The sequence below is a fragment of the Pseudomonas monachiensis genome (genome assembly GCF_047345015.1).
Taxonomy (GTDB): Bacteria; Pseudomonadota; Gammaproteobacteria; order Pseudomonadales; family Pseudomonadaceae; genus Aquipseudomonas; species Aquipseudomonas monachiensis.
Genome location: NZ_CP178857.1, coordinates 1,234,896 through 1,290,285, shown reverse-complemented (window position 1 = coordinate 1,290,285; position 55,390 = coordinate 1,234,896). Strand labels below are relative to the sequence as shown.

The following is a 55,390-nucleotide window of genomic DNA, read 5'->3' as shown; positions in this document are numbered from 1 at the left end:
AAACGCCCTGGCGCAGTTGTGCGCCCCGCGAACCGGATCCCGCCATGTTACGAATCACCGAACTCAAGTTGCCGATCGACCATCCCGAAGAAGACCTGCGCCCTGCCATCGTGCAGCGCTTAGGGCTTGCCAGCGATGACCTGCTCGATTTCACCTTGTTCAAGCGCAGCTACGATGCGCGCAAAAAGTCCTCCGAACTGTGCTTCATCTACACCATCGACCTTGAAGTTCGCGATGAGGCGGCGGTACTGCACAAGTTTGCCGATGACCGTAACGTCAGCGTGGCGCCGGATGTCAGCTACAAAGAAGTCGGCCAGGCACCAGCCGACCTGAGCGCGCGGCCGATCGTTGTCGGCTTCGGCCCGTGCGGGATTTTCGCCGGGTTGTTGCTCGCACAAATGGGCTTCAAGCCGATCATCCTCGAGCGCGGCACCGAAGTACGCCAGCGCACCAAGGACACCTGGGGCCTGTGGCGCAAAAGCGTGCTCAACCCGGAATCCAACGTGCAGTTCGGTGAAGGCGGCGCGGGGACGTTCTCCGACGGCAAGCTCTACAGCCAGATCAAGGACCCGAAATTCCTCGGCCGTAAAGTCCTGCACGAATTCGTCAAGGCCGGTGCCCCGGAAGAAATCCTCTACGTCAGCAAGCCGCACATCGGTACGTTCCGCCTGACTGGCGTTGTGGAAAACATGCGTGAGCAGATTCGCGCCCTGGGCGGCGAAGTGCGCTTCCAGCAGCGTGTCACCGATGTGTTGATCGAAGACGGCCAACTGGTCGGCGTCGAACTCAATGGCGGTGAGCAGATCCACTCCAGACACGTGATCCTCGCCCTCGGCCACAGCGCCCGCGACACCTTCCGCATGCTCCACGGCCGTGGCGTGTTCATGGAAGCCAAGCCGTTCTCGGTGGGTTTCCGCATCGAGCACCCCCAGTCGTTGATCGACCGTGCGCGCCTGGGCAAGTACGCCGGCCACCCGAAACTGGGCGCCGCCGACTACAAACTGGTGCACCACGCCAAGAACGGCCGTTCGGTCTACAGCTTCTGCATGTGCCCGGGCGGCACCGTGGTGGCGGCGACGTCCGAGCCGAACCGCGTGGTCACCAACGGCATGAGCCAGTACTCGCGTAACGAGCGCAATGCCAACTCCGGTATCGTCGTCGGCATCACCCCGGAAGTCGATTATCCGGGCGGCCCGCTGGCCGGTATCGAGTTGCAGGAACGCCTGGAATCCCACGCATTCGTGCTCGGCGGCAGCAACTACGAAGCCCCGGCGCAACTGGTCGGCGATTTTATCGCGGGCAAACCGTCCACCGAACTGGGCAGCGTCGAGCCGTCCTACAAGCCGGGCGTAGCCCTGGGTGATCTGGCGCTGGCGCTGCCGGCATTCGCCATCGAAGCGATTCGCGAAGCCTTGCCGGCGTTCGAGAAGCAGATTCGTGGTTACTCGCTGCACGACGCAGTGCTGACCGGCATCGAGACCCGCACTTCCTCGCCGTTGCGCATTACCCGTAACGAGTCGTTGCAGAGCCTGAACGTGAAGGGCTTGTTCCCGGCCGGTGAAGGCGCCGGTTATGCGGGCGGGATTCTGTCGGCGGGTGTTGACGGGATTCGCATTGCCGAGGCTGTGGCTCGGGATATCCTTGGCCTGGAGGCTTAAGGTTTAAAGTAAAAGATCGCAGCCTTCGGCAGCTCCTACAGGATTTACACCATCTCCTGTAGGAGCTGCCGAAGGCTGCGATCTTTTCATTTGTGTCAGATATTGGCGCGCAGCACGCTCGCCGGCAACGGCTCCCCCCGCTCCACCGTCGCCGCCACAACAGCCACCAAACCGCTCAACTCATACCCCTGAGCCTTGAGCCAGTCCTGATCGTAATAGGTCGTGGCGTAGCGCTCGCCGCTGTCACACAGAATCGCCACCATCGAGCCCGTCTCCCCCGCTGCGTTCATGTGCTGGGCGGCCATCAGTGCGCCGATCAGGTTGGTCCCGCTCGACCCACCCACATGCCGTCCCAGACGCTCCGCCAGGTAGTGCATGGCCGCAAGTGACAAGGCATCCGGCACCTTGACCATCGCGTCGATCACCTTGGGCAGAAACGACGCTTCCACGCGTGGCCGGCCGATGCCTTCGATACGCGAGCCGTGGTCCAGTCGCAGGCTGGCATCGCCGGTCTGGTAGTAATCGAAGAACACCGAACGCTCGGCATCGGCACACAGTACGCGGGTGCCATACTGGCGATAACGCACATATCGGCCCAGGGTGGCCGTGGTGCCGCCGGTTCCGGGGCTGGAAATCAACCAGCTCGGCTCGGGATGCTGCTCGAAACGCATCTGCTGAAAGATCGACTCGGCAATGTTGTTGTTCGCCCGCCAGTCGGTGGCGCGCTCGGCGTAGGTGAACTGGTCGATGAAGTGTCCATCATGTTCTCGAGCCAGACGCTCGGACTCCGCATAGATCCGGGTCGGATCGTCCACCAGGTGGCTTTGACCACCGTAGAAGGCGATCTGCGCGATCTTTTCCTTGGACGTGGTCGCCGGCATCACCGCAATGAACGGCAAGCCCAGCATACGCGCGAAGTACGCTTCGGAAATCGCCGTGGAACCGCTGGAAGCTTCAATGACCGGCGCACCGGGCTTGAGCCAGCCGTTACACAGCGCATACAGGAACAGCGAACGGGCCAGGCGATGCTTGAGGCTACCCGTGGGGTGGCTGGACTCATCCTTGAAGTACAACTCGATGCCTGGAAAACCCGGCAGCGGCAAGGGGATCAAGTGGGTGTCGGCGCTGCGCTGGAAATCGGCTTCGATGATCCGGATCGCTTCGCGGGACCACTGTCGGTTGTCGCTCATGATGGTTTTCTCGTTGTATCGGGCAGGAGTCGGCCTTTTGAAAAGGCTCATCCAACAAGCTTAGGAAAAAACCCGCGTCCGGCACAGGTACAGCTGAAATCCAATACGCCCGGCAACTGCTAGGCTCAGGTCGATGCTGAGGGATCAGTCTGTAACGACATATAACAAAAAAGAATATAACTTTTGTTTTAACAACTAACAGTACTTGTTAGGGTGTAACACCTTTTGAATTCACAGATGGAGAGCGACCTTGCCTCTGCGTAGCACTTTCACGCGTTTCTTTCAGTTGGAAGCTGCCAGCGGTCTGTTACTGATCGCCGCTGCCGTTCTGGCTCTGATTATCAACAACTCGCCGCTGTCGTGGCTGTACAACGGCCTGCTGGACACTCCCGTGGTGGCCCAGATCGGCGCGCTGAAAATCGCCAAACCGGCGTTGCTCTGGATCAACGACGGCCTGATGGCGCTGTTCTTCCTGCTGATCGGCCTGGAAGTGAAGCGCGAAGTCCTCGACGGCCAGTTGTCCAAACCGTCGCAAATCGTCCTGCCCGGTGCCGCCGCCATTGGTGGCATGGTGGTGCCGGCGCTGATCTACTGGTACCTCAATCGCGACACGCCAGCGGCCCTCAACGGCTGGGCAATCCCGACCGCCACCGACATCGCCTTCGCCCTTGGCGTGCTGGCGCTGCTGGGCAAACGGGTTCCGGTATCGCTGAAACTGTTCCTGATGACCCTGGCGATCATCGACGACCTCGGCGCGATCATCATCATTGCGATTTTCTACTCCGGCGCGCTGTCGACCCTGTCCCTGGCGCTGGCCGCGACCTGTATTGCGGCGCTGATCGGGATGAACCGGCTCGGCGTGGTCAAGCTCGGGCCGTACATGATCATTGGCTTGATCCTCTGGGTCTGCGTGCTCAAGAGCGGTGTCCACGCCACGCTGGCCGGCGTGACCCTGGCCTTCTGCATTCCGCTGCGCACGAAAAATGCCGAGCCTTCGCCATTGCTGGCCCTGGAACACGCCCTGCATCCGTGGGTGGCCTACGGCATCCTGCCACTGTTCGCCTTTGCCAATGCCGGCCTGTCCCTGAGCGGTGTCACCGTTGAAAGCTTCACTCACCACGTCCCCATGGGCATCGCCATCGGGTTGCTGTTGGGTAAGACCGTCGGCGTCTTCGGCCTGACCTGGCTGGCGGTGAAAACCGGTATCGCCGCCCTGCCCCAAGGCGCCAATTGGGGTCAGATACTGGGCGTGGCGATTCTCTGTGGCATTGGTTTCACGATGAGCCTCTTTGTCGGCTCGCTGGCCTTCGAGCCGGGCGTGAGTGATTTCGCCGGGATGGACCGCATGGGGATCTTGACCGGTTCGATTCTGGCGGCGCTGATCGGTTATGTGGTGACGGCGATGGCGAGCCGCAAGAACAGTGCGCTGGCCTCCTGATAAACCGCAATAAACCCTGGCGCCAATCAAGACTCGCCTGAGCCGCAAAACAAAAAACCCGATCAGTCACCTGATCGGGTTTTTTGTTTATCCAGTGTTTGCGTTTAGTGCGAAACGCGGCTGGTGCCATTCACACTTGCGATGCGCACACGCTCGCCAACACGGAACACTTCGTTCGGCTGAACTTCCTGTACGTAGGCGCGCATGCTGCCATCGTCTTCGCGCACGGTGATTTCCACACCCTGGGTGCGGGTCAGGCCTTCTTCCGCGGCCGAACCGATCAGGCCGCCGGCGACTGCGCCAATGACCGCCGCAACAATACTGCCCTTGCCGCCACCGATGGAGCTGCCGCCAACGCCACCGACCACTGCGCCTGCAGCGCCGCCGATCGGGGTCTTGGTGCCTTCGATTTTCACCGGGCGCAATGCTTCGATGGTGCCCATGCGAACGGTCTGCACCCGACGCGCCTCGTCACGGGAGTAGGAGTCACCGGTCAGGCTCGATTGGCAACCAGTGAGCAACATCGCCATCGTGGAAAAGGAAGCAACCAGCAGGACAGACTTACGCATAGCATCAACTCCAAAGAAACAGTTGTTCATTAAACTCCGCGGCTTGACGCCTGTCACGGCATCGCCCGGGTAAAATTGTTTTGATTCAGGCTCCGTTAAGGCGCCTCCACGAACTCACACAGTAGCGGCAAACTCTGAAAACTGCCCCACTGGCCAAGGATTTCAATGGACTACTTTATCATCGTCGTCACGACTGTTGCCGGTTTGTACTTCCATTGGTGGCTGTACGTGCGGATCAAACGCTGGATGGACCGCGACCTGGCGCTAGCGCTGGCGGGCAAGGACGAGCAGAAAAAAGCCTTCATGCTCGAACGACTGGCGAGTGCCCGGGCGCAGAAGATCAAGCGTCGAGACCTGCCGAAGTGGCTGGAGGCCGCTGCGGCAGGCTATCCCGATCGGTAGACTGCTCAGGGTGCCAGACGTTCAAGAATCCAGTCGGCGCCCTGCTGGCGGTAATTGAGGCGGTCGTGCAGGCGGCTTGGGCGGCCCTGCCAGAATTCGATGCGTTCCGGCAGCAGGCGATAACCGCCCCAGTGTTCCGGGCAATGGGGCTGGGTGTCGCTGAAACGTTGCTCGGTATTCTTGAGCAGCGCTTCGAGTTCGCCACGACCGGCGATCACCCGGCTCTGCGGTGACGCCCAGGCCCCCAGGCGACTGCCCAGCGGACGGACCTGATAATAGGCGTCGGACTCCTCAGGCGTCACCTTCACCACCCGTCCTTCGATACGCACCTGGCGCTCCAGCGCCGGCCAGAAGAACGTCATGGCCGCGAACGGATTCGCGGCCAGATGCTGGCCCTTGGCGCTTTCGTAGTTGGTGAAAAAGGTGAAGCCCTGCTCGTCCAGGCCCTTGAGCAACAGAATGCGACAGTGCGGTCGACCGTCCTGGTCAACGGTGGCCAGGGTCATGGCGTTGGCTTCCACCGGTGCCTGCTCGGTTTTCACCGCGTCGGCGAACCACTGGTGGAACAGTGCGAACGGCTCGGCCGGGGCTTGTGCCTCGGTCAGGCCATCACGGGTGTAGTCACGACGCATATCAGCCAGGCCCTGGGTCATGGCGCATTCCTTTTGGTTAACGAATCACTGCTTTGCAGTATCAGTGGCGACGACTTTCTTGTCAGCCGTGGAGGCTTTGGCTGGTGTGGTCTTTTTTGCCGGCGTTGCGGTTTTCGCCGGTGCTTTCTTGGCCGACGCTTTTTTCGCGGGCGCTTTTTTCGTCGCTGGAACAGCAGCCTTTTTAGTCGCAGGGGCCGGTGTCACAGGTTTTGCGACCGGCTTGGCGTCCGCGGCAGCGACCATGGTCACAGGTGCCGGAGCCGGCATATTGTACTTGCTCAGCAGCGCGACCATGGTGTTTTGCGGGGTCACCAGCAGTTCCACGCGACGGTTCAACGCACGCCCTTGCACGCTGTCATTGGCGGCACGCGGCGCGTCACCGCCCAGGCCACGCAGCATCAGGCGATCACGCTGCAAACCACTGAGACGGAAAATCGCCGCAACGGACTGGGCACGCTCCTGGCTCAGCTTGACGTTGGCCGGCGCCGCGCCGGACGTATCGCTGTGGCCGAGGATCAACACAGCGGTCTTTGGATCGGCTTCAAGGATCTTGGCAACGCGGGTGAACGGACCGAGTGTGACCGGCAGCAGCATGGCCGGACGATCCGGGTTGAACGAGCCTTCGACCGGCGCAGTCACCACCAGCACGTTTTCGCGGCGCTCGAGTTGCATGTTGCTGCCCTTGACCGCCTCGCGCAGTCGCGGTTCGTAGTCGTCAAGCCAGGCCTGGGTGACTTTCGGGTCAGGCATCGGCACAACTTTGGCTGTACTCTGCTCGCTACCGCCGAACGGCCACCACCACTTGCTACCGCTATCGGTTTCAGCCTTGGCCGCCGCAACGGGTTTGACTGCGGGCTTCACCTCCGGCTTGGCCACGGGCTTGCCGGCGCTGTCGTCGGAACCGAACGGCCAGTACCAGTGGCTGCCGCTTTCAGTCTTGGCGACAGGTGCCGTCGCGTCTTTCTGTGGAGTCTGTGCGCAACCGGTAATAGCGAAGCACAGGGCCAAAGCGAGGGTTTTATTGGATGACATTGGATATCCACAAAAATGAAGTCAAAAAAATCAGGCCACATTGGCCGGTAGAAGCAGACGGTTTGAAACTGAAAAGGTTATCGGGTTCCAGCCCTGGAACCCGATAGCCGCTTTTACAGACAAGTGGCCAGAACCCGCACCAGCTTTTGCGCGCGCGGGTCCATCAAGACGTACGGCCCCAGGGTATTTGTCACAAATCCGAAAGCCACATCGTGCTCCGGATCGGCAAAACCGATGGAGCCGCCGGCACCCGGATGACCAAACGCCCGCGGGCCAAGGCCGAAAGTGGCATTGGCAACATCCGGTTGATCAAGCATGCAACCCAGGCCGAAACGGGTCCGGGTCAGTAAAGTCTTGTCCTCGCCGAGGCTGTGCTCGCGAGTCAATTCATCGAGCATTTCGCTTTCCAGCAGGCTGCCGTCCAGCAGGCCGGCGTAGAATCCGGCCAGGCTGCGGGCATTGCCATGACCATTGGCGGCCGGCTGTTGCATGCGTCGCCACTCGGGTTTGTTGGTGCTGGTCATAATCGACGGCGGGTTAGTGAACGCCCGGGTCGTCATGGCCGTTGGCTCACGCATGGTCACTTGCAGCAGGCGCTGGGCCGCGGCATCGCCGACATTGCCCTTGCCCCGCGCAATGTGGGCCACGCGATGGAACTCTTCGTCGGCCAGGCCCACATGGAAGTCCAGGCCCAACGGTTTGGCGACCCGCGCGACGATGGATTCACCCGGCCCGCGACTGTCGGCACGGCGCAGCAATTCGCCGATCAGCCAGCCATAGGTGATCGCCGCGTAACCGTGGCCTTCGCCCGGCGTCCACCACGGCGTTTCGGCGGCCAGGGCGTCGACCATGGTTTGCCAGTCGTAAAGGGCTTCGGGGGCCAACAACTCGCGCAATGCCGGTAGACCGGCCTGATGGCAGAGCAGTTGACGCAGGGTGACGGACGCTTTGCCCGCTGCGGCGAATTCAGGCCAGTAGCGCGCAACCGGGGCATCCAGTTGCAGCTTGCCTTCGGCCACCAGCTGCAGCGCGGTGACGGCGGTAAAGGTCTTGGTGCAGGAGAACAGGTTGGCGATGGTGTCGCTATGCCAGGCCTCGGCCCCGTCCTTGTCGGCAGTGCCGGCCCACAGATCGACAACGGTTTCGCCACCGACCTGGATGCACAACGCGGCGCCACGCTCCTGGGGATCGTCGAACAGCGCCGCGAACGCCTCTCGCACCGCTTCGAACTTAAGCTCGTAATGACCCTGAATCTGCACCCGCAACTCCCCGGATTAACGCTCTACAAAGTGGTCGGCATTGTTCCAGCCCTTGAGGGTTTTGGGAACAGGGTTGGGCCGGGCGGTCGCCCTGCCATCAACTTGAAATGCAGTGGTGATGCCAATGACGCCTTCGCGAGCAGGCTCGCTCCCACAGGAGAATGCATTCCAAAGTGAGAGCGAGCCTGCTCGCGAAGAACGATGACACGGTTTCAGCGATTAATGGCCTTTGCCGGAGTGCCCACCCGCGCCTTTCCCCGGCCCCTTGCCGGCCTCGGCCTTGCGGCCGCCCTCGGCGTCGTGGCTGGCTTTGTCGGCGGCGGTTGCAGCCTTCTCGGCCTCTTTGCCCAGTTGCTCGACTGTCGCCAGGTTGCTCTTGCGAACACTGTCGACAAAACCCTGGAACGGTAGATCAGTGATGCCCACCAACCCGAAGTGACCGTTTTCACCGTCAAGCAGGCGTCCGGTTACAGGTTGATCGAGGTACTGGAACCAATGCACGCCGACAATCGACGGCTCGCTCAATGCCTGCTTGAGGAAGTTGGCGTACGCCGGACCGCGGTCTTCCTCCTTCGCCAACGGCGTAACGCCGCCCCAGAACGGGCCACGATCGGCCGAACCGAAATTGAACTCGGTGATCAGCACCGGTTTGTCGAGACTGCGCAGCTTGGCGAAGTCGTAACCATCCTGGGGTTGCAGGGTGTACATGTTGAAACTCAACACGTCGCAGTACTGGGCGCAGGACTCCACGGCTTCCGGTGTGCTGATCGCGAAGCGGCCGCCGAGCAGCAACTGGTTCGGCGCGTGCCACTTGAGTGAGTCGGAGATGGTCTTGAAGTAAGTGTCGGCAAAGACCTTCTGGAAGTATTTGAAGTCGGCTTCGATTTCCGGGTGCTCGGCGCTCGGGAGCGGCGGTACGAACCCCGGATCCTCCATCAGTTCCCAGGCTGGCAGCTCAATGCCCCAGGCCTTCGACAGGCCCGCCTGATTGCGGTACTTGTCACGCAGTTGCTTGAGGAATGCGCGCTTGGCCGGCACGTCGGTGGTCATTTTCAAGGTGCCGTAGGCCAGGGCATAACGGGCTTTCGGGTCATCGCCTGGACCGGCCCAGGCCAGTTCGTTGTCGGCGTAGTAACCGATCAGCCAAGGATCGTCACGATGGTCGCGGGCAGCAATCGCCACTGCACGCTCGGTGGCCATGGCGAAACGCGGGTCGAACGGGTCGGGCATGCCGCCCCACCAGTCGGTGCCGGTGCTGATGCTGGCGTAGTCGCCGACGATCGACAGCGGCAAGGTGTACGGCACGCGATCAGCGTCGCCCAGTACGGGTACGCTCCAGTTGCCGATGGTGTTGAAGCCCCAGGCCTGCAAGCGATCAAGGGTGTGACTGGCCCAGCGCTGCTCGTCGAACAGCGCCTTGCACGGTTCGGCAGGTTTTTGCTCGGTGGCATCCGCCACCGTGGCTTCAGTCTTGGCCGCTTCGGCGATGCCAGACTCGGCGGTTGCAGGAACAACGGGTTGTTCCGCCGCCTTGGTCGCTGTCGCTTCAATCGCATCGGCTTTGGCCGCCGCGGCGACACCGGCCTTGGTATCGCTACCCTCCGCGCACGGATCGCCATACAGGCGCTGCAGGTTGGCACCGTAGAAGTCGTACCAGCGACCGGCATTGTAGCCACGCCCTTGATCGGCACCATTGCCGCCACGGTTGTCACCTTCGCCATAGTGGCTGGCGAGTGCGTCATCTGCTTTGGGCAGGGATTCGAACATCCATTCACGACCGGCAACGTAGGTCGGGTTGACGTCTGCAGCGACGGTGTTAACCCCGAGCGAATAAAACGGATGGCCCTGCGGTGTCACCAGATACCAGCGTCCGTCGCGCTTTTCGGTGCGGAAAAAGCCACTGGCCTTGAAGGACGGGCCTTTGGTCAATCCACCGAACTTGTCCAGGGAGGACTTTTCGCGCTCGGCCAGCCAGGTTTTCAGTTGTTGCTGCTCCTTGCTGGCGGCGCTTTTCAGTTGTTCGTCGCTGCTGACTTTTTCCGGCCATCTGGCCCGGGTCGACTGACCGTAAGCATCCACCAAACCGCCATAAACGGCCTGGGTGACCGACCCGCCGTCCTGCACACCAAAGCGTTCCAGCAGGATGCTTTGCGCGGCTTTGGGCTGGTCCATCGACAGGCTCACCGACACCACCTGGCTGCGATCCAGCTCACCGGCGCTGCTGGCCAGCAACACTCGCTGCCCCTCAACGGTCATCGGCATAGGCGGGCCAGCCTTCATGCCCAGGCTCAGCGGTGATGTCGCTTGCAAAGGCACCAACAGGGTTTGCGCAGGCCCCGCCGGCAGATCGACGCGACTGACCAGTGTCTTGCCGTCGTTGCTCTGGATGGTCACGTACAGGGTCAAGGCCCAGTCCATCGCGCTCTGGATCCGCAGGCTCATGACGCCCGACTGCGACCAGTCCCAGGCGCCGGTTTGCGGGGTCAGGCGCAACGTCGGCCGGGCGACCGGGTTGAACGTCACCCGGCGCAGCACTTCGCCTTCGGGGGTTTGCTCGGCGTTGGATTGCGGCAGGCTGGCGTCCTGAGTCGCCACCTGGACCACGTCGGCGGGGCGCACGAAGTTGAACAGCGTCTGCTGGCCGGCGGGGGCGGCCAACAGCGGTGTTGCGAACATCAGGGCAAAAACAGCAGGCAACGAACGGCAAATCATGAGAACGAAATTCTCCCTAACGACCTTCAATGGGCCAGTGGAAAAGCGATGGCAGAGAGATAGACAACGCGGCGGGCAAAACTGCCCACCGGTGCTTCAGGAAATTTCTCGACGGAACGGCGGCAACGCATTGAGGATGGCTTTGCCATAGCGCTGGGTCACCAGGCGCCGGTCGAGCAAGGTGATAGTGCCGCGGTCTTCTTCGGTGCGCAGCAAGCGACCGCAGGCCTGGACCAGCTTCAGCGAGGCATCCGGCACGGAGATTTCCATGAACGGATTGCCGCCCCGGGCTTCGATCCACTCGGCCAGCGCTGCTTCGACCGGATCATCGGGTACCGAGAATGGAATCTTGGCAATGACCACGTGCTCGCAATAGGCACCGGGCAAGTCGACCCCTTCGGCGAAGCTCGCCAGGCCGAACAACACGCTGGAATCCCCACCATCGACCCGCGCCTTGTGCTTGTTGAGGGTTTCCTGTTTCGACAGGTTGCCCTGGATGAACACTTGCTTGCGCCAGTCGCGGTCGAGGCCGTCGAACACGTCCTGCATCTGTTTACGCGAAGAAAACAGCACCAGCGTGCCCCGCGAGCCTTCGACCAATTCAGGCAGGTCACGAATGATCGCGGCGGTATGCGCCGCTGCATCACGGGGATCGGCGTTCAGGTTCGGCACCCGTAGCACACCGGCGTCAGCGTGATGGAAGGGGCTTGGCACCACGGCCGTCACGGCTTTTTTCGGCAGGCCGGCGCGCATGCGGAAGCGGTCGAAGGTGCCGAGGGCCGTCAGGGTCGCCGACGTCACCAGGCAGCCATACGCCACGTTCCACAGGTTGCGGCGAAGCATTTCCGCCGCGAGGATGGGGCTTGCGTTGACCTCGATGTCGAACAGCGAACCGCTTTCGGCCAGGGTCAGCCAGCGGGCCATCGGCGGGTTGTCTTCCGGGTCCTCGACGGTGAAGGCAGTCCACAATTCCCAGTTGCCGGAAGAACGCGACAACAGACTACCGAATAGCGGATACCACTCCTCGGCCTGGTTGCTGGCGATGCCAATGTTGACCTCGCCATCCATGCCTTCTTTGAGCAACTCGGTCAGGCGGGTGAACAGATCGGTCAGCCGCGCGAAACCCTTCTTCAGTTCGATGCCCATTTCACGCATGTGCTCGGGGATCACCCCGCCGACGAATCGGTGACGCGGGCGCTCGCGGCCTTCGACGTCTTCGCCGGGCTTGAAGTCGGCGATCTGCTCGCAGGCGGTGAACATGAACTGCTGCTGGGTCTTGATCTCCCGCGCCAGCTCCGGCACCTGCTCGATCAACTTGCCCAGGTCCCCCGGCAGCGGGTGCTGGGCCAGAAGCTTGGTGAGGTTCTTGGCGGTGGTCTCCAGCCAGTCGGCGGTGGAGCGCAGGCGCGTGTAATGGGCGAAGTGGCCGATGGCCTTGTCCGGCAGGTGATGGCCTTCGTCGAACACGTAGATGGTGTCGCGCGGGTCCGGCAGCACGGCACCGCCGCCCAGGGCGAGGTCGGCCAGCACCATGTCGTGGTTGGTGACGATCACGTCGACCTTGCCCATGCCTTCGCGGGCCTTGTAGAAGGCGCACTGGCCGAAGTTCGGGCAATGACGGTTGGTGCACTGGCTGTGGTCGGTGGTCAGGCGCGCCCAGTCGGCGTCTTCCAGGGCGGTGGACCAACTGTCGCGGTCGCCGTCCCACTTATTGCCGGCGAGTTTCTCGATCATGCTGGTGAACAGCTTCTGGCTGGCCTCGTCGACCTCGATCTTGAAGCCTTCTTCTTCGAACAACTGAGCAGTGGCGGTCTGCGCGTGGCCTTCCTGGAGCAACATGTCGAGCTTGGACAGGCACATGTAGCGCCCGCGCCCCTTGGCCAGGGCGAAGCTGAAGTTCAGCCCGCTGTTGCGCATCAGGTCAGGCAAGTCCTTGTAGACGATCTGCTCCTGCAGGGCCACGGTGGCCGTGGCGATCACCAGGCGCTTGCCGGCGGCCTTCGCCGTGGGAATCGCCGCCAGGCTGTAGGCCACGGTCTTGCCGGTACCGGTGCCAGCTTCCACCGCGACAATCGCGGGGTCGCCACTGCGCCGGCCTTCGTCGTCGGTGTCGATATCACCCAGGACCTTGGCGACTTCGGCGATCATCAGGCGTTGGCCATAACGCGGCTTGAGGCTCTTGGCTTCGAGAAAACGCGAGTAGGCGCCCTGGATCGTGGTTTTGAGTTCAGTGCTGATCATGGATTGTCGGGCGCAAAAACGCTGGATAAATTTTCAGTGGTTCGGTTTGGTCGCTATCATACCCCGCTAATGAATCCCGCGCAGAACGGAGTAACCCAATGACACCTTTTAGCCTCATTTATAGCCTGCATGTACTGGCCGCCCTGGTCTGGGTCGGCGGCATGTTTTTCGCCTGGATGGTCCTGCGCCCCGCCGCGGTGACGGCACTGGAAGGCCCTGCCCGGCTGAAGCTGTGGGTAGAAGTGTTTCAAGGATTTTTCCGCTGGGTCTGGGTGGCGGTGGTGCTGTTGCCGGTCAGCGGCGTGGGCATGCTGCACATGCACTTCGGTGGCTTTGAAACTGCGCCACGTTATGTGCAGGTGATGATGGGCTTGTATGTGGTGATGACCGCGCTGTTTATCCGGATTCAGGCGCTGATGCTGCCGGAGCTGCGCACTGCCGTGGCCGAGCAGGATTGGCCCGTTGGTGCAGCGGTGCTGGGGCGGATCCGCAAGTTGGTGGGGATCAATCTGTTGGTGGGATTGGCCTTGGTAGCGATTGCTGCGGCTCGGCCGATGTTCTGAATCTGCCGGACGGGTGTGGCAGGGGGGGATTGCCCTCTCGCCACAGAGGGCCTGGTAAGTTTTACAAGCGCTGAACCGTCACCGAACCCGCAGCCCCTTCCGGCCCGGGCTGCCCGTCAGCCCCGGGTTTACCGCTCTTGCCGCCATCGGCCTTGTAGATCAGGCAACCCTTGGCCTTGCCACCCGCCCCCGGTTTGCCGCCAGGGCCGGCCAGGCCACCGGCACCGCCCGCCACCTGAACCTTGATCCGGTCCGCCGGGAAGTCGTGCGGCACTGCCAGCTTGACCAGCGCCCCCGGTGCTCCCGGCTGGCCATTGCTACCATCACTGCCATCGGCACCGCGCCCCGCCTGCCCCCAGGTGCAGCCCGGTTCCTGGCCGTTGGCCCCGTCAAGGCCAATGAACCCCGGTGCGCCCGCACCACCGCGAGCATCAACGTTCAATTGCGCTGCGTTCAGTGTCTTGATCTGCAAATCAAGGCTGCGTCCGGATCGAGCGGCCTTCTGGTAAGTCCCGGGTGAGCCACGGGAGGTGATCTGGCTGCCTTCGGACAAATCAGCGCGACGAACCTTCAGCGCCAGCGCCTGTTCCCCCGGCACGATGGCAATGCGCGCTTCACGCCCCAGATGCAATTCACCCACGGTGACTTCCGTGACGTTCGAAGGAATCAGCAAGGTGCCGTAATCGGCCACCACCAGGCGTTCCAGTTGCAGGGTGCTGGCGGTGTTGGGCAAGCGCATCAGCGAGTTGGTTTCGACACTCACCACCTGTGCGCTGGCCAATGGGCTGATGAGTGCGACGAGCAGACAGAGTTTACGCATGGGAAGCCTTCGAAGCGCTGGGAGCTGGAATGGTTTGCAGGTGGAATACGCCGAAAATGACGATCTTCAGGCGGTCAAGCCAGGGATGGGCGCGACCTCGAAGGCTGCGATAGCACAGCAACGCTTCCAGAAGATGGATGAACCCCAACAGGCCGCCGGCCAGGTTGACCAACGGGTGCAGCGGAAAGACAAACGGTGTGAGCAGATTGACCAGCACTACCGCCCAGAACAGCAAGGTCAGTAACCGCCCCAGTCCCCATATGACGTTCATACGCGCCCCCGATGAGAATTATTGTTTGCGCGCACAGTAACGGCTTCCACGCGGGATAAGCCAGAGGGCAACGGAAAAATCTTCATGAAGGCCGCCAAACGGCCGTCGTAGCGATCATACCCGTCGCCCGACGGCTCTATCTCTTGGCTCAGCGGTTTATATGCAGTTCCACGCGACGGTTTTTCGCACGACCTTCTTCGGTTTCGTTGCTGGCAATCGGTTGGCTCTCACCCCGGCCTTCGCTGGTGACTTTGTTCGGCGCCACGCCCTGGCTCAACAGGTATTCCGCCACGCTGCTGGCACGCCGCTCCGACAAGGCCTGGTTATAGGCATCCGAACCGACGCTGTCGGTATGGCCGACCACCTTGATGCTGACCACATCGGCATCCTCGAACTTGCTCATCAACGCATCCAGTTGACTCTTCGCTGTCGGGGTCAGCTCGGATTGATTGAAGACAAACAGTACATCGCTCAGAGTAATGACTTCGGATTGCGCAGGCTCGACCTGGACGCTGTCCGGGTATTGCGGCACCGGGCAGCCCCGATGGTCGACCGGGGTATTGGCAGGGGTATCAGCGCAACGGTCGCGTCGGTCGAAAACGCCGTCTCCATCTTCGTCGCCATCCTGGGCATAGCAGATCAAGCCGCCGGACAAGATACCCAGCGCTGCCCCGCCCGCGGCCCAGGCACCACTCTCGATTGCGCCCAGACCACCACCGACCAGGCCGCCGATGAGGCTGCAAATTGGCCAGGTGCGTTGATTGAGGGGGGCAGTGCCATCGCTGTGGGTCGCGCAGCCGGTCAAGAGGCTGCCAAGTAGCAGAACCGGCAAGACGGTCCTTGTGAGAACGATCATATTGAAAGCTCCTGTGTCCGGCCAATACCGGTTACACAGGAGTAAAGACCCGCATCCGCGACTGCACAAGGCGCGGATGCGAGGGGGACTTAACGCTGGATTTTGATTTCGGTACGACGGTTCTGTGCACGACCGTCAGCGGTTTTGTTGTCAGCAACCGGCTGGCTTTCACCGGCACCGACAACCGACACGAAGTTGCTGCGAGGTACGCCTTGCTCGATGAGGTATTCAACCACCGAGTGGGCGCGTTTTTCCGACAGTTTCTGGTTGTAGGTGTCACTGCCCACGCTGTCGGTATGGCCGGTCACGGTCAGTTGAGCGGTAGGGGCTTCGGCTTTCAGGCGAGTGGCAATCTTGTCGAGTACCTGTTTGTCGGACGAGGTAAGCGTGGCTTTGTCAAACTGGAAGTGAACATCGCGGATGACGATGGTTTCTTCCTGAACCACAACCGCTTCTTCGACCACAGGCGCTGGTGGTGGGCAACCGTTGGCATCGACCTGAACGCCTTTTGGCGTGCCTGGGCACTTGTCGCGACTATCCGGTACGCCATCGCCGTCTTCATCGCCATCACCGTGCACCCAGCAATAAGCCGCTGCCGTACCGCCGACGAGCAGAGCACCATACCCTGCCCATGCCGAGCTTTCGGTCGCACCGATGCCCGCCCCCACGACACCACCAACTGCCGCACAGGTCGGCCAGTCGGTTTTCTGCAAACCTGCGCAACCAGTCAAGACACTGGTTAGCAGAACCAAGGGTAATGCTGTCCGAACTATGCTCATCTAGTTTTCTCCTGAGGGATCGGCTTAGAACCGATTCAGGTAGTAAAGACCCGAGTTTTAAACTCCGCCAGCAATAGGCCATGCTGTTTATTCGCGTATTAACGGCAGGTTGGCGCTTTTGTCGCCAGGGTGCTCTAGGCCCGAACGTTAGGGCAGGCTAGTCTTGGCAGATCTGATTGAGGATCTTCGATGACTGCAGGTATTTCTTCACGCACGCCACAACAGGCACTGGCCGCGTTACTTGACCGATATGCCCCCGCACGCCTGTTGTTGATCGGCGCCAGCGAATTCCCGGCACTGGAGGCTTTCAAACTCGCTCACCCGGATAGCTGTGTCGCTTCCGCGGCCCCCGGGCCACTGCCGGCCGAGCTGGCGGCCCGCCGTTTCGACCTGGCCCTGGTAGTCGATTGCCTGGAGCATTTGCCCAAGCGCGACGGCCTGAACCTGCTGGGCGGCATCCGCAACCTCAACGCCAGCCGCATCGCAGTACTGGTGGACCTGCCGGCCTGTGGCTGGCAGGAAACGGACTTTTTCTCCCTGGCCCTGCAAGCCAGCGAACGCTTCCAACGGGACGAACAGGTGCTGACCCTGTTCACCTACGATCTGCTTGAATACAAACAAGTCCCCGACTGGCTCAACTCGCGCTTCTGGGCCAATCCGGAAAACTTCGGGAAATACTGGTGGTAATGCAATGAGTACATCCATTTGCCCATGCGGCAGCGGCACCCTGCTCGACGCCTGCTGCGGTCACTATCATGCCGGACACCCGGCACCGTGCGCAGAAGCATTGATGCGCTCGCGCTACAGCGCCTATGTGCTGGGGTTGGTCGACTATCTGGTAGCCACCACCCTGCCCGCCCAACAGGCCGGCCTGGACCGTCAATCGATCAGCGACTGGAGTGCGCAAAGCACATGGCTGGGCCTTGAGGTCGAAAGCTCCGAAGTGCTGGGCGGCCAGCCTGAACACGCGTTCGTGACCTTCACCGCGCGCTGGCACGACAGTAATGGCGAGCACAGTCATCGAGAGCGCTCATCGTTCGTACAGAACACCGGGCGCTGGTATTTCATCGACCCCACCGTGCAACTCAAACTCGGGCGCAATGACCCCTGCCCGTGCACGAGTGGGCAGAAGTTCAAGAAGTGTTGTGCGGGGTATTTCAGCAGCTAGGACAAGCAATGACTGTCCACCGCGCAAGAGCGGCCGAAGGCTGCGATCTTTTGGGTCTAGACTGGGCTCAAGGGAGAAACACCACGATGATCATCCGCCGCGGCGCACGCTGTCTGCTTACGCTGTTCCTGACACTGGGACTCGGCGGCTGTGCATCGTGGTTCGCCGACGACTTGCCGGACCCCGAGGTCCATCTGGTGAAGATCGAGGTGGTCAGCGCCAAAATGCTGGAACAGAAATTCCTCCTGCATTTTCGCATCGACAACCCCAACGACAGCGACCTGACGGTGCGCAGCCTGGAGTACCGCGTTCATCTGGGTGACATACTGCTGGCCGATGGCGAGTACGAACACTGGTTCACCATCAGCCCCAGGCACAGCGCTTACTTCAAGGTGCCGATCCGCACCAACCTGTGGTCCAAGGTCCGTGAAATGGCCAAACTGCTGAAAAAATCCGATCAGCCCATTCCCTATCGTCTGGAAGGTGAACTGGAAACCGGTATATTCATCGCCCACTACGTGCACCTGGCGCGCAATGGCGTGATAATCGCCGCCGATTTAATTCCGGAGCAACACCGATGACCCAGCAACCCCATGTCCACGGCCCTGACTGCAACCACGATCATGATCATGACCATCACCACCATGATCATGATCACGACCACGGCCATGTCCACGGTCCGAACTGCGGCCACGCTCACCAGGAACCGGTGCGCAACGCATTGAAAGACGTCGGCCGCAACGATCCGTGCCCATGCGGCAACGGCAAGAAATTCAAGAAGTGCCACGGCGCTTGATGCTTCTGGCGAAGACTTGCTTCGCCTGTTGAATCGCCATCCTCTCCTGTGGGAGCGAGCTTGCTCCTACAGGTGCTTAGTCGGCTGACAGAATCTGTGCACTGCTGACCACCGTCGCATACTCACCGTGCAAATTCCCCAGCGACATCCCATGCACCTCTTCGGCGCTATGGGCATGGCCGAAGAAATCAGCCTTGTCGAAGGTAAAGCACGCATCCTCGGCCACCCAAGTATCAAACCCCAGGTTGCCCGCGGTACGCGCCGTGGACTCCACCGAGTTGTGGGTTGCGACACCGACGATGATCAACTGCCCGATCCCCGCCTCGCGCAACTGCGCCTCCAGCCCGGTCGAACAGAACGCATCCGGCACCTGCTTCTGGATCAAGCGTTCACCGGCCATTGGCTCGAACCGTTGCTGAAACTCCACCCCCGACTGCAGTGGCCAGAATACCGAGTCCTCCGAGCGGGACAGGTGTTGCACATGGATCACCGGCCGGGCGGTACGCCGCCAATGGCCGAGCATTTCCAGCATGCGCGCTTCGGCCTCCGGATTATTCCTGCGACCGAGCCTTGGATGCAGGATGCCTTTTTGTTGATCGATGATGACCAGTGCCGCGTTTGCCTTGAGCTCCATGCCGACTGTCTTCCTGGATTGTTGAGCGTGTCGCACTTCAATATCACCAGTTACGGCTGGCAAGCCACTGTTGAGGCTGCGATCTTTGACAAATCCTGAAATAACCTCTTACCCCGCTTGCGCGGCCATCGCCTGCTCACTAACGTAGCGCCTTTATTGCGCTACCACCCCCGCAGGAGCTTTGCCATGGCCTCGCCAGCCCTTACTCATTTTCTACCCCGGTTCGGCGTTGCCGCAGCAGTGGCCGGTGTGTTGAGCCTGACCGGTTGTCAGAACTTCAACGCCCAGGACACCCTCCCGCCAACCTCCGGCGTACAACCACTCAAAGGCCTGGCGCAGAGCGTTTCGGTGCGTCGCAATGCCATGGGCATGCCGCTGATCGAAAGCAACAGCTTCCACGACGCGCTGTTCACTCTCGGTTACGTGCATGCCAGCGACCGCATCACCCAGATGGTCACCCTGCGCCTGCTGGCCCAGGGCCGTTTGGCCGAGATGCACGGCGCCGACCTGCTGGATGCCGACCGCTACATGCGGGCGGTCAACCTGAAGAAAAGTGCTGGCGAGCTGTACAAGGCTTCTTCGCCGCGCCTCAAGCGTTTCTTCGAAGTCTATGCGCGCGGGGTCAACGCCTACCTGTTCCGCTACCGCGACAAACTGCCGGCGGATCTGGCGGCCACCGGCTACAAGCCTGAATACTGGCAGCCGGAGGATTCGGCGCTGATTTTCTGCCTGCTGAACTTCAGCCAGTCGACCAACCTGCCGGAAGAAGTTTCCTCGCTGGTACTGGCCCAGACCGTCACCACCGACAAACTGGCGTGGCTGACGCCGTCGGCTCCCGACGAAAAACTGCCGGTCGCCGAAAGCGAAAAATTGCAAGGCCTCAAGCTCAACGGGCAAGTACCGGGGCTGGCTGAACTCAGCAAAGCCACCGGACAACTATCGGACCTCAACCTGCTAGGCGCCACCTCGTCGAACAACTGGGCCATCGCCGCGCAACGCAGTCGCAGCGGCAAGAGCCTGCTGGCCAGTGACACTCACGGCCCGCTGGGCGTGCCTTCGCTGTTCAGTTACGTGCAGATTCGCGCGCCGAAGTATCAGGCGTCCGGCGTGACCATCGCGGGGCTGCCAATGGTGCTTGGCGGTTTCAACGGCAAAGTGGCGTGGAGCATGACGTCCGTGATGGGCGACAACCAGGACCTGTTCCTGGAGAAAATCAAGCGCCTGGGCAACGGGCTTACCTACGAAAACGCCGGGAAATGGCAGCCGGCGATCGTGCGCAACGAAACCTATTTCGTCAAAGGCCAGCGGTCGATTCGTGAAGCGGTGTACGAAACCCGCCATGGCCCTCTGCTCAACAGCGCCCAGGGCACCACGCTGGCCAATGGTTTCGGCCTGGCCTTGCAGACGCCGAACTTCACCGACGACAGAACCCTGGACGCGCTCTTCGACCTGTCCCGCGCCCAGAGTGTCGAGAAAGCCTCGGATGCCAGCCGCGAAATCCGCGCCATTGCGCTGAACCTGGTGTTCGCCGACGCCAGTCACATCGGCTGGCAAGTCACTGGCCGTTACCCGAACCGCCGCGAAGGCGAAGGCCTGCTGCCTTCGCCGGGCTGGGAAGGACGATACGATTGGGACGGTTATGCCGACCCGATGCTGCACCCGTACGACCAGGACCCGGCCCAGGGCTGGCTCGGCACCGCCAATCAGCGAGTCATTCCCCATGGCTACGGCATGCAGTTGTCCAATTCCTGGGCCGCTCCGGAGCGCGGCGAGCGCCTGGCCGAACTGGCCGGCGCCGGCAAGCACGACAGCCGCAGCCTGATCGCCATGCAATACGACCAGACCACTACCTTCGCTGCCAAGCTGAAGAAAATGTTCGAAGCGCCGGGCATGGCCCAGCCGCTCAAACAAGCCATGGACGCCTTGCCGCCGGCCGATCGCACCAAGGCACATGAAGCCTACAGCCGCTTGATGGCGTTCGATGGCAAGCTCAGCCCGAGCTCCACCGATGCGGCGATCTACGAATTGTTCCTGCAGGAAAGCACGCGGCAGATCTTCCTCGACGAACTGGGCCCGGAAACCAGCTCGGCGTGGAAAGCCTTTGTCGCCGACGGCAAGTTGTCCTTCGCGGCCCAGGCCGATCACTTGCTCGGGCGTGAGGACAGCCCGTTCTGGGATGACGTGCGCACCGCGCAGAAAGAAGACAAGCCGGCGATCCTCGCTCGCAGCCTCGCCGCCGCGATCAGCACAGGCGACAGCCAGTTGGGCGGTGATCACAGAGCCTGGCAGTGGGGCAAACTGCATCGCTATGAATGGAAAAACAGCAGCGGCCAGACCGTACGCGGACCGCTGCCGGCCGGTGGCGATCACACCACGCTCAACACCGCCGCCTTCGCCTGGGGGCAGGACTTCAACACCACGCTGGCGCCAGCCATGCGCTTTATCGTCGACTTCGGCCAGTCCGAACCGCTGATGGCGCAGAACGGCACCGGTCAGTCCGGCAACCCGGCCAGCCCGAACTACCTCAACAGCATCGAGCCGTGGCTCAAGGGCCAGTACATGAGCCTGCCGATGCAGCCGCAGAACTTCGACAACGCCTACGGCAAGGCGCGATTGACGCTGACCCCAGGAAAGTAACCGCGCCCTTTAGTTGTGCGAGCTTGCTCGCGATAGCGGTCTGACATTCACATTGAGGTTGAATGTCAGACCGCTATCGCCGTTGCGCTGACGCGAGAATGAGTCGTGTCACCCGGTGGAGAGCCTGGTGCCCCTGCTCAGTCAAACCGTTTTTTGTGGCGAGATGATTTGGTGCACCCATTTCCCTGCGCCCGTTTTCGTGCATAAATCTGTCTCCGGCCATTTCCAAGCACCTTTTAAAACGCTTGTTCGGCACTCTGGTTCGGAAATTGCTACTTTCAACAGGTCTTACGCTTTCCAGTAACAATAATTCTGCGCCACAAGCGCTCATATTGGTTTTTAGGGATTGAATAATGAAAAAAGCATTGCTGACCCTTTCTGCACTGGCGTTGTGCATGGCTGCCGGCTCCGCCATGGCGAAGGAGTACAAAGAACTGCGTTTCGGCGTTGACCCTTCCTACGCACCGTTCGAATCGAAAGCGGCCGATGGCAGCCTGGTAGGCTTTGACATTGATCTGGGCAACGCGATCTGCGCCGAGCTGAAGGTCAAGTGCAAATGGGTCGAAAGTGACTTCGACGGTATGATCCCGGGCCTGAAAGCCAATAAATTCGACGGTGTGATCTCGTCGATGACCGTTACCGAAGCCCGTGAAAAAGTCATCGACTTCTCCAGCGAACTGTTCTCCGGCCCAACCGCCTACGTGTCCAAGAAAGGTTCTGGCGTGACCGAAGACGTCGCCTCGCTCAAGGGCAAGACCGTCGGCTACGAACAAGGCACCATTCAGGAAGCCTATGCCAAAGCCGTTCTGGACAAGGCCGGCGTGAAAACCCAGGCCTACGCCAATCAGGACCAGGTCTACGCCGACTTGACTTCCGGTCGTCTCGACGCAGGGATTCAGGACATGTTGCAAGCCGAACTGGGCTTCCTGAAGTCGCCACAGGGTGCCGACTACGACGTCAGCAAGCCGGTCGACAACGCGTTGCTGCCAGCCAAAACGGCCATCGGCATTAAGAAAGGTAACACCGAGCTGAAAGCACTTTTGGATAAAGGTATCAAAGCGTTACACGATGATGGCACCTACGCCACCATTCAGAAGAAACACTTTGGCGATCTGAATCTGTACAGCGGCAAATAATGCCCGGCGCCCATCTTTCGATGGGCGCTTTTTTCATCCGATCAGGTTGCTGATTTATGTTCGAAAACCTATTAGAAAATCTGGGGCTCTCTGCCTTCAGCCTCAAGGGCTTCGGTCCGCTGCTGATGCAAGGCACCTGGATGACGATCAAGTTGTCGGCGTTGTCACTGTTGGTAGCCGTGTTGCTCGGGCTGATCGGCGCCAGTGCCAAGCTGTCAAAAGTCAAACTGATGCGCGTGCCTGCCCAACTCTACACCACACTCATTCGCGGCGTTCCGGACCTGGTCCTGATGCTGTTGATCTTCTACAGCCTGCAAACCTGGCTGACCTCTTTTACCGATTACATGGAATGGGAATACATCGAGATCAACCCGTTCAGTGCCGGGGTCATCACCCTGGGCTTCATCTATGGTGCGTATTTCACTGAAACCTTCCGTGGCGCGATTCTCGCCGTCCCACGGGGTCAGGTCGAAGCGGCCACCGCCTATGGCCTCAAGCGCGGCCAGCGTTTCTGGATCGTGGTGTTCCCGCAGATGATGCGTTATGCCCTGCCGGGTATCGGCAATAACTGGATGGTGATGCTCAAGGCCACGGCCCTGGTGTCGATCATCGGCCTCGCCGATCTGGTCAAGGCTGCCCAGGACGCCGGTAAAAGCACCTATCAGCTGTTTTACTTCCTGGTGCTTGCCGCGCTGATCTACCTGCTGATCACCAGCGCATCCAACTTCATTCTGCGCTGGCTCGAACGTCGTTACTCCGCCGGTACCCGGGAGGCCGTACGATGATCGAACTTCTGCAGGAATACTGGAAACCCTTCCTCTATAGCGACGGCAACAACATCACCGGCCTGGCCATGACGATGTGGCTGCTCAGCGCTTCGATCTTCTTCGGTTTTATCGTGTCGATCCCGCTGTCCATCGCCCGTGTATCGCCGCGCATCTACATCCGTTGGCCGGTGCAGTTCTATACCTACCTGTTCCGCGGCACGCCGCTCTATATCCAGTTGCTGATCTGCTACACGGGGATCTACAGCCTGGCCGCCATTCGGGCCCAGCCCGTACTGGACGCATTCTTTCGCGATGCGATGAACTGCACGATCCTGGCCTTCGCCCTGAATACCTGCGCCTACACCACGGAGATTTTCGCCGGGGCCATTCGCAGCATGAACCACGGCGAAGTCGAAGCGGCCAAGGCTTACGGCCTGACCGGCTGGAAGCTGTATGCCTACGTGATCATGCCGTCGGCCTTGCGTCGCTCGTTGCCGTACTACAGCAACGAAGTGATCCTGATGCTGCACTCGACCACCGTGGCCTTCACCGCGACCATCCCGGACATCCTGAAAGTCGCGCGGGACGCCAACTCGGCGACTTTCCTGACCTTCCAGTCGTTCGGCATCGCCGCGCTGATCTACCTGACCGTCACTTTTGCGCTGGTCGGCCTGTTCCGCCTTGCCGAACGCCGATGGCTGGCCTTCCTCGGGCCGACCCACTAGGACTCAACCAGTTTCAGGAAAAACAGATGCGCCACCAGAAACATGACCTGCTGGCCCCGCTGCCCGGGACCGCACGACAAATCCACAGTTTTCACTTCGGCCCCCAACCGGCCAACGGCAAGATCTACATCCAGGCCTCCCTGCACGCCGACGAAATGCCCGGCATGCTGGTGGCCTGGCACCTCAAGCAACGCCTGGCGGAACTGGAAGCCGCCGGTCGCCTGCGCAGCGAAATCGTGCTGGTGCCCATCGCCAACCCGGTGGGCCTGGAACAGGTACTGATGGATGTGCCGCTGGGTCGCTACGAACTGGAAAGCGGCCAGAACTTCAACCGCTGGTTCGTCGACCTCAGTGAGGAAGTCGGCAACGCGATCGAAGGCAAGCTCAGTGACGATCCGCAGTACAACCTGCAACTGATCCGCAGCAACCTGCGCGATGCACTGGCCCGGCAGACCGCCGGCACCCAATTGCAATCCCAGCGCCTGACCCTGCAACGACTGGCCTGCGACGCCGACATGGTGCTCGACCTGCATTGCGATTTCGAAGCGGTCGCTCACCTCTACACCACGCCGGATGCCTGGCCGCGGGTCGAGCCGCTGGCCCGCTATATCGGCGCCCAAGCCAGCCTGCTGGCAACCGATTCCGGTGGTCAGTCGTTCGACGAATGCTTCACCCTGCTCTGGTGGCAGTTGAAGGAACGCTTCGGCGAGCACTTCGACATTCCGCCGGGCAGCTTTTCAGTGACCGTCGAACTGCGCGGCCAGGGCGACGTCAATCACCCGTTGGCCAGCCGCGATTGCCAGGCACTGATCGACTACCTGATCCATTTCGGCGCGATCGCCGGCGAAACCGCGCCCCTGCCCGACCTGCCCTACCCGGCGACACCGCTGGCCGGCGTAGAACCGGTGGCCACACCGGTGGGCGGCCTGCTGGTGTTCAGCGCGCTACCGGGCCAGTACCTGGAAGCCGGGCAACTGATCGCCGAGATCATTGATCCGGTCAACGATCTGGTCACTCCCGTTCATTGCGCCACAGCCGGGCTGATGTATGCCCGTTCGCTGCGCCGCATGGCCACTGCCGGCATGGTGATCGCCCATGTCGCGGGCACCGAAGCCTATCGCAGCGGCTATCTACTTTCGCCTTGAGGATGCACGCCCCATGTACAAACTGACCATCGAAGGCCTGCATAAAAGCTACGGCGATCATGAAGTCCTCAAAGGTGTTTCGCTCAAGGCCAAGACCGGCGACGTCATCAGCCTGATCGGCGCCAGCGGCTCGGGTAAAAGTACCTTTCTACGCTGCATCAACTTCCTGGAACAACCCAACGACGGCGCCATGAGCCTCGACGGGCAGAACATCCGCATGATCAAGGATCGCCACGGCATGCACGTGGCCGACGCCGATGAGCTGCAGCGGATTCGCACCCGCCTGGCCATGGTGTTCCAGCATTTCAACCTGTGGAGCCACATGACGGTGCTGGAAAACATCACCATGGCGCCGCGCCGGGTGCTGGGCTGCGACAGGAAAGAAGCCGAGGATCGCGCCCGGCGCTACCTCGACAAGGTGGGGCTGGCTTCCCGTGTGGCTGACCAATACCCGGCCTTCCTGTCCGGCGGTCAGCAACAACGGGTAGCGATTGCCCGCGCACTGGCCATGGAGCCCGAGGTCATGTTGTTCGACGAGCCGACTTCGGCGCTGGACCCGGAACTGGTAGGTGAAGTGCTCAAGGTGATCCAGGGCCTGGCCGAAGAAGGCCGGACCATGATCATGGTGACCCACGAAATGAGCTTCGCCCGCAAAGTGTCGAGCCAGGTCTTGTTTCTGCACCAGGGCCTGGTGGAGGAAGAAGGCGCGCCGGAAGACGTGCTGGGCAATCCGAAAAGCGAGCGGTTGAAGCAGTTCCTCAGCGGCAACCTGAAGTAACGACTACAGCAAAACCTGTGGGAGCGAGCCTGCTCGCGATAGCGCCGGTACAGCCAGCATTGAAGTTGACTGATCGACCGCTATCGCGAGCAGGCTCGCTCCCACATTTTTTTGATCTGTAATAACTGAGAATCAGGCGACAGGCGCAGGCGGCGGCTCATCCGGCAGCGTAGGCTCACCCGGTTCGTTAGGCTGCTCATTCGGGGTATCAGGATCAGGCTGGCCGGGAATACCCCCTGCCATGCTGACGGGCGGGTGCGCCAACAAGGACCAGGCCAGAACGCCAACCTGATTGGGTTCAAGCCTTGCCAGTTCGGCACTGATTCGCGGATCGATCTTCATTCGGCACTCCTGAGCGATGGCCCGACCCGCCTTGCGCGGATCGGAACAGTACACCCCATAGAGTGTACGCCCGCTCAGGAATTCCCGACATTTGTCAGACGGTTGACTCAGGTGCGCGGCAGGGTCACGCCACGCTGGCCCTGATACTTGCCGCCACGGTCCTTGTAGGACACTTCACACTCTTCGTCAGACTCAAGGAACAGCATCTGCGCCACACCTTCGTTCGCGTAGATTTTCGCCGGCAGATTGGTGGTGTTGGAGAACTCCAGGGTCACATGGCCTTCCCACTCAGGCTCGAGCGGCGTGACGTTGACGATGATGCCGCAGCGCGCGTAGGTGCTTTTACCCAGGCAAATGGTCAAAACGTTGCGCGGAATGCGGAAATATTCGACGGTGCTGGCCAGGGCGAACGAGTTCGGCGGAATGATGCACACGTCGCTATGGATATCGACGAAGCTGCCGGCGTCGAAGTTCTTCGGGTCGACGATGGCCGAATTGATGTTGGTGAACACCTTGAAATGATTGGTGCAACGCACATCGTAGCCGTAGCTCGACACGCCGTAGGAGATCACACGGCTATCGTCGCTGCCGCGCATCTGGCGCTCGACGAAAGGCTCGATCATGCCGTGTTCCTGCGCCATGCGGCGAATCCACTTGTCCGATTTGATGCTCATGGCGGGTGTCCTGAATAGCGAGGTCGAAAAATTCTGTCCGGCATCTTACCGGGCGCGCCGCCGGGTTCAAAGTCCGCGGTGCAATTCTCGCCGAACAGGCAGGAATTACGGGCTCTGGCGACGAACCGTCACACCGCCGATCCTTAAAACAGAGAAACCTGTGCAAGAAGCATTGGCACGTCCCGGAAAAAGGGTTAAGGTGGCGTCACTGTGCTGCTTGTGTCACTGAGAATCTCTACACGATATGTTGAATTTCGATCCAACCATCTACAAGAATTTTTCCTGCTCTTTGCACTCAGTCTCGGCCAGGGTTCTTCCTGAGTCGCAGTTATCTTTGTTCAAGGAGTTACACCATGTCTAATCGCCAAACCGGTACCGTTAAGTGGTTCAACGATGAAAAAGGCTTCGGCTTCATCACTCCACAATCCGGTGACGACCTGTTCGTTCACTTCAAAGCTATCCAATCCGACGGCTTCAAAAGCCTGAAAGAAGGCCAACAGGTTTCTTTCATCGCTACCCGCGGTCAGAAAGGCATGCAAGCTGAAGAAGTTCAAGTTATCTAACTTGTACTTGCTTTAGTAAAAAGCCCCGCCCTCAACAGCGGGGCTTTTTTGTGCCTATGTATTTTTCATAGGTAAAAAACATCGCAGCCTGCGGCAGCTCCTACAGGGTGAACATAACTCCCCTGTAGGAGCTGCCGCAGGCTGCGATCTTTTAGCGTCCTACCAGGTCACGCCAAACCCTGCGGTGTAGCGTGTCTTGTCCAGATCCGAATCGTCGGTGCCGCTGATGATGTCGCGCTCCGCCTTCAGGTTCAGCGAAGCCCAGTCAGTCACCTTGTAGCGCAACCCCATCTCGGCATCGAGTGCGTAGTCGGCTACATCCGACAGCGGTTTGCCAACCTCGCCATTGGTAAAGAACTCGACACGCTTGCCAACCAGATAGCGGTTGTAGTCCCACGTCATGGCCAGGGCGTAGAAATTTTCATTGCTGCCATCGGAAAACTCATAATCCGTGCGGTTGACCAGCGAGCCCAGGGAGAATGCTCCGAGTTCGTTATCCCAGAACTGATAGCCGGGACCGGTACCGACCGTGCGCTGCCGGGAAAGATCCTCGACCTTGTCGCGCTTGTAGACCAGACGTCCCTGCCAGAACCATTGCTCGGTCAGGAATCGGTCGATGGAGTACTCGGCCCGCCAGTTGTCCGTGGTCACCACGTCGTCCTGGAACTCACGGTTGTATTCACCTTCAGCGGTGTGCCGCCAGCGACCGTGTCGCGCACTGGTCTTGAAATCGATGTCGTAGTCATCGGTGTCGTTTTCCGCCCGTTGATAATCCAGCGCGACATCGACGTTGCCTTTCCACACCAGATCCTCGACCACCGGTTTTGGCTTGAGAATCTGCTGAATGCTTGCCAGTTCGACCGTCTTTGGTGTCTCGCCGTTGGCCAGCGTGACCTTGCCGGCGTCCGCCGCTATCAGCGACTTGGCCTTCTCGCCAGTGTAGGCATCCTGCTTGACCAGCAACTCCTGATCGCTGTCCAGGGTCTTGACCTGTTTCCAGTCGATCGTCACCGCACCGGCGTACTCGGTCTGGATCAGCAGCTTGCCGCCATCGAACAGCGTGATCTTGCCGCTCAGCTTGTCACCGTTCTTCAACCACACGGTATCGGCGAGCAAGGGAGAGGATGCGCCAAGGACGGCGAGACACAGCAGGGATCTGGACAACATAAACAAAATACAGGCTCAGGCTTGCGAGAAAAGTCGGCATTATCCGTAGGAACAAGGCCATGACAAGGACTGACCCGACTATTTCTGTTGAGTTCATTTCTCAACTTCCTGCGCAGGAATTACTCTACAGAGGGTAAAGCAATCTCCCCGAGGACTGACGGACGTGACCGATCCAACCGAAGACCCCGAGAGTGCAGCGCAAATCCGACGCACGGCGCTGTATCTGACACTGGCCCAAGTACCCAAGGGCAAAGTCGTCAGCTATGGCCAACTGGCCGAGCTTGCAGGACTGGGTCGCGCCGCCCGCTGGGTCGGTCGCACCCTCAGTCAACTGCCCGGCGACAGCAAGCTGCCCTGGCACCGTGTTCTCGGTGCAAACGGGCGTATCAGCCTGCCGGCGGGCAGTCCTTCGGGTGATGAGCAGCGCGCACGATTACGCATGGAGGGCATCAGTATCCAGAACAATCGTGTTGATATTCAGCGCCATGGCTGGCGTCCGGTAGAGCACAGCGGTTAGAGTGCGCGCTTTGTTTCCGTATTTCTTGAGGCAGACTCCAGCCCATGCCCCGTAAAACCTGGCGCGCCGCGCTCGCCGCTTATGCCAGCCCCTCGACACTCGTGCTGTTGCTGCTTGGTTTCGCCGCCGGCTTGCCCTACATGCTGGTGTTTTCGACACTTTCAGTCTGGCTGCGTGAAGCTGGCGTGGCGCGTGAAACCATTGGCTATGCAAGCCTGATCGGCCTGGCGTATGCCTTCAAATGGGTCTGGTCACCCCTGCTCGACCAATGGCGACTGCCATTGCTCGGCAAACTCGGTCGACGACGATCCTGGCTCGTGCTGTCTCAGGCACTGGTCATCCTCGGCCTGATCGGGATGGGTTTCTGCGACCCGCAAAAGCATTTGTCGTGGCTGATCGCCATTGCCGTCGTCGTCGCTTTCGCATCAGCGACCCAGGACATCGCGGTCGACGCCTACCGCCTGGAAATCGCCGAAGACAACCGCCAGGCCGCACTCGCCGCCAGCTACATGTCCGGTTACCGGGTCGCTGCGCTGCTGGCTACCGCAGGCGCGCTCTACTTCGCCGAAGGCTTTGGCTCCACCGGCTTCAACTACAAGCACTCGGCCTGGGCCGGCACTTACATCCTGTTCGGTGCCCTGATGGTTCCGGCACTGCTGACCAGCCTGTTCATGCGCGAACCGCCGGTGCCATTGCGCACACAACTGCAGGCCGGTCGTTACAGCTTCGCGCATCAATTGGCATCGGTCTTTGTGCTGATCGTGCTGCTGGTTTCGGTGCCAGCCATGTTCACCCAGCTCTACAACACCGACTTCGCCAGCGTGTTGTTCCAGGGCGTGAGCCTGCTCGACCTGTTGCTGGAGGACCGCGCCTTCCTGCGCGCAATCCTCTACACCACCCTCACCGCCCTGTGCCTCTCGGCCATGGGCCGTCGTGGCCTGGCGCCTGTGTTGACACCGGTCAACGACTTCATCCTGCGATACCGCTGGCAAGCGCTGCTGCTGCTCGGCTTGATCGCCACCTATCGGATGTCCGATACGGTCATGGGCGTGATGGCCAACGTGTTCTACATCGACCAGGGCTTCACCAAGGACCAGATCGCCAGCGTCAGTAAAATTTTCGGCTTGATCATGACTCTGGTCGGCGCCGGCATGGGCGGCCTGTTGATCGTGCGTTTCGGCATCCTGCCGATCCTGTTCATCGGCGGTGTCGCATCCGCGGCGACCAACATCCTGTTCCTGATGCTCGCCGACATGGGCCCCAACCTGAACATGCTGGTGCTGACCATCTCCCTGGACAACTTCAGCTCGGGCCTGGCGACCTCGGCGTTCGTCGCCTACCTGTCGAGCCTGACCAACCTCAAGTTCTCCGCCACCCAATACGCCCTGCTCAGCTCGATCATGCTGTTGCTGCCACGCCTGATCGGCGGCTACTCCGGAGTCATGGTGGAAAAATTCGGTTACCACAACTTCTTCCTGATCACCGCCCTGCTAGGCGTCCCGACCCTGCTGTTGATCGCCTTGCACTGGTTCCAGGAGAACCGCCGTGAAGGCCCGACACCGACGCCGGAACCGATGCAGACCCCGGTCGCCGAAGAGTCGTAGCCCCTTACGCAGGAAAAATCGCGGAGGGCCGAGTGAATCGCGCCCTCCTGCCACACCGCCGACCGCACGCCTGTACGCCAGCGGATCTCGCCCGTACAATGCTCCGTCATTTCTCGTCATCAGCAATCGATAACGGCCAACCATGCGCACCAGTCAATTTTTGCTCGCCACACAGAAAGAAACGCCTTCCGATGCGGTCGTGATCAGCCATCAGCTGATGCTGCGCGCCGGCATGATCCGCAAACTTGCCTCGGGCCTGTACACCTGGCTGCCGATGGGCTTGCGGGTAATGCGCAAGGTCGAAGCCGTCGTTCGTGAAGAAATGAACGCCGCCGGCTCTCTCGAAGTGTTGATGCCGAGCACTCAACCGGCTGAGCTGTGGCAGGAATCCGGGCGCTGGGAAGAGTACGGCCCTGAATTGCTGCGCTTCAAGGATCGCCATGGTCGCGACTTCTGCGCCGGTCCCACCCACGAAGAAGTCATCACCGATCTGATGCGTAACGAATTGAGCAGCTACAAGCAGCTGCCGATCAACCTGTACCAGATCCAGACCAAATTCCGTGACGAAATCCGCCCACGCTTCGGCTTGATGCGCGGTCGCGAATTCATCATGAAGGACGCCTACTCGTTCCACGCCGACCAGCCTTCGCTGCAGGTCACCTATGACCGCATGCACCAGGCCTACTGCAACGTGTTCACCCGTCTGGGCCTGAAGTTCCGCCCTGTAGAAGCCGACAACGGCTCCATTGGCGGTGCCGGCTCCCACGAATTCCACGTACTGGCCGAGTCCGGTGAAGACGACATCGTGTTCAGCAACGGTTCTGACTACGCGGCGAACATCGAGAAAGCCGAAGCCGTGCCTCGCGAAACTTCCCGCGCCGCACCGAGCGAAGAACTGCGCCTGGTCGACACTCCGAACGCCAAGACCATTGCGCAACTGGTCGAAGGCTTCAACCTGCCGATCGAGAAAACCATCAAGACCCTCGTGGTGCACGCAGAAGAGAAAGGCAAGCTGATTGCCCTGATCATCCGTGGCGACCATGAGCTGAACGAAATCAAGGCCGGCAACCAGCCAGGCGTTGCCAGCCCGCTGGTCATGGCTTCGGAAAGCGAACTGCGCGACGCCATTGGCGCCGGTGCCGGTTCCCTCGGCCCGTTGAACCTGCCGCTGCCGATCATCATCGACCGTTCGGTCGAGCTGATGAGCGACTTCGGCATCGGTGCCAACATCGATGACAAACACTACTTCGGCGTGAACTGGGAGCGCGACCTGCCTGTTCCGACCGTTGCCGACCTGCGCAACGTCGTGGCCGGCGACCCGAGCCCGGACGGCAAGGGCACCCTGGAGATCAAGCGCGGCATCGAAGTCGGGCACATCTTCCAGCTGGGCAACAAGTACAGCAAAGCGATGAAATGCGAAGTGCTGGGCGAGAACGGCAAGCCGGTCACCCTGGAAATGGGCTGCTACGGTATCGGCGTGTCCCGCGTGGTGGCGGCTGCCATCGAGCAGAACAACGACGAAAAAGGGATCATCTGGAGCGACACCCTCGCACCATTCCAGATTGCCCTGGTGCCGCTGCGCTACGAGACCGAGCAAGTTCGCGAAGCCACCGACAAGCTGTACGCGGAACTGACCGCTGCCGGCTTCGAAGTGCTGCTGGATGACCGCGACAAGAAAACCAGCCCGGGCATCAAGTTCGCAGACATGGAACTGATCGGCATTCCACACCGGATCGTGGTCAGCGACCGCGGCCTGGCCGAAGGCAACCTGGAATACAAGAGCCGTACCGAGGCCGAGGCACAAGCGCTGCCGGTCGCCGACGTGCTGTCCTTCCTTCAGGCCCGCATCCGCCGCTGATAGCAGATATAGAGACGTCATGTTCAAGCGAAACACCTTAGGCCTCGGTGGCGCCGCCTTGTGCGGCGCCCTGCTGGTCAGCGGCTGTGCCAATCACATGTCACAACGCAGCGAGCACGAGGAACGGGTCGAGCGCAAATTGCTCGATCACAGCCTGCAGATCGATGTCGGTGAGCCCAAGGTGCTTGAGCTTCCGCAACGGCGGGTGAAAATCCACGAGCAGAAGACTTTCGAAGTCACCGAGTACGAAGTCACGCGTCACTACGACCGCTACACGCCGTACCAACCCTGGCGGGAGATTTACGAAATCCCGCTGGGCGCGGTGGCCGTGGTGGCGGGTGTCGGTGCCAACGTGGTCAACGTATTCGCCCTCGGCAATCTGCCGGACAGCGTGACCAAGGACTGGCTGAGCTACGGTTTTGCCGGGCTCAACCCGTTCATGAACGTACAGTCCCACGGTCGCGCGCAGCAGAACCTGGCCGGTATTGATGAAGTCCAGCGCGACAAACGCACGGAGTATTCAAGCCTGCCCTGGAGCGAGCGCCCGGTAGAGGTCAAGGCCGGCAAGGAAACGTTCGAACTGACCACCGACAAAAACGGCGTGTTGCGCCTGAACCTGTTGGACAACCCGTTCGCCGAACATGACATCAATCATCTGAGCCGGCTGCTGATCCGTGTCGAGGATGCCCAGGACGACGTACACACTGACTCCTCGCTAGCCGTCAGCAGCACCTTGCGCAGCAAGCTCTATGAGGCCCACGGACTGATTTATGACGATCTCGAAGGCGACGAAGTCAATCAGTGGGTCCACCGGGTCAAGCGCCTGTCGGAACTGGGTCTTGAAGAAGAAGCCAGCGAACTGGAACAGAGCCTGATCGAACTGACGCGCAATGATCCAGAATTGCAGACCGAATTCCTCAAGTCACTGGCCCGCAATGGCGAGCGACTGGTGGCGAATCCGGGGCTGAACTAAACGCCAAAAAAGATCGCAGCCTGCGGCAGCTCCTACAACAGATCGCGTTCTTCTGTAGGAGCTGCCGCAGGCTGCGATCTTTTTTTTTCAGAATTTACCGCTTAAACAACTCCATCTGCTCGAACCCGCCCCGCAAGTCCTCCAGCCGCACGCCGACACCCAACAACCGCACCGGTTTACCACCGCGATTGAAGGCCTGGGTCAGCATTAACTGATAACTGCCCAGATCCCGCCCTGCCCCGGCCTGCTCCAATGTCGTCTGGGTGAAGTCGTGAAACTTCACTTTGACGAATGGCTTGCCCGGACGATAGCTGCTGTCGATTCGCGCCATGCGACCCGCCAGGGTCTCCAGCAGTTCGGGCAACTTGTCCAGGCAACTCTTCAGGTCCGGCAGGTCAACGTCGTAGGTATTTTCAACACTGATCGACTGACGACGACTATCGTTGTGTACCACACGGTCATCGATCCCACGGGCCAGGCTCCAGAGTCGCTCGCCAAAGCTGCCGAATTCACGCACCAGCGCCAACTTGTCCCACTCGCGCAATTGCAGGCAATCGATGATCCCCAGCTTGCCGAGCTTGTCGGCGGTGACTTTGCCGACACCGTGCAACTTGTTCACGGGTAAACCGCTGACAAAGTCCTCGACCTGATCCGGGGTGATGACAAACAGGCCGTTGGGCTTTTTCCAGTCACTGGCGATCTTGGCCAGAAACTTGTTCGGCGCCACACCCGCCGACACGGTGATATGCAACTGGTTGGAAACCCGGCGCCGGATGTCCTGGGCGATTCGCGTCGCACTGCCTGCGAAATGCGCGCTGTCCGACACATCGAGGTACGCCTCATCAAGCGAGAGCGGCTCGATGATCTCGGTGTAATCGCGAAAAATCGTGTGGATTTCCCTGGACGCTTCTCTATAGGCATCCATGCGTGGCTTGACGATGGTCAGGTCCGGGCACAGCTTCAAGGCATGCCCGGAGGACATCGCCGAACGCACCCCGTACGCTCGCGCCTCATAATTGCAGGTGGCGATCACCCCGCGCCGGTCCGCCGACCCGCCCACCGCCAGTGGTTTACCGGCGAGGCGTGGGTCGTCGCGCATTTCGATGGCTGCATAGAAGCAGTCACAATCGACGTGGATGATCTTGCGTTGAGTCATAGCAAAGCCGTGTTCATGGCAAAGAAAAGGCGTCATGGCGTGCCGGATAAACAGTATCTCACCGACACCTGTATATAGCACCAGTAGTCTGAATGTTCTTTTCCATTCGTAGGAAGAGTCGATTGTGAATTTATTTTTTCAATCGAAAAATTACTTTCAATAGACGCGCAGGCCTTGTCCTACCTGCCTCACAGACCTGTCGATCGCCCCTATTGAATGCTAACCGATTGAACAGGAAGAGGTTTTATCGGAATTGGAGGTTGACACCCGCGCGCATCTCTATAGAATGAGCCACACAGACGCGGGATGGAGCAGTCTGGTAGCTCGTCGGGCTCATAACCCGAAGGTCGTCGGTTCAAATCCGGCTCCCGCAACCAAACATCAAGAAAGGCTACTCGAAAGAGTGGCCTTTTTTGTGCGCGCTCGCTTTGTAGCGCCGAATGCAGGAACAAGGCCTGGGGCTCAACGGGACCGAAACCGGAAATCGTTCTGATTCCGAAACTTAGGCCATCCCTGCGACCGTTTGCCGCGATTCAACGTTTATTTGACCTGCTTCAGGATTAACGGTTGACACCCCGGCGTATCTCTATAGAATGCCGCCACACAGACGCGGGATGGAGCAGTCTGGTAGCTCGTCGGGCTCATAACCCGAAGGTCGTCGGTTCAAATCCGGCTCCCGCAACCAAACATCAAAAAAGGCTACTCGAAAGAGTGGCCTTTTTTGTATCTGTTGAAAAAGTCCTTTCGCAACAATGACCTGTCACTGTGTAGCAAGCCGTTTTGGAAGCCCCCATGCGCCGGGTTCGAACTATGCTCTATCGCAGGCTGAAGCCTTCACGACTGATGACGCGCCGTCCCCGCTTCCGGTGATAGGCGTTAATATTTGTGATTATTTTTTTCTACAGGGATTGGTAACTTGGCTGGATACCTCCATCCTGTCGCGCACAATCCAAGAGGTGATTGATGCGCGCCAACTCGTCTGATTCACAAGACACTGTCACAGCGGAACAACCGATCAATGCCGAGCGCCTGCGCCTGCTTGATCGATTGAGCAAGTACCGTCAACCCATTGGCCTGGCGGTCACCCTGCTGCTGTTCGCGATCGCGCTGATTGCCTGTCGCCACCTGTTGAGCGAACTCGACCTTTACGCGCTGCACGATTCGATCCTCGATGTTCCAAAACCTGCCTTGATGGGCGCACTGGGCGCTACCGTGGCGGGCTTCATCATTCTGCTCGGCTACGAATGGTCGGCCAGCCGCTATGCCGGAGTGAGCCTGGCACCGCGTGAATTGGCGCTGGGTGGTTTCACGGCCTTTGCCATCGGCAACGCCATTGGTCTTTCAATGTTGTCTGGCGGTTCGGTTCGCTATCGCCTCTATGCCCGTCATGGCCTGGGAGCGGCTGAAGTCGCGCGCATGACGTTGTTCGCCAGCCTCTCGCTGGGTTGCGCCCTGCCACCCCTGGCCGCCCTGGCAACGCTCAGTGACCTGCCAGCCGCGTCCACCGCCCTGGGTCTCTCCGAGACGTTGCTGGGTGTGGTGGCGAGCGCCGTGCTCGTGCTGTTCTCGGTGCTGGCCATCGGTATCTACCGTCGTCGGCTGCCGGAACAGCCTTACCCTGACAACCTGCTGGTCAGGGTCGGACGCCGCACCTTGCGCCTGCCCGGGCGTCGCCTGACATTCCTGCAATTGATCATCACCGCCCTGGACGTCGCCGCCGCTGCCACGGTGCTCTATCTGCTGCTGCCGGAAACACCGCCCTTCGGTGCTTTCCTTCTGGTGTACCTGCTGGCCCTGGCCGCGGGCGTGCTCAGCCATGTGCCGGGCGGCGTCGGGGTGTTCGAGGCCATTTTGCTGGCGGCCTTTTCCGACACCCTGGGCGCTGCGCCACTGGCGGCTGCCCTGCTGCTCTATCGTTTGATCTATGTGGTCTTGCCCTTGCTGGTGGCCTGCCTGTTGTTGCTGATCAACGAAGGCCAGCGCCTGTTCCAGACACGCCAGACGTTGCGCGCGGCCTCGGGCCTGGCGGCTCCGATACTGGCGGTGCTGGTGTTCCTGTCCGGTGTTGTCCTGCTGTTCTCCGGCGCCACCCCGGAAATCGATACCCGCCTGGAACACATCGGTTTTCTGATCCCCCATCGACTGGTCGATGCCTCGCACTTCGGTGCCAGCCTGGTCGGTGTACTTTGCCTGTTGCTGGCCCAGGGGCTGCGTCGCCGGCTGTCGGCCGCGTGGATGCTGACCACCATTCTATTGCTGGTGGGTGCCCTGCTCTCGCTGCTCAAAGGCTTCGACTGGGAAGAAGCCAGCCTGATGGTGCTGACGGCGAGCCTGCTCGGGGTATTCCGCCGCTCGTTCTATCGCCCGAGCCGCCTGACCGAACTGCCCTTCTCGCCCTTGTATCTGGTGGCCAGCCTGTGCGTACTCGGTGCGTCGATGTGGCTGCTGCTGTTCGCCTACCAGGACGTTCCCTACAGCCACCAACTCTGGTGGCAGTTCACCCTGGACGCCGACGCCCCTCGCGGCCTGCGTTCGCTGCTCGGCGCCGCTGTGCTGCTGGTGGTGGTGTCCCTGACCTGGCTGCTGCGCACCGCGCGCCCGGTTATTCACCTGCCCACGCCCGACGAACTGGAGCGCGCCAGCAAGATCCTCATGGCATCGGCCCAACCGGATGGCGGCCTGGCCCTGACCGGTGACAAGGCGCTGCTGTTTCACCCCAATGACGAAGCCTTCCTGATGTACGCCCGTCGCGGCCGCAGCCTGGTGGCGCTGTATGACCCGATCGGCCCGGGCCAGCAACGGGCGGAAATGATCTGGCAGTTCCGCGACCTGTGCGACATCCACCACGCCCGTCCCGTGTTCTATCAAGTGCGTGCAGAGAACCTGCCGTACTACATGGACATCGGCCTGACCGCGATCAAGCTCGGCGAAGAAGCCCGGGTCGACCTCAAGCGTTTTGATCTCGAAGCCAAGGGCAAGGAGATGAAGGATCTGCGCTACACCTGGAACCGTGGCACCCGTGACGGCCTGTCCCTGGAAATCCATGAGCCGGGCCTGGCGCCGATGGAAGAACTCAAGGTGATTTCCGATGCCTGGCTGACCGGCAAGAACGTCCGCGAGAAAGGTTTTTCGCTGGGCCGCTTCAGCGATGACTACCTCAAGCATTTCCGCATCGCGGTGATTCGTTTCGAAGGGCGCCCGGTGGCGTTCGCCAACCTGCTCGAGACCTACGGCCATGACCTGGCCAGCCTCGACCTGATGCGTGCGCATCCGGATGCCCCGAAGCTGACCATGGAGTTCATGATGGTCGGCCTGATTCAACATTATAAAAACCATGGATACGCGCGTTTCAGCCTGGGCATGGTGCCGTTGTCGGGGTTGCAACCCCGTCGCGGCGCGCCATTGACCCAGCGCCTGGGCTCGATGGTATTCCGCCGTGGTGAGCAGCTGTACAACTTCCAGGGCTTGCGCCGCTTCAAAGACAAGTTCCAGCCTGATTGGGAACCCCGTTATATGGCCGTGCCCGCCGGACTCGATCCGCTGGTTGCGCTGGCCGACACTGCCGCCCTGATCGCGGGCGGCTTGACCGGATTGGTGAAACGCTGATGATTCAACGCTCCTTGCGGTATGTATTGGGCACGCTGGTGATAGTGACCCTGATTCTCGGAGGCGGTTTCTGGTACCTGAAACGCCCGGCACCGGAACCGACCCTCCAATTGCTGACCCCGGCCGATGGTGCGGTGATGACCCGTGTCATCCCCGGCACCACGCCACGCGCCCAGGTGCTGGTGGCGGTCAACGAAGACCAGAAACTCAGCGACAAGCAATTGATGACCCTGAGCCGCAGCGGTTCGGCGCAAATTGTCCAGGTGATCCTGCCCAAGGATTGCCTGCTGCAAAGCCGTGCCCTGCAATCGGGGCTGCGGGAACTCAAAGGCCCGGCGACCCTGGTCAGCGGCATCGGCCCTGGCGCCGTGCTGGCCTGGCGCTGGTTGTCCGAGCAAAAGGACGACAAGGCCCAGGCCGTCTCGGTCGACCTGGCCCTGGAAAAGGGTGGCTGCACGCACCTGTTGCCCAAAAGCGCCGCCCACGGCCACTGGCTGGCGGCGTGGAACGACAACCCGGACGACACCAGCGCCGGCTTTGTGCGTGATCAACCGAACGCCGAAACCAGCATCAGCGACTACGACATCAACCTGCCGCAGGTGCTGAACAACGAACTGCGCAAGATCCTCGTCGGCGGCGACAAAGCCGCTGGCGGCCTGCAGATCCCGGTGGTCGAAGTGCCAGCAGGCCAGGCCAGGGACACCGTGACCCTGTTCCTGTCCGGTGACGGTGGCTGGCGCGACCTCGACCGCGACGTGGCGGGCGAGATGGCCAAGATCGGCTACCCGGTGGTCGGCATCGACACCCTGCGCTACTACTGGCAGCACAAGAGCCCGGAGCAAAGCGCGCTGGACCTGGCTGAACTGATGCAACACTACCGGCAGAAATGGGGCACCAAACGCTTCATCCTGACCGGTTACTCGTTCGGTGCCGACGTACTGCCGGCGATCTACAACCGCCTGGCCGAATCGGAACAGCAACGCGTCGACGCAATTATCCTGCTGGCCTTCGCCCGTACCGGCAGCTTCGAGATCGAAGTCGAAGGCTGGCTCGGCAACGCCGGCAAGGAAGCCGCCACCGGCCCGGAAATGGCCAAGCTGCCAGCCGCCAAAGTAGTGTGCATCTACGGTGAGGAAGAAACCGACGAGAGTGGCTGCACCGACAAGACGGCGGTGGGCGAAGCCATCAAACTGCCTGGCGGTCATCACTTCGACGAGAACTATCCGGCGCTGGCCAAGCGCCTGGTGGATGTGATTGAGAAGCGGCAGGTGAAGGAAGCCGAAACGACCGCTCAGGAGTGATCTGATAGAGCCTCCCAAAAAGATCGCAGCCTTCGGCAGCTCCTACAGGGTGTACACATTCCAATGTAGGAGCTGCCGAAGGCTGCGATCTTTTGAACTTACTCTTGCCCTAGAACACAAAAGCCCCCGCTGCCGCAATGGCAACGGGGGCTTTTTGATGAGGCTTACATTTCCACCTGCGTCCCCAACTCAATCACCCGGTTCAGCGGCAGATTGAAGAAACGCAAATTGCCGTTGGCGTTCTGCAACATAAAGGCGAACAGCGCCTCACGCCAGCGCGACATGCCTTCGAGCTTGGAGGCGATGACCGTTTCGCGGCTGAGGAAGTAGGTGGTGCGCATCGGGCTGAAGTCCAGCTCATCGAGGTGGCACAGTTTCAGCGCTTTCGGTACGTCCGGTTCGTCGGTAAAGCCGAAGTGCAGGATCACCCGGAAGAAACCTTCGCCATAGGCATCGACCTCGAACCGTCGTGTTGGCGGCACCCGCGGGATGTCTTCGTACACCACCGTCAGCAGCACCACTTGCTCGTGTAGCACCTGGTTATGCAGCAGGTTGTGCAACAGCGCGTGGGGCACGGCATCCGGGCGTGCCGTCAGGAACACGGCGGTGCCCTGAACACGATGGGGAGGCTGTACGGCAATGCTGCTGATGAAGATCGGCAGCGGCAAGCCACCCTCATCGATACGCTCGACCAGCAACTGCTTGCCGCGTTTCCAGGTGGTCATCAGCACAAACAGCGCGAAACCGGCGATGACCGGGAATGCACCGCCCTGAACGATTTTCGGCACGTTGGCGGCGAAGTACACACCGTCTACCAACAGGAAACCCAGCAGGACCGGCACCACCAGCACCGGAGGCCACTTCCACAGCAGCAGGATCACCGCGGATACCAGAATGCTGGTCATCAGCATGGTCCCGGTCACCGCCACGCCGTAGGCCGAGGCCAGGGCGCCGGAGGATTCGAAACCCAGCACCAACAACACCACGCCGACCATCAACGCCCAGTTCACCGCACCGATGTAGATCTGGCCCTGTTCGGCGCTGGAGGTGTGCTGGATGTGCATGCGCGGGATGTAACCAAGCTGGATCGCCTGGCGGGTCAGGGAGAACGCACCGGAAATCACTGCTTGCGAGGCAATCACCGTGGCCATGGTCGACAGCCCGACCAGCGGGATCAATGCCCAGCTCGGTGCCAGCAGGTAGAAGGGGTTACGGGCAGCTTCCGGGTCGCCCAGCAGCAAGGCCCCTTGACCAAAATAGTTCAACACCAGCGCCGGCAGCACGAGGATGAACCAGGCACGAGCGATTGGCTTGCGGCCGAAGTGGCCCATGTCCGCGTACAGCGCTTCGGCACCGGTCAATGCCAGCACCACGGCACCGAGAATCGACACCCCCATGCCCGGATGGACCATGAAGAAACGTACGCCCCACACCGGGTTCATCGCCTGCAGGACTTCCGGATGCTGGCTGATGCCATAGACGCCCAGTGCGCCCAGTACGAGGAACCAGGTCACCATGATCGGCCCGAACAGAATGCCGATGCGCGCCGTACCATGGCTCTGGATCAGGAACAGCGCCACCAGCACCACCAGTGAGATAGGCACCACCCAATGGTCGATCCCGTCGAACGCCAACCCCAGGCCTTCAATCGCCGACAGTACGGAGATCGCCGGGGTGATCATGCTGTCGCCATAGAACAACGCCGCGCCGATCAGCCCGCAGACCACCAGCAACGTACGCAATTTGGCGTGCCCCGCCGCCGCCCGCCGGGCCAGTGCGGTCAAGGCCATGATGCCGCCTTCGCCCTGGTTGTCGGCGCGCAGCACGAACATCATGTACTTGATCGACACGACCCAGATCAGCGACCAGAAGATCAGTGCCAGAATCCCCAGCACCCCGTCATGGTTGACCGGTACGCCGTAGCCTCCGGAAAACACTTCCTTGAGGGTGTACAACGGACTGGTGCCGATATCGCCATAAACCACCCCGACTGCCGCGACCAGCATGCCGATCGGCTTGACCGCCGAATGCTCGGCACCCGCAGCCTGACTACTTGCCTGACCCATCCACCACTCCTACTTCTCAGACCCTGGCCTCTTTGAAAGAAGCACTATGCTTTGTCGTGCAGCATGCGCTGTTTTACTTCACGTTACAGACGTTTTGTTGACAGTAAAAAATCAGTAAAGCGTAACGGCGCGAAGCATAGCGCAGCACTCGTCGTATTTCCCTGCATAAAGCTGGTCAAGTGAGCGACTCATCGCTAGAATTGCGCACTTTTTGATCAGAGGCGCAGTTCAAGCGCCCGTCCGTCGGTTTTGCCCTATGCGGCAAACGACGTCACAAAATACCGAGGTTAGACATGTCCACCACTCCTGCGCCGGCCAATCCAAAGGTTGGCTTCGTATCCCTGGGTTGCCCAAAAGCACTGGTCGACTCCGAGCGCATCCTGACCCAGCTGCGCATGGAAGGCTATGACGTGGTGTCCACCTACCAGGACGCCGACGTCGTGGTCGTCAACACTTGCGGCTTCATCGATTCGGCCAAGGCCGAGTCCCTGGAAGTGATCGGCGAAGCCATCAAGGAAAACGGCAAGGTCATCGTGACCGGCTGCATGGGCGTCGAAGAAGGCAACATTCGCAACGTACACCCGAGCGTGCTGGCCGTGACCGGTCCGCAGCAGTACGAGCAAGTGGTCAACGCCGTGCACGATGTCGTGCCGCCACGCCAGGACCACAACCCGCTGATCGACCTGGTGCCACCACAAGGCATCAAGCTGACCCCGCGCCACTACGCCTACCTGAAGATTTCCGAAGGCTGCAACCACAGCTGCAGCTTCTGCATCATCCCGTCGATGCGCGGCAAACTGGTCAGCCGTCCGGTGGGCGACGTACTCGACGAGGCCCAGCGCCTGGTCAAGTCCGGCGTCAAAGAGCTGTTGGTGATTTCCCAGGACACCAGCGCCTACGGCGTCGACGTGAAATACCGCACCGGTTTCTGGAACGGCGCTCCGGTGAAAACCCGCATGACCGAACTCTGCGAAGCCCTGAGCACCCTCGGCGTCTGGGTTCGCCTGCACTACGTTTACCCGTACCCGCACGTTGACGAGCTGATCCCGCTGATGGCCGCCGGCAAGATCCTGCCGTACCTGGACATCCCGTTCCAGCACGCCAGCCCGAAAGTGCTGAAGTCGATGAAACGCCCGGCCTTCGAAGACAAGACCCTGGCGCGGATCAAGAACTGGCGCGAAATCTGCCCGGACCTGATCATCCGTTCGACCTTCATCGTCGGCTTCCCGGGCGAAACCGAAGAAGACTTCCAGTACCTGCTGAACTGGCTGACCGAAGCCCAGCTCGACCGCGTCGGCTGCTTCCAGTACTCGCCGGTAGAAGGCGCACCGGCCAATGACCTGGACCTGGAAGTCGTGCCGGACGACATCAAGCAGGACCGTTGGGAGCGCTTCATGGCGCACCAGCAGGCCATCAGCTCGGCGCGCCTGCAAATGCGCATCGGCCGCGAGATCGAAGTGCTGGTCGATGAAGTCGACGAGCAAGGCGCGGTGGGCCGCTGCTTCTTCGATGCCCCGGAAATCGACGGCAACGTATTCATCGACAACGGCAGCAACCTCAAGCCGGGCGACAAGGTCTGGTGCAAAGTGACCGACGCCGACGAATACGATCTGTGGGCTGAACAGATCTAAACGCAAAAAATACGCAAAGCCCCGCTCTCTTGACGAGATGCGGGGCTTTTTTACGGCTATTGTTTGAGGTTGAAAGGATTCCTATCAACCACTGCACAAGAGGCAGACGGGCATGCGTCAGCATTCAGTCATCCACACGCCAAAACTCGGCGACTACGAAGAATTGACCCGGGTCTGGGAGGCCTCGGTACGCGCCACCCACGACTTTCTGCCGGACAGCTACATCGAACTGCTGAAGAACCTGGTGCTGACCCGCTACCTCGACTCGGTGATGCTGATCTGCACCAAGGATTCGAACCAGCGCATCACCGGGTTCGCCGGCGTCGCGGCCGGCAAGATCGAAATGCTCTTCATCGACCCTGACCATCGCGGCCAGGGCCTGGGCAAGAAACTGTTGCGCTATGCCCTGGAACACCTGAACGCCGACGAACTGGACGTCAACGAGCAGAACCCCCAGGCCCTCGGCTTCTACTTCAAGCAGGGCTTCGAGGTCATCGGTCGCTCGGAGGTCGATGGCATGGGGCAGCCGTATCCGTTGTTGCACATGCGTATGCGTCAGGATCAACAAAATTCACACCATGGCTGACACAACACCGATACCCGTGTAGGAGCTGCCGAAGGCTGCGATCTTTGCTTTTAAGATCAAAAGATCGCAGCCTTCGGCAGCTCCTACAAATGGAACCGGGATTAACCGGCGCCAGGCAGGTACAATGCCCACCCCCTTTTTGTTACGGCCATGACATGACTGACCCGATTCGTCTCTCCAAACGCCTCATCGAACTCGTCGGCTGTTCCCGTCGGGAGGCTGAGCTGTTCATCGAGGGCGGCTGGGTCACCGTCGACGGTGTGGTCATCGACGAGCCGCAATTCAAGGTCGACACCCAGAAAGTCGAGCTTGATCCAGAAGCCAAGGCCACCGCGCCGGAACCGGTGACCCTGCTGCTCAACGTGCCCGCCGGCATGGACACAGACACTGCCATGGCCACCCTCGGCGCCGAGACCCTGAGCGAAGAGCACCGCTACGGCAAGCGCCCGTTGCGCGGGCACTTCCTGCGCCTGACCGCCAGCACCGACCTGCAGGCCAACGCCAGCGGCCTGCTGGTGTTCACCCAAGACTGGAAAATCCTGCGCAAACTCACCGCTGACTCCAGCAAGATCGAGCAAGAGTATGTGGTCGAGGTCGAAGGCGAGATGGTGGCCCACGGCCTGAACCGCCTGAACCACGGCCTGACCTACAAGGGCAAGGAGTTGCCGGCGGTCAAGGCCAGCTGGCAGAACGAGAACCGCCTGCGCTTTGCCATGAAGAACCCGCAGCCGGGCATCATCGCCCTGCTTTGCCAGGCAGTCGGCCTCAAGGTCGTCGCCATCCGTCGCATTCGCATCGGCGGCGTGTCCATCGGCAAAGTGCCTGTGGGGCAATGGCGCTACCTGTCCGGCAAAGAGAAGTTCTAAGGCTTTTCTCGCCGCCACACATTTCGGCGCCGCGCCTGGCCGCGACGCCCACAGCCGAATATCAGGACTGCACACATGATTCATAACGACGTACTGCGCAGCGTGCGCTACATGCTCGACATCAGCGACAAGAAAGTCATCGAGATCATCAAGCTCGGCGGCATGGACGTGACCCTGCCAGACCTGCTGACCTACCTCGACAAAAAAGAGGAAGACGAGGAAGGCTTCGTACGTTGCCCGGACGAAGTCATGGCGCATTTCCTCGATGGCCTGGTGATCTTCAAGCGTGGCAAGGACGAAAGCCGTCCGCCTCAGCCGATCGAAGTGCCGGTGACCAACAACATCATCCTGAAAAAGCTGCGGGTGGCGTTCGAACTCAAAGAAGACGACATGCACGCAATCCTCAAGGCCGCCGAATTCCCGGTGTCCAAGCCAGAGTTGAGCGCACTGTTCCGCAAGTTCGGCCACACCAACTATCGCCCGTGTGGCGACCAGCTGCTGCGCAATTTCCTCAAGGGCCTGACCCTGCGCGTTCGCCCGCAGTAAACGCCCGCCGGCCTTGAACTGCACGCATGCAGTTCAAGGCCGGGCCATATGGCCCCTCATTCCGCGTAAAAATAGTGGCTCCGCTTCTGGCGGCTGACGACTAGGGTATTAAGACCTCAGTTCTCAGGATTCGCCATGCATCCCTACTTTTCCCTGCAAGGCCGCACCGCCCTGGTGACCGGCGGCACCCGTGGTATCGGCAAGATGATCGCCAAGGCCTACGTCGAGGCCGGCGCCACCGTGTACGTCTGCGCCCGCGACGTCGAAGCCTGCCAGCAAACCGCTGACGAACTCGGTGCACTTGGCCGCTGCCGCGCCATCGCGGCCAACCTCGCCACCGAAGAGGGCGTCCTTCAACTGGCCACGCGCCTGGGCGAGCAGATCACCCATCTGGACATTCTGGTGAACAATGCCGGCACCACCTGGGGCGCACCACTGGAGAGCTACCCGATCAAGGGCTGGGAGAAGGTCATGCAGCTCAACGTGACCTCGGTGTTCAACTGCATCCAGCAGTTCCTGCCCCTGCTGCGCAAGGCCGGTTCCGAAGCGAATCCGGCGCGGATCATTAACATCGGGTCGGTGGCGGGGATTTCCTCCTTCGGCGAGCAGGCGTATGCCTACGGGCCGAGCAAGGCCGCGTTGCACCAACTGTCGAGGATTCTGGCGCGCGAACTGGTGAGCCAGCACATCAACGTCAACGTGATCGCCCCGGGGCGCTTTCCGAGCAAGATGACCCGGCACATTGGCAATGATGAACAGGCGCTGGCGCAGGATACTGCCCTGATTCCAATGAAGCGCTGGGGGCGCGAGGAAGAGATGGCGGCGCTGGCGATCAGTCTGGCGAGCACCGCTGGGGCCTACATGACCGGAAATATCATTCCGCTGGATGGCGGGTTCAGCCTTTAAAAGATCGCAGCCTGCGGCAGCTCCTACGCCGTACGAATTCCTCTGTAGGAGCTGCCGAAGGCTGCGATCTTTTGATCTTTACGGCATCATGCCCTACCTGATTCCGCCTCGATCCCAAACCATGACCTACAGCGTTTCCCCCATCGGCTTCGTGCGCTCCTGCTTCAAGGAGAAGTTCGCCATTCCGCGCCAGCCGCAACTGGCCCCGGCCGCCCGTGGGGTGCTTGAACTGGTGGCGCCGTTCGATCAAGGGGACGCGGTGCAGGGCCTGGAGCAGGTCAGCCACGTGTGGCTGCTGTTCCTGTTCCACCAGGCCCTGGAGGAAAAGCCTCGCCTGAAGGTTCGCCCTCCTCGCCTCGGCGGTAACAAGTCCATGGGCGTGTTCGCCACCCGTGCCACCCACCGCCCCAATGGCATCGGGCAGTCGGTGGTGAAACTGGACAAGGTCGAAGCCGGTCGGCTGTGGATCTCGGGCATCGATCTGCTGGACGGCACGCCGATTCTCGACATCAAACCCTACGTGCCCTACGCCGACATCATCGACACCGCCGCCAACAGCATCGCCAGCGCTGCGCCGCAACTGATTCCCGTGCAGTGGACGGACACAGCGCTGCAACAGGCCCAGGAGCATGCCCAGCGCCTTGCAGAGCCCTTGGTCGAGTTGATCGAGCAATGCCTGGCGCAAGATCCGCGCCCGGCCTATCAGACGCCTGCACCCGAGCGGGAATACGGCGCGCAGTTCTGGGATGTCGATGTGCGTTGGCACTACCCGACACCGGAGCTGATCCGCGTCCTGGAAGTCATTCCTGCAATAAGCTGAACAACAGAAACAACTGTGGGAGCGAGCCTGTTCGCGAAGGGGTAACAGTCGACATTGACGTCGACTGACACACCGCTATCGCGAGCAGGCTCGCTCCCACAGGTAAAACAAAGCTGTTACTGGTGCTTACTTCTCGACGAATGCACGCTCGATCAGGTAATCACCCGGCTCGCGCATCCGCGGCGAAACTTTCAGGCCGAAGCTGTTCAGCACTTCGCTGGTCTCGTCGAGCATGCTCGGGCTGCCGCACAGCATGGCGCGGTCGTCCTGCGGGTTGATCGGTGGCAGACCGATGTCGCTGAACAGCTTGCCGCTGCGCATCAGGTCGGTCAGGCGACCTTCGTTCTCGAACGGCTCACGGGTCACGGTCGGGTAGTAGATCAACTTGTCACGCAGCGCGTCGCCGAAGAACTCGTTCTGCGGCAGGTGCTCGGTGATGAACTCGCGGTAAGCGACTTCGTTGACGTAACGCACGCCGTGGCACAGGATCACTTTTTCGAAACGCTCGTAGGTTTCCGGGTCCTGGATAACGCTCATGAACGGCGCCAGGCCGGTACCGGTGCTGAGCAGGTACAAATGTTTGCCAGGCTTCAAGTCATCCAGTACCAGCGTGCCGGTAGGCTTCTTGCTGATGATGATCTCGTCGCCTTCCTTCAGATGCTGCAACTGCGAAGTCAGCGGACCATCAGGCACCTTGATGCTGAAGAACTCGAGATGCTCTTCCCAGTTCGGGCTGGCAATCGAGTAAGCGCGCATAAGCGGGCGGCCGTTGGGCTGTTGCAGGCCGATCATCACGAACTGACCGTTCTCGAAGCGCAGGCCCGGATCACGGGTGCACTTGAAGCTGAACAGAGTGTCGTTCCAGTGGTGAACACTGAGGACACGCTCGTGGTTCATGTTGCTCATGTACGTGGGACTCCTGGAGATTTTGCCTGCGCCAGTGATATGCGCAATTGCATCGCATTCTAAAGGCAGAGACAATATCTGTTAAATGGATTATTAAGATAAGGGTTATCGGTTATATCGATATGCGATTTACTCTCCGTCAACTTCAAGTATTCGTCGCCGTCGCCCAGCAGGAAAGTGTGTCCCGTGCCGCGGGCCTGCTCAACCTCTCGCAATCGGCGGCGAGCACCTCGATCACCGAACTGGAGCGCCAGTGCAGCTGCCAGTTGTTCGACCGCGCCGGCAAACGGTTGAGCCTCAACGCCCTCGGAAAACAACTGTTGCCGCAAGCGGTGGCGCTGCTGGACCAGGCCAAGGAAATCGAAGACCTGCTCAATGGCAAGTCCGGTTTCGGCTCTCTGGCGGTGGGCGCGACCCTGACCATCGGCAATTACCTGGCCACATTGTTGATCGGCAGCTTCATGCAACGCCACCCGGAAAGCCAGGTGAAACTGCATGTGCAGAACACTGCCAATATCGTGCAACAAGTGGCCCACTATGAAATTGATCTGGGTCTAATCGAAGGCGACTGCAGTCACCCGGACATCGAAGTACAAAGCTGGGTCGAGGACGAACTGGTGGTGTTCTGCGCCCCCCAGCATCCCTTGGCCAAGCGTGGCACGGCCACCATGGACGAGTTGAGCCACGAAGCCTGGATCTTGCGCGAACAGGGCTCGGGCACGCGGTTGACCTTCGATCAAGCCATGCGCCATCACCGCACTTCGTTAAACATTCGCCTCGAGCTTGAGCACACCGAAGCGATCAAGCGCGCAGTGGAATCAGGTTTGGGGATTGGCTGCATTTCCAGGCTGGCTTTGCGCGACGCATTCCGCCGCGGCAGCCTGGTGCCTGTCGAGACGCCGGATCTGGATCTGGCGCGACAGTTTTATTTCATCTGGCATAAACAGAAGTATCAGACCTCGGCGATGCGCGAGTTCCTCGAACTGTGCCGCGCCTTCACCGCCGGGGTCCAGCGCAGCGACGAGATCGTGCTGCCGACGATCGCTTAAAGCAGAATCACCGCCCACACCAGGGCAATCATGCTCAACGCCACGAACTGGGCGGCACTGCCCATGTCCTTGGCATTCTTGGACAGCGGGTGCCGTTCAAGGGAAATGCGGTCGATGGCCGCTTCCACCGCCGAGTTGAGCAACTCGACGATCAACGCCAACAGGCATACCGCGATCAACAACGCCTGTTCGACCCGGCTGACATTCAGGAAGAACGACAAAGGGATCAGGATGACGTTGAGCAACACCAATTGCCGAAAGGCGGCTTCACCGGTGAAGGCTGCGCGCAGGCCGTCCAGCGAATAACCGGAAGCATTGAGAATACGTTTCAGACCGGTCTGGCCTTTGAAAGGTGACATAGAGTGGGCAACTGGCAAAAAAGAAGTGGGAAAGCTAGTTCAACCAAAGTCAAAAAAGCGTGAATTTGCCAGCCTTTAATGGCTGGAAATTGACTCAAGTTGTTGCAAGAGCAGCGCGGCCTGAGTCCGGGTCCGTACATTCAGTTTACGGAAAATCGCGGTCACGTGCGCCTTGATAGTCGCCTCGGAAACGCTCAGCTCGTAGGCGATCTGCTTGTTCAGCAGGCCTTCGCAGACCATGGTCAACACGCGAAATTGTTGCGGGGTGAGGCTGGCAAGACCTTCGCTGGCCGCCTTGGCCTCATCCGAGACGCTGACCGCTTCAAATGCCTGCGGCGGCCAGAACACGTCGCCATCGAGAACGGCGCGCACGGCTTTCTGGATCACACTCAAGTCACTGGATTTGGGAATGAAGCCACTGGCGCCGAACTCGCGAGACTTGACCATGATGGTTGGCTCTTCCTGGGCCGAGACCATGACCACCGGAATCTGCGGGTACTGCCCGCGCAGCAGGACCAGCCCGGAAAAACCGTAGGCCCCCGGCATGTTCAGGTCCAGCAGTACCAGATCCCAGTCGGACTTTTCCGTCAGGCGCACTTCCAGTTCGGCGATGCTCGCCACTTCCACCAGACGCACGTCCGGGCCGAGGCCCAGGGTCAGCGCTTGATGCAAGGCACTACGAAAAAGTGGGTGGTCATCGGCAATCAGGATTTCGTATGTGGCCATTTTTCAAATGATCCTGTTTTTCATGGGACGCCCGATGCATTCGGACCTCGCCAAAGCAAGTCAAGACACAGCCACGCAGCTGCACTGACAAGGCACGCTCAACGCAAAAAACGGCGTCGAAAATTCCGGCAGCACCCTAATCGGCGCCAAGCATGCCCAGCGAAGCCGGGGTGGTCAAGCAGCATGGCCGGTACACTTTATTGCAGTATGCGCGACAATCAGTCCATCAATGGGGTGACCGACCGGACATAGGGCATCAACTCGGCGTGCGCCGGGGTCGAAACGTTCATGTCCAACTGGTGTTTGGCGTCGAGGTAATGCTGGCTGAACACATCGAAGTAGGCGTCCAGCGCCGATGCCGCGGCGATATCGCCTGCGAGGTCGAGGCACAGCGCCGCCACTTCCGCCGTGCACAGATGTTCGCTGCGGGTCGAGCGGCGCAACCGGTAGCGGGAGAGTTTCTCCGGCAGAAGGCTGAGGATCGGCAATCGATCGAAATAGGGGCTCTTGCGAAAGATCTTCCGCGCTTCGGTCCAGGTCGCATCCAACAGAATGAACAACGGGCGCTTCGTGCCATCGACGTCCACAGTGTTTGTCACGCGTTCAGGTTCGACGTACTCCCCCGGAAACACCAGGTAAGGCTGCCATTGCGGGTCGGACAACAGCGCCAGCAACTTCGGATCGGTCTCGGTACGGGACCAGATGAAGGCATGGTTGTCAGGCACCACGTCGGCGATCAGCCAACCGGTGTTGCTCGGTTTGAACACTTCCTTATTGGTCATGATCAGGCACACGCCGGAACGGGTAGCGACCTGCGGACGCCATGCGCACAGGCAGTGGCTCTCGATCACCCGGCAGTCACGGCAGCGCGTCGCGCGCCAGCCGCGGGCCTGAATCGGCTTGATGCCCTCCTCCTCACGCTGATCGCGCAAGCGGGCTACGGCATTCAAGGCAAAGCGCGCGGGGGTATGACTCATGGCGGGCAACGCCCACACAGAAGGGAAATCGACACGAAAAACACTCGACAGGGTAAAAAGTGCCAGCAGTTTACCAGAGCGCCCGGCGCAAGCCTGTACCGTCCAGCCCGCCTCCCCTATAATTCGCCGCCACTGAACGCACAGTCACGTGACGGGTCCAACCCGCATCACTGAACCAGGAGAGTTTCATGCTGCGCCTTATCGTTCCTACCGCGGCCATTTTGCTGGCGTCATCCTTCAACGCCCAGGCTGCGTCCTTGAAAGACACGGAACTGAACAAAATGCTGCAAAACGTCGCCGCCCAGAGCAGCGTCGGCACTCCTCGAGCGATCAACGAAGACATTCTCGATCAAGGCTATACCGTTGACGGCAAACAGCTGATCAACCACCTGAGCGTGCAGAGCAGCCACGCCGACAAGATGCGTGCAGACCCGAAAGCCGTGTACTTCCAGTTGGGAGCTTCTGTCTGCCGAAACGAAGGGTTTCGCAAGCTGATGGCCAAGGGCGCGATCATGCGTTACGACTTCACCGAGGTGAAGACCAACCGCCCGGTCGGCTCCGCAAGCTTCCAGGAATCGGATTGCCTGCAACCGGCGAAGAAGAAAAAGTAATCACCTGGATTTGGCGCGCCGCTGTTCATCTTCGGCGCGCAGTTCCGCCAGCAGCGCCTGCAAGTAATGCGAACGGCGTTCGCCACCGCGCAAACGACGGCAGCACTCATCCTCGAGACTCAAATGATGGGTCTCGGCTGATGACTTCAGCAGTCGATACAGTTGCGTATCGATCTCCAGAACGACTCTGGCCATGGTTTCCCGCCTCCCTGCACCTCACTCATGTTTGAGTGATAAATCCTTGAATCGCTTGTACCGTGCGCCTTGCCGTTGACGCAAAGTTGTTGTGTTGCACCTGTAACTTAGTAAATCAGAGTGCAGCACATGCGACGTGCGTTCAGACGAGCGGTGAAAGCACCTTGCAAATCGTCAATAAGCGGTTGCCAGGAAAGACTTTGTGGCGCAATGATCAAGGCAGCGCAAATAACTGTGAAGACCTGGATTTCAGGGTATCCACCTATACTTCTTCAAGGCTGGAAAGGGGCTGGCCGTTGCTTGTCGTGTAGTGCGAACGTTTTTTCATTCAAGGGAAAACAGAGCCTGTTTGGATGATCCGATGCCTTTCGGGTCAAGTAGATCGCCCAGGCATGGGCCTGGGCAGACAGCGACACATGAAGTGTCGTGGCACCGACTTACGTTGTCGGGCCGAGGGTTCTGTGCAGAAGGAGAAGTTGAATGCCTTACCAACCGAATGACCTCCTGAGCCGTCATTTTGAAGAAAGCGGCCACGACCTCATCAGCAAGGTCGAAGAACAACTCAAGCTGATTTCACCCAACAGCCCGAACATCCCGATCTACCGCGACATGATCCTGACCGTGCTGCGCATGGCCCAGGAAGACCACAACCGCTGGAATGCCAAAATCACCCTGCAAGCCCTGCGCGAACTGGAACAGGCTTTCCGCGTGCTCGAACAATTCAAGGGGCGACGCAAGGTCACTGTTTTCGGCTCGGCCCGCACGCCCATGGAACATCCGCTCTATAGCATGGCCCGAGAGCTCGGTGCTGCGCTGGTGCGCTCGGACATGATGGTCATTACCGGTGCCGGTGGCGGCATCATGGCCGCCGCCCATGAGGGCGCCGGCCTGACACACAGCCTGGGCTTCAACATCACCCTGCCCTTCGAGCAGCATGCCAACCCCACTGTCGACGGCACGACCAACCTGCTGCCTTTCCACTTCTTTTTCACCCGCAAGCTGTTCTTCGTCAAGGAAGCCGACGCCCTGGTGCTGTGCCCTGGTGGCTTCGGTACGCTGGATGAGGCGCTGGAAGTGCTGACGTTGATCCAGACCGGCAAGAGTCCATTGGTGCCCGTGGTACTGCTCGACGCGCCGGGCGGCAAATTCTGGCAAGGCGCACTGGACTTCATCCACCAGCAACTGGAGGCAAACCACTACATCCTGCCCACTGACATGAAGCTGGTGAAACTGGTCTACAACGTCGATGAAGCGGTAGAGCACATCAACCAGTTCTACAGCAACTTCCACTCCAGTCGCTGGCTAAAGCATCAGTTCCTGATTCGCATGAATCACACACTCAGCGACCACGCGCTCGAACACATGCAGCAGGCTTTCGCCGACCTGTGCCTGAGCGATCATTTCCATCAACACGTTTACAGTAGTGAGGAACATGACGAAGCCGAGTTCAGCCATCTGGTGCGGCTGGTCTTCAACTTCAACGCCCGCAATCATGGCCGCCTGCGCGAGCTTGTGGACTACATCAACCTGCCGGAAAACTGGGCACAATCAAAACCCCAGGTGCAACAACGCACCCGGGAGCCATCAAAGGTTTCGTGAGGCATAAAAAAACGGCCCGCTATCGATATAGCGGGCCGTTTCAGTTCAATCGTCCATCCCTCGACCGCTGAACAGGCGATTGATCATTTCCATGGAGTATCCACGGTACGCCAGGAACCTGCCTTGCTTGGCTCGCTCCCGGGCGTCTGCCGGCAATTGCCCTGAGAACTTGCGTCGCCAGGTATCGATCAATTGCTCCTGCCAGTCGATACCGCTCTCACGCAGGGCGAGTTCAATATCGGTGCGCTGCAGGCCACGTTGGCCCAACTCTTCACGAATGCGTAAAGGGCCATAACCGGAACGGGCGCGGTAGGAAACGAAACTTTCGAGGTAACGGGTTTCGGACAACAACCCCTCTTCCGTCAACCGGTCGAGTGCTGTTTCGATCATCTCAGGGAGAGCGCCGCGCTGACGCAGCTTACGCGTCAGCTCGACACGACCGTGCTCGCGCCGTGCGAGCAGGTCCATTGCGGTTCGCCGCACCGCGACGAGTGTATCGAGTACGGCGGTCATCGCTTCGATCAGATATCAGCGTCAGCCAGGTCGTCTTCGGTCTCTTTGACCGCAGAAGCTTTGGCGTCTGCTACCGACGAAGGGGACAGCAGCTTGTCACGCAGTTGCTTCTCCAGCTTTGCCGCGACTTCCGGGTTATCCGCCAGGAACTTGGCCGAGTTGGCCTTGCCCTGACCGATCTTGGTGCCTTCATAGGCATACCAGGCACCGGACTTCTCGACGAAACCGTGCAGAACACCCAAGTCGATCATCTCGCCGTTGAGGTAGATGCCCTTGCCGTAAAGAATCTGGAACTCGGCCTGACGGAACGGCGAAGCCACTTTGTTCTTCACAACCTTGACGCGGGTTTCGCTACCGACGACCTCATCACCTTCCTTCACCGCGCCGGTACGACGGATGTCCAGACGAACCGATGCGTAGAACTTCAGTGCGTTACCACCGGTGGTGGTTTCCGGGCTACCGAACATCACGCCGATTTTCATACGGATCTGGTTGATGAAAATCACCAGGCAATTGGCGTTCTTGATGTTACCGGTGATTTTACGTAGCGCCTGGGACATCAGACGGGCTTGCAGGCCCACGTGCATGTCACCCATTTCGCCTTCGATTTCAGCCTTTGGCACCAGGGCAGCCACGGAGTCGACGATGATCACGTCAACCGCGTTGGAACGCACCAACATGTCGGTGATTTCCAGGGCCTGCTCGCCGGTGTCCGGCTGGGAAACCAGCAGGTCGTCGACGTTGACGCCCAGCTTGCCGGCGTACTCAGGGTCGAGGGCGTGTTCGGCGTCGACGAATGCGCAGGTCGCGCCGGCTTTTTGAGCCTGGGCGATCACGGACAAGGTCAGCGTGGTTTTACCGGAAGATTCAGGACCGTAGATTTCAACAATGCGACCTTTTGGCAGGCCGCCGATGCCGAGAGCGATGTCCAGACCCAGAGAGCCAGTGGAGATGGCCGGGATCGCCTGACGGTCCTGATCGCCCATACGCATTACGGCACCCTTGCCGAATTGACGTTCGATCTGACCCAGGGCCGCAGCCAAG

Annotated in this window: 54 protein-coding genes and 2 tRNA genes (1 of these 56 running past the window's edge); 32 read left to right on the top strand and 24 right to left on the bottom strand. The window is 60.3% G+C overall.

Features of this window, described 5'->3' with window-relative positions; translation table 11 throughout:
- The first annotated feature begins 44 nt into the window (after positions 1–44).
- Positions 45–1,658: an NAD(P)/FAD-dependent oxidoreductase gene (locus ACMDB8_RS05685; RefSeq protein WP_056720832.1), complete on the top strand. Its 1,614-nt coding sequence runs from the start codon at positions 45–47 to the stop codon at positions 1,656–1,658.
- Between the two features lie 95 nt (positions 1,659–1,753).
- On the opposite strand, the gene ACMDB8_RS05680 is transcribed toward ACMDB8_RS05685, so the two are convergent.
- Positions 1,754–2,851, bottom strand: coding sequence for a PLP-dependent cysteine synthase family protein (locus ACMDB8_RS05680; RefSeq protein ID WP_177336453.1), 1,098 nt, complete (start codon positions 2,849–2,851; stop codon positions 1,754–1,756).
- Between the two features lie 247 nt (positions 2,852–3,098).
- Between ACMDB8_RS05680 and nhaA the strand changes: the two genes are divergently transcribed.
- Positions 3,099–4,286, top strand: a complete 1,188-nt coding sequence (nhaA, locus tag ACMDB8_RS05675) for a Na+/H+ antiporter NhaA (RefSeq protein WP_056720836.1) — start codon at positions 3,099–3,101, stop codon at positions 4,284–4,286.
- Positions 4,287–4,390: 104 nt separating this feature from the next.
- Here nhaA and ACMDB8_RS05670 read toward each other — a convergent pair whose 3' ends face one another.
- Positions 4,391–4,855: a glycine zipper 2TM domain-containing protein gene (locus ACMDB8_RS05670; protein WP_056720838.1), complete on the bottom strand. Its 465-nt coding sequence runs from the start codon at positions 4,853–4,855 to the stop codon at positions 4,391–4,393.
- A 165-nt stretch (positions 4,856–5,020) separates the two neighbouring features.
- On the opposite strand from ACMDB8_RS05670, the gene ACMDB8_RS05665 reads away from it, so the two are divergent.
- On the top strand, positions 5,021–5,257 hold the full coding sequence (locus ACMDB8_RS05665) for a hypothetical protein (RefSeq protein WP_056720840.1): 237 nt from the start codon (positions 5,021–5,023) through the stop codon (positions 5,255–5,257).
- A gap of 5 nt (positions 5,258–5,262) precedes the next feature.
- Here the strand turns inward: ACMDB8_RS05665 and pdxH are convergent, their stop codons facing one another.
- The 5 genes from pdxH to dinG form a co-directional block, all read right to left on the bottom strand.
- Complete coding sequence (gene pdxH, locus ACMDB8_RS05660) at positions 5,263–5,910, bottom strand: pyridoxamine 5'-phosphate oxidase (protein WP_056720842.1); 648 nt, start codon at positions 5,908–5,910, stop codon at positions 5,263–5,265.
- A gap of 24 nt (positions 5,911–5,934) precedes the next feature.
- Positions 5,935–6,942 (bottom strand): OmpA family protein, encoded by a 1,008-nt coding sequence (locus tag ACMDB8_RS05655; RefSeq protein WP_056720843.1) that lies wholly within the window; start codon positions 6,940–6,942, stop codon positions 5,935–5,937.
- 113 nt (positions 6,943–7,055) lie between these two features.
- Positions 7,056–8,201, bottom strand: a complete 1,146-nt coding sequence (locus ACMDB8_RS05650) for a serine hydrolase domain-containing protein (protein WP_223541662.1) — start codon at positions 8,199–8,201, stop codon at positions 7,056–7,058.
- A 219-nt stretch (positions 8,202–8,420) separates the two neighbouring features.
- On the bottom strand, positions 8,421–10,913 hold the full coding sequence (locus tag ACMDB8_RS05645; RefSeq protein ID WP_223541663.1) for a beta-galactosidase: 2,493 nt from the start codon (positions 10,911–10,913) through the stop codon (positions 8,421–8,423).
- A gap of 96 nt (positions 10,914–11,009) precedes the next feature.
- The gene (dinG, locus tag ACMDB8_RS05640) at positions 11,010–13,154 is read right to left on the bottom strand and encodes an ATP-dependent DNA helicase DinG (protein ID WP_007992389.1); all 2,145 of its coding nucleotides are present in this window, start codon (positions 13,152–13,154) and stop codon (positions 11,010–11,012) included.
- A gap of 98 nt (positions 13,155–13,252) precedes the next feature.
- Here dinG and ACMDB8_RS05635 point away from each other — a divergent pair, with 98 nt between their 5' ends.
- Positions 13,253–13,717, top strand: coding sequence for a CopD family protein (locus ACMDB8_RS05635; protein WP_056720849.1), 465 nt, complete (start codon positions 13,253–13,255; stop codon positions 13,715–13,717).
- A 61-nt stretch (positions 13,718–13,778) separates the two neighbouring features.
- Here the strand turns inward: ACMDB8_RS05635 and ACMDB8_RS05630 are convergent, their stop codons facing one another.
- From ACMDB8_RS05630 to ACMDB8_RS05615, 4 genes are all read right to left on the bottom strand, one after another.
- A complete protein-coding gene (locus ACMDB8_RS05630; protein WP_056720851.1) occupies positions 13,779–14,537 on the bottom strand; it encodes a collagen-like triple helix repeat-containing protein in 759 nt (252 codons plus the stop codon).
- The gene (locus ACMDB8_RS05625) at positions 14,530–14,808 is read right to left on the bottom strand and encodes a DUF1145 domain-containing protein (protein ID WP_056720853.1); all 279 of its coding nucleotides are present in this window, start codon (positions 14,806–14,808) and stop codon (positions 14,530–14,532) included. The genes ACMDB8_RS05630 and ACMDB8_RS05625 overlap by 8 nt, the downstream gene beginning before the upstream one ends.
- 148 nt (positions 14,809–14,956) lie before the next feature.
- A complete protein-coding gene (locus ACMDB8_RS05620; protein WP_056720855.1) occupies positions 14,957–15,664 on the bottom strand; it encodes an OmpA family protein in 708 nt (235 codons plus the stop codon).
- A gap of 89 nt (positions 15,665–15,753) precedes the next feature.
- Positions 15,754–16,443 carry an OmpA family protein gene (locus ACMDB8_RS05615; protein ID WP_056720858.1) on the bottom strand — a complete coding sequence of 230 codons (690 nt, stop codon included), beginning with the start codon at positions 16,441–16,443 and terminating at the stop codon, positions 15,754–15,756.
- Between the two features lie 189 nt (positions 16,444–16,632).
- Here ACMDB8_RS05615 and ACMDB8_RS05610 point away from each other — a divergent pair, with 189 nt between their 5' ends.
- The 4 genes from ACMDB8_RS05610 to ACMDB8_RS05595 all read left to right on the top strand — a co-directional run bounded on the left by ACMDB8_RS05610 (position 16,633) and on the right by ACMDB8_RS05595 (position 18,407).
- A complete protein-coding gene (locus tag ACMDB8_RS05610) occupies positions 16,633–17,130 on the top strand; it encodes a DUF6231 family protein (RefSeq protein WP_056720861.1) in 498 nt (165 codons plus the stop codon).
- Positions 17,131–17,134: 4 nt separating this feature from the next.
- Positions 17,135–17,611: a YchJ family protein gene (locus ACMDB8_RS05605; protein ID WP_056720863.1), complete on the top strand. Its 477-nt coding sequence runs from the start codon at positions 17,135–17,137 to the stop codon at positions 17,609–17,611.
- A gap of 86 nt (positions 17,612–17,697) precedes the next feature.
- Entirely contained in the window at positions 17,698–18,192 is a 495-nt protein-coding gene (locus ACMDB8_RS05600; RefSeq protein WP_056720865.1) for an LEA type 2 family protein, read from the top strand.
- The gene (locus tag ACMDB8_RS05595; protein WP_056720867.1) at positions 18,189–18,407 is read left to right on the top strand and encodes an SEC-C metal-binding domain-containing protein; all 219 of its coding nucleotides are present in this window, start codon (positions 18,189–18,191) and stop codon (positions 18,405–18,407) included. Before ACMDB8_RS05600 ends, ACMDB8_RS05595 begins: the two co-directional genes overlap by 4 nt.
- 76 nt (positions 18,408–18,483) lie before the next feature.
- On the opposite strand, the gene ACMDB8_RS05590 is transcribed toward ACMDB8_RS05595, so the two are convergent.
- The gene (locus tag ACMDB8_RS05590) at positions 18,484–19,041 is read right to left on the bottom strand and encodes a cysteine hydrolase family protein (RefSeq protein WP_223542155.1); all 558 of its coding nucleotides are present in this window, start codon (positions 19,039–19,041) and stop codon (positions 18,484–18,486) included.
- Positions 19,042–19,227: 186 nt separating this feature from the next.
- Between ACMDB8_RS05590 and ACMDB8_RS05585 the strand changes: the two genes are divergently transcribed.
- From ACMDB8_RS05585 to ACMDB8_RS05560, 6 genes are all read left to right on the top strand, one after another.
- Positions 19,228–21,678, top strand: coding sequence for a penicillin acylase family protein (locus ACMDB8_RS05585; RefSeq protein ID WP_223542156.1), 2,451 nt, complete (start codon positions 19,228–19,230; stop codon positions 21,676–21,678).
- 353 nt (positions 21,679–22,031) lie between these two features.
- Positions 22,032–22,814, top strand: coding sequence for a transporter substrate-binding domain-containing protein (locus ACMDB8_RS05580; RefSeq protein WP_056720873.1), 783 nt, complete (start codon positions 22,032–22,034; stop codon positions 22,812–22,814).
- Positions 22,815–22,870: 56 nt separating this feature from the next.
- Entirely contained in the window at positions 22,871–23,599 is a 729-nt protein-coding gene (locus ACMDB8_RS05575; protein WP_056720874.1) for an ABC transporter permease, read from the top strand.
- Positions 23,596–24,306 (top strand): ABC transporter permease, encoded by a 711-nt coding sequence (locus ACMDB8_RS05570; RefSeq protein ID WP_056720877.1) that lies wholly within the window; start codon positions 23,596–23,598, stop codon positions 24,304–24,306. The genes ACMDB8_RS05575 and ACMDB8_RS05570 overlap by 4 nt, the downstream gene beginning before the upstream one ends.
- A gap of 26 nt (positions 24,307–24,332) precedes the next feature.
- Positions 24,333–25,451, top strand: a complete 1,119-nt coding sequence (locus ACMDB8_RS05565) for a succinylglutamate desuccinylase/aspartoacylase family protein (RefSeq protein WP_409078232.1) — start codon at positions 24,333–24,335, stop codon at positions 25,449–25,451.
- A 13-nt stretch (positions 25,452–25,464) separates the two neighbouring features.
- A complete protein-coding gene (locus ACMDB8_RS05560) occupies positions 25,465–26,229 on the top strand; it encodes an ABC transporter ATP-binding protein (RefSeq protein ID WP_095965070.1) in 765 nt (254 codons plus the stop codon).
- Positions 26,230–26,361: 132 nt separating this feature from the next.
- On the opposite strand, the gene ACMDB8_RS05555 is transcribed toward ACMDB8_RS05560, so the two are convergent.
- Together ACMDB8_RS05555 and dcd are read right to left on the bottom strand one after the other, a co-directional pair.
- Entirely contained in the window at positions 26,362–26,571 is a 210-nt protein-coding gene (locus ACMDB8_RS05555) for a hypothetical protein (protein ID WP_033047523.1), read from the bottom strand.
- A 107-nt stretch (positions 26,572–26,678) separates the two neighbouring features.
- Positions 26,679–27,245, bottom strand: a complete 567-nt coding sequence (dcd, locus tag ACMDB8_RS05550; RefSeq protein WP_007940589.1) for a dCTP deaminase — start codon at positions 27,243–27,245, stop codon at positions 26,679–26,681.
- Positions 27,246–27,598: 353 nt separating this feature from the next.
- On the opposite strand from dcd, the gene ACMDB8_RS05545 reads away from it, so the two are divergent.
- On the top strand, positions 27,599–27,808 hold the full coding sequence (locus ACMDB8_RS05545) for a cold-shock protein (protein WP_002554837.1): 210 nt from the start codon (positions 27,599–27,601) through the stop codon (positions 27,806–27,808).
- Between the two features lie 159 nt (positions 27,809–27,967).
- Here ACMDB8_RS05545 and ACMDB8_RS05540 read toward each other — a convergent pair whose 3' ends face one another.
- Positions 27,968–28,975 (bottom strand): DUF481 domain-containing protein, encoded by a 1,008-nt coding sequence (locus tag ACMDB8_RS05540; RefSeq protein WP_056720883.1) that lies wholly within the window; start codon positions 28,973–28,975, stop codon positions 27,968–27,970.
- 163 nt (positions 28,976–29,138) lie between these two features.
- Here ACMDB8_RS05540 and ACMDB8_RS05535 point away from each other — a divergent pair, with 163 nt between their 5' ends.
- From ACMDB8_RS05535 to ACMDB8_RS05520, 4 genes are all read left to right on the top strand, one after another.
- Positions 29,139–29,492, top strand: a complete 354-nt coding sequence (locus ACMDB8_RS05535; protein ID WP_056720885.1) for an MGMT family protein — start codon at positions 29,139–29,141, stop codon at positions 29,490–29,492.
- A 44-nt stretch (positions 29,493–29,536) separates the two neighbouring features.
- The gene (locus tag ACMDB8_RS05530) at positions 29,537–31,096 is read left to right on the top strand and encodes an AmpG family muropeptide MFS transporter (protein ID WP_056720887.1); all 1,560 of its coding nucleotides are present in this window, start codon (positions 29,537–29,539) and stop codon (positions 31,094–31,096) included.
- Between the two features lie 142 nt (positions 31,097–31,238).
- Positions 31,239–32,954 (top strand): proline--tRNA ligase, encoded by a 1,716-nt coding sequence (locus ACMDB8_RS05525; RefSeq protein WP_056720889.1) that lies wholly within the window; start codon positions 31,239–31,241, stop codon positions 32,952–32,954.
- 19 nt (positions 32,955–32,973) lie between these two features.
- Positions 32,974–33,927 (top strand): hypothetical protein, encoded by a 954-nt coding sequence (locus tag ACMDB8_RS05520; protein WP_223542158.1) that lies wholly within the window; start codon positions 32,974–32,976, stop codon positions 33,925–33,927.
- Positions 33,928–34,021: 94 nt separating this feature from the next.
- Here the strand turns inward: ACMDB8_RS05520 and dinB are convergent, their stop codons facing one another.
- Positions 34,022–35,083, bottom strand: a complete 1,062-nt coding sequence (dinB, locus tag ACMDB8_RS05515; protein ID WP_409078233.1) for a DNA polymerase IV — start codon at positions 35,081–35,083, stop codon at positions 34,022–34,024.
- A 300-nt stretch (positions 35,084–35,383) separates the two neighbouring features.
- Between dinB and ACMDB8_RS05510 the strand changes: the two genes are divergently transcribed.
- The 4 genes from ACMDB8_RS05510 (at position 35,384) to ACMDB8_RS05495 (ending at position 39,990) form a co-directional block, all read left to right on the top strand.
- Positions 35,384–35,460, top strand: a tRNA-Met gene (locus ACMDB8_RS05510).
- A gap of 231 nt (positions 35,461–35,691) precedes the next feature.
- Positions 35,692–35,768: transfer RNA gene (locus ACMDB8_RS05505), tRNA-Met, on the top strand.
- A 278-nt stretch (positions 35,769–36,046) separates the two neighbouring features.
- Positions 36,047–38,689: a bifunctional lysylphosphatidylglycerol flippase/synthetase MprF gene (gene mprF / locus ACMDB8_RS05500; RefSeq protein WP_056720896.1), complete on the top strand. Its 2,643-nt coding sequence runs from the start codon at positions 36,047–36,049 to the stop codon at positions 38,687–38,689.
- Positions 38,689–39,990 carry a virulence factor family protein gene (locus tag ACMDB8_RS05495; RefSeq protein ID WP_223542159.1) on the top strand — a complete coding sequence of 434 codons (1,302 nt, stop codon included), beginning with the start codon at positions 38,689–38,691 and terminating at the stop codon, positions 39,988–39,990. Before mprF ends, ACMDB8_RS05495 begins: the two co-directional genes overlap by 1 nt.
- Positions 39,991–40,154: 164 nt before the next feature.
- Here the strand turns inward: ACMDB8_RS05495 and ACMDB8_RS05490 are convergent, their stop codons facing one another.
- Positions 40,155–42,056: a potassium transporter Kup gene (locus tag ACMDB8_RS05490; RefSeq protein ID WP_056720900.1), complete on the bottom strand. Its 1,902-nt coding sequence runs from the start codon at positions 42,054–42,056 to the stop codon at positions 40,155–40,157.
- Positions 42,057–42,349: 293 nt separating this feature from the next.
- Between ACMDB8_RS05490 and rimO the strand changes: the two genes are divergently transcribed.
- From rimO to tsaA, 6 genes are all read left to right on the top strand, one after another.
- Entirely contained in the window at positions 42,350–43,687 is a 1,338-nt protein-coding gene (rimO, locus tag ACMDB8_RS05485; protein WP_056720903.1) for a 30S ribosomal protein S12 methylthiotransferase RimO, read from the top strand.
- Between the two features lie 112 nt (positions 43,688–43,799).
- Positions 43,800–44,273, top strand: a complete 474-nt coding sequence (locus ACMDB8_RS05480; RefSeq protein ID WP_409078234.1) for a GNAT family N-acetyltransferase — start codon at positions 43,800–43,802, stop codon at positions 44,271–44,273.
- A gap of 155 nt (positions 44,274–44,428) precedes the next feature.
- The gene (locus ACMDB8_RS05475; protein ID WP_056720907.1) at positions 44,429–45,139 is read left to right on the top strand and encodes an rRNA pseudouridine synthase; all 711 of its coding nucleotides are present in this window, start codon (positions 44,429–44,431) and stop codon (positions 45,137–45,139) included.
- A gap of 75 nt (positions 45,140–45,214) precedes the next feature.
- Positions 45,215–45,685, top strand: a complete 471-nt coding sequence (locus ACMDB8_RS05470) for a DUF1456 family protein (RefSeq protein ID WP_046816549.1) — start codon at positions 45,215–45,217, stop codon at positions 45,683–45,685.
- Positions 45,686–45,820: 135 nt separating this feature from the next.
- Entirely contained in the window at positions 45,821–46,591 is a 771-nt protein-coding gene (locus ACMDB8_RS05465) for an SDR family oxidoreductase (RefSeq protein WP_223542161.1), read from the top strand.
- 121 nt (positions 46,592–46,712) lie between these two features.
- On the top strand, positions 46,713–47,411 hold the full coding sequence (gene tsaA, locus ACMDB8_RS05460) for a tRNA (N6-threonylcarbamoyladenosine(37)-N6)-methyltransferase TrmO (protein WP_056720910.1): 699 nt from the start codon (positions 46,713–46,715) through the stop codon (positions 47,409–47,411).
- Positions 47,412–47,537: 126 nt separating this feature from the next.
- Here tsaA and fpr read toward each other — a convergent pair whose 3' ends face one another.
- Positions 47,538–48,317, bottom strand: coding sequence for a ferredoxin-NADP reductase (gene fpr, locus ACMDB8_RS05455; RefSeq protein WP_008054100.1), 780 nt, complete (start codon positions 48,315–48,317; stop codon positions 47,538–47,540).
- 122 nt (positions 48,318–48,439) lie between these two features.
- On the opposite strand from fpr, the gene ACMDB8_RS05450 reads away from it, so the two are divergent.
- Positions 48,440–49,366 (top strand): LysR family transcriptional regulator, encoded by a 927-nt coding sequence (locus ACMDB8_RS05450; RefSeq protein WP_056720912.1) that lies wholly within the window; start codon positions 48,440–48,442, stop codon positions 49,364–49,366.
- On the opposite strand, the gene ACMDB8_RS05445 is transcribed toward ACMDB8_RS05450, so the two are convergent.
- The 3 genes from ACMDB8_RS05445 to ACMDB8_RS05435 all read right to left on the bottom strand — a co-directional run bounded on the left by ACMDB8_RS05445 (position 49,363) and on the right by ACMDB8_RS05435 (position 51,428).
- Positions 49,363–49,725: a diacylglycerol kinase gene (locus ACMDB8_RS05445; protein ID WP_015093791.1), complete on the bottom strand. Its 363-nt coding sequence runs from the start codon at positions 49,723–49,725 to the stop codon at positions 49,363–49,365. The genes ACMDB8_RS05450 and ACMDB8_RS05445 overlap by 4 nt on opposite strands.
- A 75-nt stretch (positions 49,726–49,800) precedes the next feature.
- Positions 49,801–50,451: a response regulator transcription factor ErdR gene (gene erdR / locus ACMDB8_RS05440; RefSeq protein ID WP_008054094.1), complete on the bottom strand. Its 651-nt coding sequence runs from the start codon at positions 50,449–50,451 to the stop codon at positions 49,801–49,803.
- Positions 50,452–50,669: 218 nt separating this feature from the next.
- The gene (locus tag ACMDB8_RS05435) at positions 50,670–51,428 is read right to left on the bottom strand and encodes a tRNA-uridine aminocarboxypropyltransferase (RefSeq protein WP_056720913.1); all 759 of its coding nucleotides are present in this window, start codon (positions 51,426–51,428) and stop codon (positions 50,670–50,672) included.
- Positions 51,429–51,616: 188 nt separating this feature from the next.
- Between ACMDB8_RS05435 and ACMDB8_RS05430 the strand changes: the two genes are divergently transcribed.
- Positions 51,617–52,039 (top strand): PA3611 family quorum-sensing-regulated virulence factor, encoded by a 423-nt coding sequence (locus ACMDB8_RS05430; RefSeq protein ID WP_056720915.1) that lies wholly within the window; start codon positions 51,617–51,619, stop codon positions 52,037–52,039.
- Here the strand turns inward: ACMDB8_RS05430 and ACMDB8_RS05425 are convergent, their stop codons facing one another.
- The gene (locus ACMDB8_RS05425) at positions 52,040–52,234 is read right to left on the bottom strand and encodes a hypothetical protein (protein ID WP_056720917.1); all 195 of its coding nucleotides are present in this window, start codon (positions 52,232–52,234) and stop codon (positions 52,040–52,042) included.
- A gap of 480 nt (positions 52,235–52,714) precedes the next feature.
- Here ACMDB8_RS05425 and ACMDB8_RS05420 point away from each other — a divergent pair, with 480 nt between their 5' ends.
- Positions 52,715–53,833 (top strand): TIGR00730 family Rossman fold protein, encoded by a 1,119-nt coding sequence (locus tag ACMDB8_RS05420; protein WP_056720919.1) that lies wholly within the window; start codon positions 52,715–52,717, stop codon positions 53,831–53,833.
- 45 nt (positions 53,834–53,878) lie between these two features.
- On the opposite strand, the gene recX is transcribed toward ACMDB8_RS05420, so the two are convergent.
- Together recX and recA are read right to left on the bottom strand one after the other, a co-directional pair.
- The gene (recX, locus tag ACMDB8_RS05415; protein WP_056720921.1) at positions 53,879–54,346 is read right to left on the bottom strand and encodes a recombination regulator RecX; all 468 of its coding nucleotides are present in this window, start codon (positions 54,344–54,346) and stop codon (positions 53,879–53,881) included.
- Positions 54,347–54,354: 8 nt separating this feature from the next.
- Positions 54,355–55,390, bottom strand: partial view of a recombinase RecA gene (gene recA / locus ACMDB8_RS05410; protein ID WP_046041172.1) — the 3' portion only. 23 nt of this gene lie beyond the right edge of the window; 1,036 of the gene's 1,059 nt are visible here — the last part of the coding sequence; the start codon falls outside the window, past its right edge; it ends in the stop codon at positions 54,355–54,357.

Bases quoted from the DNA above. Each gene is read 5' to 3' on its own strand.
- ACMDB8_RS05685 (WP_056720832.1), top strand. From the start codon at position 45: ATGTTACGAATCACCGAACTCAAGTTGCCGATCGACCATCCCGAAGAA.
- ACMDB8_RS05670 (WP_056720838.1), bottom strand. From the start codon at position 4,855: ATGCGTAAGTCTGTCCTGCTGGTTGCTTCCTTTTCCACGATGGCGATG.
- ACMDB8_RS05665 (WP_056720840.1), top strand. From the start codon at position 5,021: ATGGACTACTTTATCATCGTCGTCACGACTGTTGCCGGTTTGTACTTC.
- pdxH (WP_056720842.1), bottom strand. From the start codon at position 5,910: ATGACCCAGGGCCTGGCTGATATGCGTCGTGACTACACCCGTGATGGC.
- ACMDB8_RS05655 (WP_056720843.1), bottom strand. From the start codon at position 6,942: ATGTCATCCAATAAAACCCTCGCTTTGGCCCTGTGCTTCGCTATTACC.
- ACMDB8_RS05645 (WP_223541663.1), bottom strand. From the start codon at position 10,913: ATGATTTGCCGTTCGTTGCCTGCTGTTTTTGCCCTGATGTTCGCAACA.
- dinG (WP_007992389.1), bottom strand. From the start codon at position 13,154: ATGATCAGCACTGAACTCAAAACCACGATCCAGGGCGCCTACTCGCGT.
- ACMDB8_RS05635 (WP_056720849.1), top strand. From the start codon at position 13,253: ATGACACCTTTTAGCCTCATTTATAGCCTGCATGTACTGGCCGCCCTG.
- ACMDB8_RS05630 (WP_056720851.1), bottom strand. From the start codon at position 14,537: ATGCGTAAACTCTGTCTGCTCGTCGCACTCATCAGCCCATTGGCCAGC.
- ACMDB8_RS05625 (WP_056720853.1), bottom strand. From the start codon at position 14,808: ATGAACGTCATATGGGGACTGGGGCGGTTACTGACCTTGCTGTTCTGG.
- ACMDB8_RS05620 (WP_056720855.1), bottom strand. From the start codon at position 15,664: ATGATCGTTCTCACAAGGACCGTCTTGCCGGTTCTGCTACTTGGCAGC.
- ACMDB8_RS05615 (WP_056720858.1), bottom strand. From the start codon at position 16,443: ATGAGCATAGTTCGGACAGCATTACCCTTGGTTCTGCTAACCAGTGTC.
- ACMDB8_RS05610 (WP_056720861.1), top strand. From the start codon at position 16,633: ATGACTGCAGGTATTTCTTCACGCACGCCACAACAGGCACTGGCCGCG.
- ACMDB8_RS05605 (WP_056720863.1), top strand. From the start codon at position 17,135: ATGAGTACATCCATTTGCCCATGCGGCAGCGGCACCCTGCTCGACGCC.
- ACMDB8_RS05600 (WP_056720865.1), top strand. From the start codon at position 17,698: ATGATCATCCGCCGCGGCGCACGCTGTCTGCTTACGCTGTTCCTGACA.
- ACMDB8_RS05595 (WP_056720867.1), top strand. From the start codon at position 18,189: ATGACCCAGCAACCCCATGTCCACGGCCCTGACTGCAACCACGATCAT.
- ACMDB8_RS05590 (WP_223542155.1), bottom strand. From the start codon at position 19,041: ATGGAGCTCAAGGCAAACGCGGCACTGGTCATCATCGATCAACAAAAA.
- ACMDB8_RS05585 (WP_223542156.1), top strand. From the start codon at position 19,228: ATGGCCTCGCCAGCCCTTACTCATTTTCTACCCCGGTTCGGCGTTGCC.
- ACMDB8_RS05580 (WP_056720873.1), top strand. From the start codon at position 22,032: ATGAAAAAAGCATTGCTGACCCTTTCTGCACTGGCGTTGTGCATGGCT.
- ACMDB8_RS05575 (WP_056720874.1), top strand. From the start codon at position 22,871: ATGTTCGAAAACCTATTAGAAAATCTGGGGCTCTCTGCCTTCAGCCTC.
- ACMDB8_RS05570 (WP_056720877.1), top strand. From the start codon at position 23,596: ATGATCGAACTTCTGCAGGAATACTGGAAACCCTTCCTCTATAGCGAC.
- ACMDB8_RS05565 (WP_409078232.1), top strand. From the start codon at position 24,333: ATGCGCCACCAGAAACATGACCTGCTGGCCCCGCTGCCCGGGACCGCA.
- ACMDB8_RS05560 (WP_095965070.1), top strand. From the start codon at position 25,465: ATGTACAAACTGACCATCGAAGGCCTGCATAAAAGCTACGGCGATCAT.
- ACMDB8_RS05555 (WP_033047523.1), bottom strand. From the start codon at position 26,571: ATGAAGATCGATCCGCGAATCAGTGCCGAACTGGCAAGGCTTGAACCC.
- dcd (WP_007940589.1), bottom strand. From the start codon at position 27,245: ATGAGCATCAAATCGGACAAGTGGATTCGCCGCATGGCGCAGGAACAC.
- ACMDB8_RS05545 (WP_002554837.1), top strand. From the start codon at position 27,599: ATGTCTAATCGCCAAACCGGTACCGTTAAGTGGTTCAACGATGAAAAA.
- ACMDB8_RS05540 (WP_056720883.1), bottom strand. From the start codon at position 28,975: ATGTTGTCCAGATCCCTGCTGTGTCTCGCCGTCCTTGGCGCATCCTCT.
- ACMDB8_RS05530 (WP_056720887.1), top strand. From the start codon at position 29,537: ATGCCCCGTAAAACCTGGCGCGCCGCGCTCGCCGCTTATGCCAGCCCC.
- ACMDB8_RS05525 (WP_056720889.1), top strand. From the start codon at position 31,239: ATGCGCACCAGTCAATTTTTGCTCGCCACACAGAAAGAAACGCCTTCC.
- ACMDB8_RS05520 (WP_223542158.1), top strand. From the start codon at position 32,974: ATGTTCAAGCGAAACACCTTAGGCCTCGGTGGCGCCGCCTTGTGCGGC.
- dinB (WP_409078233.1), bottom strand. From the start codon at position 35,083: ATGACTCAACGCAAGATCATCCACGTCGATTGTGACTGCTTCTATGCA.
- mprF (WP_056720896.1), top strand. From the start codon at position 36,047: ATGCGCGCCAACTCGTCTGATTCACAAGACACTGTCACAGCGGAACAA.
- ACMDB8_RS05495 (WP_223542159.1), top strand. From the start codon at position 38,689: ATGATTCAACGCTCCTTGCGGTATGTATTGGGCACGCTGGTGATAGTG.
- ACMDB8_RS05490 (WP_056720900.1), bottom strand. From the start codon at position 42,056: ATGGGTCAGGCAAGTAGTCAGGCTGCGGGTGCCGAGCATTCGGCGGTC.
- rimO (WP_056720903.1), top strand. From the start codon at position 42,350: ATGTCCACCACTCCTGCGCCGGCCAATCCAAAGGTTGGCTTCGTATCC.
- ACMDB8_RS05480 (WP_409078234.1), top strand. From the start codon at position 43,800: ATGCGTCAGCATTCAGTCATCCACACGCCAAAACTCGGCGACTACGAA.
- ACMDB8_RS05475 (WP_056720907.1), top strand. From the start codon at position 44,429: ATGACTGACCCGATTCGTCTCTCCAAACGCCTCATCGAACTCGTCGGC.
- ACMDB8_RS05470 (WP_046816549.1), top strand. From the start codon at position 45,215: ATGATTCATAACGACGTACTGCGCAGCGTGCGCTACATGCTCGACATC.
- ACMDB8_RS05465 (WP_223542161.1), top strand. From the start codon at position 45,821: ATGCATCCCTACTTTTCCCTGCAAGGCCGCACCGCCCTGGTGACCGGC.
- tsaA (WP_056720910.1), top strand. From the start codon at position 46,713: ATGACCTACAGCGTTTCCCCCATCGGCTTCGTGCGCTCCTGCTTCAAG.
- fpr (WP_008054100.1), bottom strand. From the start codon at position 48,317: ATGAGCAACATGAACCACGAGCGTGTCCTCAGTGTTCACCACTGGAAC.
- ACMDB8_RS05450 (WP_056720912.1), top strand. From the start codon at position 48,440: ATGCGATTTACTCTCCGTCAACTTCAAGTATTCGTCGCCGTCGCCCAG.
- ACMDB8_RS05445 (WP_015093791.1), bottom strand. From the start codon at position 49,725: ATGTCACCTTTCAAAGGCCAGACCGGTCTGAAACGTATTCTCAATGCT.
- erdR (WP_008054094.1), bottom strand. From the start codon at position 50,451: ATGGCCACATACGAAATCCTGATTGCCGATGACCACCCACTTTTTCGT.
- ACMDB8_RS05435 (WP_056720913.1), bottom strand. From the start codon at position 51,428: ATGAGTCATACCCCCGCGCGCTTTGCCTTGAATGCCGTAGCCCGCTTG.
- ACMDB8_RS05430 (WP_056720915.1), top strand. From the start codon at position 51,617: ATGCTGCGCCTTATCGTTCCTACCGCGGCCATTTTGCTGGCGTCATCC.
- ACMDB8_RS05425 (WP_056720917.1), bottom strand. From the start codon at position 52,234: ATGGCCAGAGTCGTTCTGGAGATCGATACGCAACTGTATCGACTGCTG.
- ACMDB8_RS05420 (WP_056720919.1), top strand. From the start codon at position 52,715: ATGCCTTACCAACCGAATGACCTCCTGAGCCGTCATTTTGAAGAAAGC.
- recX (WP_056720921.1), bottom strand. From the start codon at position 54,346: ATGACCGCCGTACTCGATACACTCGTCGCGGTGCGGCGAACCGCAATG.